This window comes from Desulforhopalus sp. IMCC35007 (assembly GCF_005116575.1).
In the GTDB taxonomy this organism is placed as follows: Bacteria; Desulfobacterota; Desulfobulbia; order Desulfobulbales; family Desulfocapsaceae; genus Desulforhopalus_A.
The window spans coordinates 1-56,916 of the sequence record NZ_SWCN01000024.1 but is presented as its reverse complement, the minus strand read 5'-3'; the positions used below and the strand labels follow the sequence as shown (position 1 = coordinate 56,916).

General features: G+C 44.2%; 60 protein-coding genes and 1 pseudogene (1 of these 61 only partly in view). 39 read left to right on the top strand and 22 right to left on the bottom strand.

The window, feature by feature from the left end; all coding sequences use genetic code 11:
* Window positions 1-1,589, bottom strand: the 5' portion of a protein-coding gene (locus FCL48_RS20395; RefSeq protein WP_136875111.1) for a carboxy terminal-processing peptidase. The gene continues 601 nt to the left of window position 1, outside the view; only the first 1,589 of its 2,190 coding nucleotides appear in the window; it begins with the start codon at window positions 1,587-1,589; its stop codon lies beyond the left edge, outside the window.
* A 98-nt stretch (window positions 1,590-1,687) separates the two neighbouring features.
* On the opposite strand from FCL48_RS20395, the gene FCL48_RS20390 reads away from it, so the two are divergent.
* Window positions 1,688-1,999 carry a nucleotide pyrophosphohydrolase gene (locus FCL48_RS20390; RefSeq protein WP_136875109.1) on the top strand — a complete coding sequence of 104 codons (312 nt, stop codon included), beginning with the start codon at window positions 1,688-1,690 and terminating at the stop codon, window positions 1,997-1,999.
* A gap of 45 nt (window positions 2,000-2,044) precedes the next feature.
* Here FCL48_RS20390 and FCL48_RS20385 read toward each other — a convergent pair whose 3' ends face one another.
* The 8 genes from FCL48_RS20385 to FCL48_RS20350 form a co-directional block, all read right to left on the bottom strand.
* Window positions 2,045-2,590 carry a hypothetical protein gene (locus tag FCL48_RS20385; RefSeq protein WP_136875107.1) on the bottom strand — a complete coding sequence of 182 codons (546 nt, stop codon included), beginning with the start codon at window positions 2,588-2,590 and terminating at the stop codon, window positions 2,045-2,047.
* On the bottom strand, window positions 2,574-3,848 hold the full coding sequence (gene hemA, locus FCL48_RS20380) for a glutamyl-tRNA reductase (protein ID WP_136875105.1): 1,275 nt from the start codon (window positions 3,846-3,848) through the stop codon (window positions 2,574-2,576). The genes FCL48_RS20385 and hemA overlap by 17 nt, the downstream gene beginning before the upstream one ends.
* Window positions 3,838-4,665, bottom strand: a complete 828-nt coding sequence (gene ccsB, locus FCL48_RS20375; RefSeq protein ID WP_136875103.1) for a c-type cytochrome biogenesis protein CcsB — start codon at window positions 4,663-4,665, stop codon at window positions 3,838-3,840. The genes hemA and ccsB overlap by 11 nt, the downstream gene beginning before the upstream one ends.
* Window positions 4,666-4,723: 58 nt before the next feature.
* Window positions 4,724-5,407 (bottom strand): bifunctional precorrin-2 dehydrogenase/sirohydrochlorin ferrochelatase, encoded by a 684-nt coding sequence (locus FCL48_RS20370; protein WP_136875101.1) that lies wholly within the window; start codon window positions 5,405-5,407, stop codon window positions 4,724-4,726.
* 64 nt (window positions 5,408-5,471) lie between these two features.
* Window positions 5,472-6,164, bottom strand: a complete 693-nt coding sequence (locus tag FCL48_RS20365; protein WP_136875099.1) for a methyltransferase — start codon at window positions 6,162-6,164, stop codon at window positions 5,472-5,474.
* A 39-nt stretch (window positions 6,165-6,203) separates the two neighbouring features.
* Window positions 6,204-7,016: an undecaprenyl-diphosphatase UppP gene (gene uppP, locus FCL48_RS20360; protein ID WP_169309303.1), complete on the bottom strand. Its 813-nt coding sequence runs from the start codon at window positions 7,014-7,016 to the stop codon at window positions 6,204-6,206.
* Between the two features lie 124 nt (window positions 7,017-7,140).
* Window positions 7,141-7,347 (bottom strand): selenite/tellurite reduction operon protein ExtJ, encoded by a 207-nt coding sequence (gene extJ / locus FCL48_RS20355; RefSeq protein WP_136875095.1) that lies wholly within the window; start codon window positions 7,345-7,347, stop codon window positions 7,141-7,143.
* Window positions 7,348-7,470: 123 nt separating this feature from the next.
* Entirely contained in the window at window positions 7,471-7,971 is a 501-nt protein-coding gene (locus FCL48_RS20350; protein WP_136875093.1) for a TlpA disulfide reductase family protein, read from the bottom strand.
* A 239-nt stretch (window positions 7,972-8,210) separates the two neighbouring features.
* On the opposite strand from FCL48_RS20350, the gene FCL48_RS20345 reads away from it, so the two are divergent.
* The 4 genes from FCL48_RS20345 to FCL48_RS20330 are packed head-to-tail and all read left to right on the top strand — an operon-like array spanning window position 8,211 to window position 11,494.
* Window positions 8,211-9,221 carry a SurA N-terminal domain-containing protein gene (locus FCL48_RS20345; RefSeq protein ID WP_136875091.1) on the top strand — a complete coding sequence of 337 codons (1,011 nt, stop codon included), beginning with the start codon at window positions 8,211-8,213 and terminating at the stop codon, window positions 9,219-9,221.
* A gap of 29 nt (window positions 9,222-9,250) precedes the next feature.
* Window positions 9,251-10,114 (top strand): RodZ family helix-turn-helix domain-containing protein, encoded by an 864-nt coding sequence (locus tag FCL48_RS20340; RefSeq protein ID WP_136875089.1) that lies wholly within the window; start codon window positions 9,251-9,253, stop codon window positions 10,112-10,114.
* A gap of 24 nt (window positions 10,115-10,138) precedes the next feature.
* The gene (gene recO, locus FCL48_RS20335) at window positions 10,139-10,924 is read left to right on the top strand and encodes a DNA repair protein RecO (protein WP_169309302.1); all 786 of its coding nucleotides are present in this window, start codon (window positions 10,139-10,141) and stop codon (window positions 10,922-10,924) included.
* A 60-nt stretch (window positions 10,925-10,984) separates the two neighbouring features.
* Window positions 10,985-11,494 (top strand): outer membrane beta-barrel protein, encoded by a 510-nt coding sequence (locus FCL48_RS20330; RefSeq protein WP_136875084.1) that lies wholly within the window; start codon window positions 10,985-10,987, stop codon window positions 11,492-11,494.
* Window positions 11,495-11,597: 103 nt separating this feature from the next.
* Here FCL48_RS20330 and FCL48_RS20325 read toward each other — a convergent pair whose 3' ends face one another.
* Window positions 11,598-12,527: a biotin--[acetyl-CoA-carboxylase] ligase gene (locus FCL48_RS20325; RefSeq protein WP_136875082.1), complete on the bottom strand. Its 930-nt coding sequence runs from the start codon at window positions 12,525-12,527 to the stop codon at window positions 11,598-11,600.
* Window positions 12,528-12,629: 102 nt separating this feature from the next.
* Window positions 12,630-13,286: a hypothetical protein gene (locus FCL48_RS20320; RefSeq protein ID WP_136875080.1), complete on the bottom strand. Its 657-nt coding sequence runs from the start codon at window positions 13,284-13,286 to the stop codon at window positions 12,630-12,632.
* A 333-nt stretch (window positions 13,287-13,619) separates the two neighbouring features.
* Between FCL48_RS20320 and FCL48_RS20315 the strand changes: the two genes are divergently transcribed.
* The 8 genes from FCL48_RS20315 (at window position 13,620) to FCL48_RS20280 (ending at window position 20,701) form a co-directional block, all read left to right on the top strand.
* Complete coding sequence (locus FCL48_RS20315) at window positions 13,620-16,010, top strand: YdbH domain-containing protein (protein ID WP_136875078.1); 2,391 nt, start codon at window positions 13,620-13,622, stop codon at window positions 16,008-16,010.
* A gap of 2 nt (window positions 16,011-16,012) precedes the next feature.
* Window positions 16,013-16,213 carry a YnbE family lipoprotein gene (locus FCL48_RS20310; protein ID WP_136875076.1) on the top strand — a complete coding sequence of 67 codons (201 nt, stop codon included), beginning with the start codon at window positions 16,013-16,015 and terminating at the stop codon, window positions 16,211-16,213.
* 25 nt (window positions 16,214-16,238) lie between these two features.
* On the top strand, window positions 16,239-16,607 hold the full coding sequence (locus tag FCL48_RS20305; protein ID WP_169309301.1) for a YdbL family protein: 369 nt from the start codon (window positions 16,239-16,241) through the stop codon (window positions 16,605-16,607).
* A 9-nt stretch (window positions 16,608-16,616) separates the two neighbouring features.
* Entirely contained in the window at window positions 16,617-17,354 is a 738-nt protein-coding gene (gene cmoA, locus FCL48_RS20300; protein WP_136875072.1) for a carboxy-S-adenosyl-L-methionine synthase CmoA, read from the top strand.
* Window positions 17,355-17,369: 15 nt separating this feature from the next.
* Window positions 17,370-18,332 (top strand): tRNA 5-methoxyuridine(34)/uridine 5-oxyacetic acid(34) synthase CmoB, encoded by a 963-nt coding sequence (cmoB, locus tag FCL48_RS20295; protein WP_136875070.1) that lies wholly within the window; start codon window positions 17,370-17,372, stop codon window positions 18,330-18,332.
* 99 nt (window positions 18,333-18,431) lie between these two features.
* Window positions 18,432-18,977 carry a hypothetical protein gene (locus FCL48_RS20290; RefSeq protein WP_136875068.1) on the top strand — a complete coding sequence of 182 codons (546 nt, stop codon included), beginning with the start codon at window positions 18,432-18,434 and terminating at the stop codon, window positions 18,975-18,977.
* A gap of 377 nt (window positions 18,978-19,354) precedes the next feature.
* Window positions 19,355-19,942, top strand: a complete 588-nt coding sequence (locus FCL48_RS20285; protein WP_136875066.1) for a rhodanese-like domain-containing protein — start codon at window positions 19,355-19,357, stop codon at window positions 19,940-19,942.
* Window positions 19,943-19,945: 3 nt separating this feature from the next.
* Complete coding sequence (locus tag FCL48_RS20280; protein WP_136875064.1) at window positions 19,946-20,701, top strand: rhodanese-like domain-containing protein; 756 nt, start codon at window positions 19,946-19,948, stop codon at window positions 20,699-20,701.
* A 145-nt stretch (window positions 20,702-20,846) separates the two neighbouring features.
* On the opposite strand, the gene FCL48_RS20275 is transcribed toward FCL48_RS20280, so the two are convergent.
* Window positions 20,847-23,327 carry a response regulator gene (locus FCL48_RS20275; protein ID WP_136875062.1) on the bottom strand — a complete coding sequence of 827 codons (2,481 nt, stop codon included), beginning with the start codon at window positions 23,325-23,327 and terminating at the stop codon, window positions 20,847-20,849.
* A 614-nt stretch (window positions 23,328-23,941) separates the two neighbouring features.
* Between FCL48_RS20275 and FCL48_RS20270 the strand changes: the two genes are divergently transcribed.
* Window positions 23,942-24,136, top strand: coding sequence for an HU family DNA-binding protein (locus tag FCL48_RS20270; RefSeq protein WP_256374303.1), 195 nt, complete (start codon window positions 23,942-23,944; stop codon window positions 24,134-24,136).
* A 396-nt stretch (window positions 24,137-24,532) separates the two neighbouring features.
* On the opposite strand, the gene FCL48_RS20265 is transcribed toward FCL48_RS20270, so the two are convergent.
* Both FCL48_RS20265 and FCL48_RS20260 read right to left on the bottom strand, forming a co-directional pair.
* Window positions 24,533-25,183: a fibrobacter succinogenes major paralogous domain-containing protein gene (locus tag FCL48_RS20265; RefSeq protein ID WP_371418688.1), complete on the bottom strand. Its 651-nt coding sequence runs from the start codon at window positions 25,181-25,183 to the stop codon at window positions 24,533-24,535.
* A 115-nt stretch (window positions 25,184-25,298) separates the two neighbouring features.
* A complete protein-coding gene (locus tag FCL48_RS20260) occupies window positions 25,299-26,252 on the bottom strand; it encodes an SDR family oxidoreductase (RefSeq protein WP_136875060.1) in 954 nt (317 codons plus the stop codon).
* Between the two features lie 181 nt (window positions 26,253-26,433).
* Here FCL48_RS20260 and FCL48_RS20255 point away from each other — a divergent pair, with 181 nt between their 5' ends.
* The 4 genes from FCL48_RS20255 to FCL48_RS20240 all read left to right on the top strand — a co-directional run bounded on the left by FCL48_RS20255 (window position 26,434) and on the right by FCL48_RS20240 (window position 31,088).
* Window positions 26,434-27,360 carry an AraC family transcriptional regulator gene (locus FCL48_RS20255; protein WP_136875058.1) on the top strand — a complete coding sequence of 309 codons (927 nt, stop codon included), beginning with the start codon at window positions 26,434-26,436 and terminating at the stop codon, window positions 27,358-27,360.
* A gap of 536 nt (window positions 27,361-27,896) precedes the next feature.
* Window positions 27,897-28,154 (top strand): hypothetical protein, encoded by a 258-nt coding sequence (locus FCL48_RS20250; RefSeq protein WP_136875056.1) that lies wholly within the window; start codon window positions 27,897-27,899, stop codon window positions 28,152-28,154.
* A 79-nt stretch (window positions 28,155-28,233) separates the two neighbouring features.
* Complete coding sequence (locus FCL48_RS20245; RefSeq protein WP_136875054.1) at window positions 28,234-28,944, top strand: GAF domain-containing protein; 711 nt, start codon at window positions 28,234-28,236, stop codon at window positions 28,942-28,944.
* 503 nt (window positions 28,945-29,447) lie between these two features.
* Entirely contained in the window at window positions 29,448-31,088 is a 1,641-nt protein-coding gene (locus tag FCL48_RS20240; RefSeq protein WP_136875052.1) for a glutamate synthase-related protein, read from the top strand.
* 143 nt (window positions 31,089-31,231) lie between these two features.
* Here the strand turns inward: FCL48_RS20240 and FCL48_RS20235 are convergent, their stop codons facing one another.
* Window positions 31,232-32,545 carry a cupin domain-containing protein gene (locus FCL48_RS20235; RefSeq protein ID WP_136875050.1) on the bottom strand — a complete coding sequence of 438 codons (1,314 nt, stop codon included), beginning with the start codon at window positions 32,543-32,545 and terminating at the stop codon, window positions 31,232-31,234.
* Between the two features lie 8 nt (window positions 32,546-32,553).
* On the opposite strand from FCL48_RS20235, the gene FCL48_RS20230 reads away from it, so the two are divergent.
* Window positions 32,554-32,853 (top strand): hypothetical protein, encoded by a 300-nt coding sequence (locus tag FCL48_RS20230; RefSeq protein WP_136875048.1) that lies wholly within the window; start codon window positions 32,554-32,556, stop codon window positions 32,851-32,853.
* A 458-nt stretch (window positions 32,854-33,311) separates the two neighbouring features.
* On the opposite strand, the gene FCL48_RS25045 is transcribed toward FCL48_RS20230, so the two are convergent.
* From FCL48_RS25045 to FCL48_RS20220, 3 genes are all read right to left on the bottom strand, one after another.
* Window positions 33,312-33,470, bottom strand: coding sequence for a hypothetical protein (locus FCL48_RS25045; RefSeq protein WP_169309300.1), 159 nt, complete (start codon window positions 33,468-33,470; stop codon window positions 33,312-33,314).
* A gap of 232 nt (window positions 33,471-33,702) precedes the next feature.
* Window positions 33,703-34,806: a metal-dependent hydrolase gene (locus tag FCL48_RS20225; protein WP_136875046.1), complete on the bottom strand. Its 1,104-nt coding sequence runs from the start codon at window positions 34,804-34,806 to the stop codon at window positions 33,703-33,705.
* A gap of 250 nt (window positions 34,807-35,056) precedes the next feature.
* Window positions 35,057-35,953: a DUF6279 family lipoprotein gene (locus FCL48_RS20220; protein ID WP_136875044.1), complete on the bottom strand. Its 897-nt coding sequence runs from the start codon at window positions 35,951-35,953 to the stop codon at window positions 35,057-35,059.
* Window positions 35,954-36,302: 349 nt separating this feature from the next.
* On the opposite strand from FCL48_RS20220, the gene FCL48_RS20215 reads away from it, so the two are divergent.
* Together FCL48_RS20215 and FCL48_RS20210 are read left to right on the top strand one after the other, a co-directional pair.
* A complete protein-coding gene (locus FCL48_RS20215; protein WP_205747784.1) occupies window positions 36,303-36,743 on the top strand; it encodes a putative toxin-antitoxin system toxin component, PIN family in 441 nt (146 codons plus the stop codon).
* Between the two features lies 1 nt (window position 36,744).
* Window positions 36,745-36,963, top strand: a complete 219-nt coding sequence (locus FCL48_RS20210) for a toxin-antitoxin system HicB family antitoxin (RefSeq protein ID WP_136875041.1) — start codon at window positions 36,745-36,747, stop codon at window positions 36,961-36,963.
* A gap of 163 nt (window positions 36,964-37,126) precedes the next feature.
* Here FCL48_RS20210 and FCL48_RS20205 read toward each other — a convergent pair whose 3' ends face one another.
* A complete protein-coding gene (locus tag FCL48_RS20205) occupies window positions 37,127-37,681 on the bottom strand; it encodes a tetratricopeptide repeat protein (RefSeq protein ID WP_136875039.1) in 555 nt (184 codons plus the stop codon).
* Window positions 37,682-38,130: 449 nt separating this feature from the next.
* On the opposite strand from FCL48_RS20205, the gene FCL48_RS20200 reads away from it, so the two are divergent.
* Entirely contained in the window at window positions 38,131-38,391 is a 261-nt protein-coding gene (locus tag FCL48_RS20200) for a type II toxin-antitoxin system RelE/ParE family toxin (protein ID WP_240744902.1), read from the top strand.
* 430 nt (window positions 38,392-38,821) lie between these two features.
* Here the strand turns inward: FCL48_RS20200 and FCL48_RS20195 are convergent, their stop codons facing one another.
* The gene (locus tag FCL48_RS20195) at window positions 38,822-39,661 is read right to left on the bottom strand and encodes a helix-turn-helix domain-containing protein (RefSeq protein ID WP_136875035.1); all 840 of its coding nucleotides are present in this window, start codon (window positions 39,659-39,661) and stop codon (window positions 38,822-38,824) included.
* Window positions 39,662-40,545: 884 nt separating this feature from the next.
* On the opposite strand from FCL48_RS20195, the gene FCL48_RS20190 reads away from it, so the two are divergent.
* From FCL48_RS20190 to FCL48_RS20175, 4 genes are all read left to right on the top strand, one after another.
* A complete protein-coding gene (locus tag FCL48_RS20190; RefSeq protein WP_169309299.1) occupies window positions 40,546-41,781 on the top strand; it encodes a dicarboxylate/amino acid:cation symporter in 1,236 nt (411 codons plus the stop codon).
* A 58-nt stretch (window positions 41,782-41,839) separates the two neighbouring features.
* A complete protein-coding gene (cysK, locus tag FCL48_RS20185) occupies window positions 41,840-42,757 on the top strand; it encodes a cysteine synthase A (RefSeq protein WP_136875031.1) in 918 nt (305 codons plus the stop codon).
* A gap of 171 nt (window positions 42,758-42,928) precedes the next feature.
* Window positions 42,929-43,963 carry an L-threonine 3-dehydrogenase gene (tdh, locus tag FCL48_RS20180; protein ID WP_136875146.1) on the top strand — a complete coding sequence of 345 codons (1,035 nt, stop codon included), beginning with the start codon at window positions 42,929-42,931 and terminating at the stop codon, window positions 43,961-43,963.
* Window positions 43,964-43,981: 18 nt separating this feature from the next.
* Window positions 43,982-45,202 carry an aminotransferase class I/II-fold pyridoxal phosphate-dependent enzyme gene (locus FCL48_RS20175; RefSeq protein WP_136875029.1) on the top strand — a complete coding sequence of 407 codons (1,221 nt, stop codon included), beginning with the start codon at window positions 43,982-43,984 and terminating at the stop codon, window positions 45,200-45,202.
* A gap of 96 nt (window positions 45,203-45,298) precedes the next feature.
* Here FCL48_RS20175 and FCL48_RS20170 read toward each other — a convergent pair.
* Window positions 45,299-45,962, bottom strand: a pseudogene (locus FCL48_RS20170) (transposase).
* 521 nt (window positions 45,963-46,483) lie between these two features.
* Here FCL48_RS20170 and FCL48_RS20165 point away from each other — a divergent pair.
* The gene (locus tag FCL48_RS20165; RefSeq protein WP_205747783.1) at window positions 46,484-47,671 is read left to right on the top strand and encodes a Fic family protein; all 1,188 of its coding nucleotides are present in this window, start codon (window positions 46,484-46,486) and stop codon (window positions 47,669-47,671) included.
* Window positions 47,672-47,774: 103 nt separating this feature from the next.
* On the opposite strand, the gene FCL48_RS20160 is transcribed toward FCL48_RS20165, so the two are convergent.
* On the bottom strand, window positions 47,775-48,920 hold the full coding sequence (locus FCL48_RS20160; RefSeq protein ID WP_136875027.1) for a helix-turn-helix transcriptional regulator: 1,146 nt from the start codon (window positions 48,918-48,920) through the stop codon (window positions 47,775-47,777).
* A 535-nt stretch (window positions 48,921-49,455) separates the two neighbouring features.
* Between FCL48_RS20160 and FCL48_RS20155 the strand changes: the two genes are divergently transcribed.
* The 12 genes from FCL48_RS20155 to FCL48_RS20100 all read left to right on the top strand — a co-directional run bounded on the left by FCL48_RS20155 (window position 49,456) and on the right by FCL48_RS20100 (window position 56,851).
* Window positions 49,456-49,689: a helix-turn-helix domain-containing protein gene (locus FCL48_RS20155; RefSeq protein ID WP_169309298.1), complete on the top strand. Its 234-nt coding sequence runs from the start codon at window positions 49,456-49,458 to the stop codon at window positions 49,687-49,689.
* Between the two features lie 63 nt (window positions 49,690-49,752).
* Window positions 49,753-50,697, top strand: a complete 945-nt coding sequence (gene trfA / locus FCL48_RS20150) for a plasmid replication initiator TrfA (RefSeq protein WP_169309297.1) — start codon at window positions 49,753-49,755, stop codon at window positions 50,695-50,697.
* Window positions 50,698-50,903: 206 nt separating this feature from the next.
* Window positions 50,904-51,437 (top strand): HTH domain-containing protein, encoded by a 534-nt coding sequence (locus FCL48_RS20145; RefSeq protein ID WP_136875021.1) that lies wholly within the window; start codon window positions 50,904-50,906, stop codon window positions 51,435-51,437.
* Complete coding sequence (locus tag FCL48_RS20140; RefSeq protein WP_136875019.1) at window positions 51,434-51,853, top strand: hypothetical protein; 420 nt, start codon at window positions 51,434-51,436, stop codon at window positions 51,851-51,853. The genes FCL48_RS20145 and FCL48_RS20140 overlap by 4 nt, the downstream gene beginning before the upstream one ends.
* Before the next feature lie 147 nt (window positions 51,854-52,000).
* Window positions 52,001-52,504, top strand: coding sequence for an OmpA family protein (locus tag FCL48_RS20135; protein WP_136875017.1), 504 nt, complete (start codon window positions 52,001-52,003; stop codon window positions 52,502-52,504).
* A gap of 62 nt (window positions 52,505-52,566) precedes the next feature.
* A complete protein-coding gene (locus tag FCL48_RS20130; protein WP_240744900.1) occupies window positions 52,567-52,902 on the top strand; it encodes a hypothetical protein in 336 nt (111 codons plus the stop codon).
* A 30-nt stretch (window positions 52,903-52,932) separates the two neighbouring features.
* A complete protein-coding gene (gene traL / locus FCL48_RS20125; RefSeq protein ID WP_136875015.1) occupies window positions 52,933-53,214 on the top strand; it encodes a type IV conjugative transfer system protein TraL in 282 nt (93 codons plus the stop codon).
* Window positions 53,211-53,786 carry a type IV conjugative transfer system protein TraE gene (locus tag FCL48_RS20120; protein ID WP_136875013.1) on the top strand — a complete coding sequence of 192 codons (576 nt, stop codon included), beginning with the start codon at window positions 53,211-53,213 and terminating at the stop codon, window positions 53,784-53,786. Before traL ends, FCL48_RS20120 begins: the two co-directional genes overlap by 4 nt.
* Window positions 53,779-54,516, top strand: a complete 738-nt coding sequence (locus tag FCL48_RS20115; RefSeq protein WP_136875011.1) for a type-F conjugative transfer system secretin TraK — start codon at window positions 53,779-53,781, stop codon at window positions 54,514-54,516. Before FCL48_RS20120 ends, FCL48_RS20115 begins: the two co-directional genes overlap by 8 nt.
* Complete coding sequence (locus FCL48_RS25270) at window positions 54,513-55,679, top strand: TraB/VirB10 family protein (RefSeq protein ID WP_205747782.1); 1,167 nt, start codon at window positions 54,513-54,515, stop codon at window positions 55,677-55,679. Before FCL48_RS20115 ends, FCL48_RS25270 begins: the two co-directional genes overlap by 4 nt.
* A gap of 433 nt (window positions 55,680-56,112) precedes the next feature.
* Complete coding sequence (locus tag FCL48_RS20105; RefSeq protein WP_136875009.1) at window positions 56,113-56,655, top strand: hypothetical protein; 543 nt, start codon at window positions 56,113-56,115, stop codon at window positions 56,653-56,655.
* Window positions 56,627-56,851 (top strand): hypothetical protein, encoded by a 225-nt coding sequence (locus FCL48_RS20100; RefSeq protein WP_136875007.1) that lies wholly within the window; start codon window positions 56,627-56,629, stop codon window positions 56,849-56,851. Before FCL48_RS20105 ends, FCL48_RS20100 begins: the two co-directional genes overlap by 29 nt.
* The last annotated feature ends 65 nt before the right edge of the window (window positions 56,852-56,916 follow it).

Genomic DNA, 56,916 nt, shown 5'->3' with positions numbered 1-56,916 from the left:
ACGGTTCCTTTACCATGAGTGTGTTTGCTTCCGACAATGACAGCTCTTTTGTAGTCCTGCAGGGCCGCAGCCACAATCTCTGAGGCTGAGGCAGAAAACTGATTCACAAGTACAACCAGCGGTCCATCATACACCATGCCAGGGCTTGGATCGCTGAGAACACGAGTTTCTCCAAAGCTATTTTTCACCTGCACAACAGGGCCAGAATCGATAAAGAGCCCGGTAATGTCGACAGCATCCACCAGAGCACCACCACCATCATCACGGAGATCTAAAATAATGCCGTTTACTCCCTGCTCTTTTAAAAGTTGAATTTCCTTTCGCGTATCGTCAGTGGAGTTACGCCCGTTCCCCCCATTCCTGCTCTCCTCAAAATCACGGTAGAAACTTGGTATGAAAATATACCCAGTCTTGCTGCCATCTTTGGACTCTATGACTGTACTTTTGACAAAAGTCTCTTCTATCTGAACAACATCACGAATAATCTTGATTGTTTCCTTGGAACCGTCAGTCTTTTTCACCGTCAGTGTAACGGCCTCTCCCTTGGGTCCACGGATGAGTCGAACGGCATCCCGCAGCCGCATATCAGTTATATCAACCGGTTCCTCACCTTCCTGGGCCACCTCGTAGATAATGTCTTCGGCCTCGAGACGTCCCTGCCTTGCTGAGGCACTTCCCGGTATGATACGTACGACCTTGATAAGACCATCATCTTCTCTGAGCAGAGCACCTATTCCTTCGAGGCTTCCCCGCATGTTTATGTCAAATTGTTCTTTACTTGCAGGCGGAATATAATTTGTATGTGGGCCAAAGGCCCTGGTGATGCAGTTAAAGAAACGATCATAATGATCCTGCAGGGTCTCCTGGCGAAGACGTTGAAAAAAACTGATGTTGCGTTTACGAATTTTTATGATTGATTCCTTCCACAACGACGCGTCATCTGTGGTCAGGTTTTTAATTTTTTCCTGATCTCCTGCAGCCTTTTCGAGTGCCTTATCCTGTTCTTCTTTCAGGTCAAAATACTGAGTGATGATCTGCATTTTCAGGATTTTTCTCCAACGTTCTCGCAGACCATCTATACTTTCAACAAAATCCATCTTATCGGGATCAGTTTCATATGTGTCTTTTTCAGAAACATTAATATTTCCAACCACGGTAACCTTGCCATCGTCATCAAGAACAACCTTCTCGTCTACGAGCATTTTAGCGACAAGATCCTGGACAATATTGATCTTTTCATTGAGTATGTCATAGCCAGTATCCGGCAGGGAGATGTTACCTCCAGCAAGATTATTGTCGATGTAAGGCTCGAAGGCCTCAAGCTGTTTGACGTCTTCTTTCAGTAAAAAGCGTTTCTGATAATCCAGCTGTTTGATATAGAGATAAAATGCAGCCTTACTCAGCTCATTATCTATTTTTTTGTCACTGAAATGAAGTGCCGGAAGCTGTTTACTCAGGATATAGCCTATGAGCCTGTTTCGTTTACGATCAATTTCCTGACTTGGATTTATCGCAGAACCTGCAACTGAAACCAGCAGAGACAATGACACAAGGAGACTGAGGAGGGATACTATCTTTATCTTTTTCATAATCGTCATTAATAAGATTTACGCGGAGAAACAAAACTGTACTGCAGCTGCTAGTGATAACAGAACAGAAAAACAAATACCATTACAATCAGGTAATCATGGAAAAATTACAACAGGAAATCGAACATTTTGTAAAAATTCGAGATTGGAAGCAGTACCACACTCCCAAAAATTTAGCCATGGCCCTGAGTGTGGAAACAGCAGAATTAGTAGAAATATTCCAATGGCTGACACCCGAGGAAAGCCTTGCCCTGCCTGGGGAAAAACTGGTTCACCTCGAAGAGGAAATTGGTGATATCATGATATACCTGACCACCCTCGCTGCAGTATTTAACCTCGACCCACTTACGGCAGCACACAAAAAAATCCAAAAAAACGCAATAAAATATCCTGCACCAGTCAAACCGTAACTTGCTCAGCGACGTAACACAAAAGCCAATTCACACTGCAAGTCATCACTCTGGCTCAAGGCAGAATGGTTTCAAGGCGAAATACTTGGAGGAAAATGAAACATCAAGGGTTACAGCGAAACTCTGCAATTCCTGGAAAGAGCAGTTAATGACCGTGCATTGTCCATTCATGCAGATCCGTTCAAATTCCACCTCAAGATATGTAGCAAAGAGAACCGCACACCTGCTTTTAACTTTTTTATGGCACAACCCCTGTCTGTTGCAAAATTTAATGAATCGCTGATAATTACAGACAGAGCGAGCCACCCCGCGGTATATGGGTTTACCCACGTTTTTATGATAAAGGTCACGTAAGATAATCTCCTCGTAGCGATCAACAGCCGCCTGCCTGAGCTGGTCCAGCTGTGCAGGGAAAAGTGACATACCGGGACCATCAGATGCCCGTGTCAGGAAATATATCGCGGAATTATAGGCAATTTCTGGAGTCTCACCAGAATATCGGACAATATACCACTCATTTTCAAAAAGCTCTCCAGACTCTTCTTTACACTCTTCCACAATTTCTTCCCGAACCTCAATCTCCAAGGCCAAACAGTTCTCGGATAATCGCAACTTTTTTATCTCTGTTATCACGTCCCATACAGGAATCGGCCTTTAAATACATCAACGGATGATGCAGCACCTTGGCATTAATGGCGGATATCATTTTTTCCAGGTGCTTTTTCTCTTCCTCAGTGAGTCCTGGAAGCTTGTGCATGGTTTTTTCCAGTTCATACTGACCTATGCTGTCAATCTTCTGGCGCAGCTCAAGTATGGCAGGAGTGATGGCCAGCCCCTGGTAATAACGCTCAAACTTCAAGGCCTCTTCCTCAACTATCCTCGTGGCCTTGACTGCCTCTTTATCCCGCTCGGAGCGATTCATCTCTACGACAGTGCTGAGATCGTCAATATCATAGAGATAGACATTATCCAGTTCATTGAGTTTGGGATCGAGATCTCTAGGGACCGCAATATCAATAAAGAACAGTGGCTTATTCATCCTGGAGCGCATGATGGATTTGACATCTTCTTTATAGAGGATGATATCCTTTGCCCCCGTTGAGGATATAATTATATCAACAGTTTCCAGTTGAACAATGAGCTCATCCATAGAAACCGCTTTGCCATTAAAACGCTGGGCAAGACTTACGGCACGGGAAAGGGTTCTATTGGCAACAACCACCCCACCTACACCCTGCCCCACCAAATGCTCTGCTGCAAGTTCTGCCATTTCTCCCGCACCCACCAGAAGAACATTCTTTTCTTTGAGATTGCCAAAGATCTTTTTGGCAAGCTGTACGGCTGCAAAACTTATGGAAACAGCAGAAGAGCCGATGGCCGTCTCTGTTCGTACCCTTTTAGCGACGGAAAAAGACTTATGCAGCAGTTTATTGAGCAGTGGTCCGGTGCAGCCAAGTTGAGAGGCATGGCGATAGGCAACCTTGAGCTGACCGAGAATCTGTGCCTCGCCAACAATCATTGAATCAAGGCTTGCAGCCACCATAAACAGATGTTTAACGGCTGCCTGCCCTTCAAGGATGTAAAGATACTTGCCTACATCCTGTAAAAGAGCTCCTTCTCCAAAAAGAAAGCGAATAATCTCCTGCTCGATATTTTTATCCGGTTGAGCAACCAGCAGAAATTCAACCCGGTTGCAGGTGGACAAAAGATAATATTCTTTGAGCCCCCTGACTCTTTTCAATGCTGTCAATGGCTCGTCATACCCACTTGATAGCGCAATCTTTTCACGCACCTCCACAGGTGTGGTTTTATGATTTACTCCGAGAAGTAGTAGTCGTTCAGCCGGCATAACTATGTACTCCTCCCAGGAAATATGTCACCCCCCAGAGAGTGAACAAAACAGATAAAAATCCAACTACCGTCATTATTGCCGCCCTTTTGCCTCTCCAGCCAACGGTAAAACGCTGATGAATCTGAACAAGATATATAAACCAGGTAATGAGCGACCATGTCTCCTTGGGATCCCAATGCCAATAGGTTCCCCAGGCCTGTCGGGCCCAGAAAGAACCGGTGACGATACCAAGGGTCAAGAAGACAAAGCCTGCCGTAATACAGTGACTATTGAGCTGATCAAGAGCATCCAGTGATGGCAGTCTTGCAAAGAAATACCCGAACTTCTTTGCTTTGAGCTCTCTTTCCAAAAGCAGATACATCAAACCACCGCAAAACGCCAACGAGAGAAATCCATAGGCCACGAGCGAAACTCCTGCATGCAAAGGCAGCCAGGCACTCTGCAGGGCGGGCACGAGAACAGTTATTTCACGGGAGGAAAAATACGAGATAAACACCAGACAGAAGAGAAAAAAAGAAACAAAGGTTCCAAAATTTTTGACGGTGTAACGCCAGCGAAACGAAAGGTAGGCCCAGGTGGTCGCCCAGGCAAAAAATATCACCGTCTCATGCTGAGAAGTTATCGGGGTATGTCCGGTAAGAATATATCTCGATAAAATATACAAACTCTGCGCTACTCCAGAGGCTACAAGGATCAGCCGGGCAGCCTTTCGTACCGTCTTATTCTGACTTATAAAAAATACAAGGTAGGCTGCCATGGCTAAAGTAGTCAGCCCCAGTACTAAAAGATAGAGAAGATAATTGAGCTCTTCCATGCTTACTCCTGCAAAAATTGAGGTGTTTACTATACCGGGCAAGAAACTGTTTCACAGCTCAGCTCTGTTCATGTCTTTCAAGGAATATTCTCATCAATCCTGCGCTATCGAGTTCCTCTGGCAACTCATGCAGCAACAGCATCTGCAGATCAAACCAGTTTTCCTCAAGCACCAGGCCAACAAGATTACCCTCAAAAAGGCGACCAAAGATATCCCCACTCACCTCATGATTACCACTGTGGGCTATAACACGCTCCCTGATTAGGCCCATCAACTCAACAACCCACCGATATCCTGGCTCTATTGTCTGCTCCAGCTGCTTTCTGAGCATTTTCGCCAGGGCCGGACTTCCACCACCAGTCGAAACAGAGACGATCATTGGTCCCCGCCGAAAATGGGCAGGAACATGAAAATCACTCTCTCCCGGTGCATCGGCGCTATTGAGCAAGACATGATATTTTTTCGCTTCTGTTTCAACAAGAATCTGCACAGACCTGTCGTTTGTTGCAGCAAAAACCAGCAACACCTCTTGAAGATCTCCTTCGACGAAGGGCCGTTCAAACCATTCGACAGCACCACTTCGAGCAAGTCGAAAAAGTTCTGACACCAGCTGCGGGCTGATAACACGCACCCTGGCTCCAGCCGCCAACAGTCCAAGGGTCTTGCGCAGGGCAACCCTGCCTCCTCCGACAACCAGACAGAGACGGTTTTCAATGTTTAGATTAACAGGATAAAGAGGCATTTATCTGAACTCACATTTTTTTGAAACACAAGAGATACAACTACGGTTTCGGGGGTTGAGTCAACTATCGTTTGTGGCGAAGTCTGTTCACAATAATTGTTACTTTTTTTCCATCCCGAATAAAACTCTGCTCTTTTAGGGCAATATCGAAATCGTTCTGGGCAATTTTTAAGAATTTCCCCAAACTCTGCCGTTTTGAATCATGGGCCAAATAAATAAGACCATCGGGTTTCAGGCAACTCTTGAATACATTAAGAAGAGGTTTAAAAAATTCATCTCTAAATAATATTTCTGCGCCAGCCAACACATCAAAAGGTTCAAGCTTCGGTGGATTCAACCAGTCGAAGTGACAAAAATGAACGTTGTTCAAACCTGATGCCGCAGCACTGACCTTTTGAAAGTCCATAATGATATCTTCATAATCACTGAGTGTAACCTCGAAACCGGCAGCAGCTGCGGCAAGCCCCGGGGCACCAAGCCCTGCGCCCAGCTCCAGCAGTCTCTTGCCCTTCGTTTCTGTTTGTGCACCCAGGACATAGGAAAGAATCATCGCTGCATCCCAGAGACGAATCCAGAATGGAAATTCCGAAACATCGGCAAAAGGGTCCTTACCTTCGAGAAATTGTTCAAGATCAGCAATTTTGAGAAGCCGGATCTTGTTTTCTCCAACTTTAAGACTGTCAAAAGTAAGGGAGTACTTTTCCCGAATACGATTATAAATTTCCCTTTCATGCTCGGGAAGAGTGCGAATATCCATAGTGACAAACCGTGATTTTATATTAAGGAAATAACGATATCAGGCAGCGAAAAAGAAATGATGGGTGAGCCCACAACCTGCAAGGAGCAGACAGTAATAACCAAACCACTGCAGCCTGTTTCGGCGGATAATATCGAGGAGAAGTTTTATAGCAAGATAGCCAGCAACAGCTGACATCACCATCCCGAGAAGAAGATTGAGCGCGGTATCTGCCGCTGGCGGATTGTGGAAAAAATCACCAAGCTGAAGAACTGCAGCTCCGAGTATGGCTGGAATTGACATGATGAAAGAAAATCTGGCGATGGTCTCTCTTGGTATTCCCAATACCATTCCGGCAAATATTGTCGATCCCGACCGGGACAGGCCCGGCATAATAGCACACGCCTGAGCGCATCCCACAAGCAAACTTCGCCACCAGGTCAAAGCCTCCTTCTTCTCGGGGACAAATTGGGCGAGTATCATGATCGTACCGGTTATCACCAACATACAGTAGGCAATTAGAGTCGATCCAAAAAGAGCGTCGACATAGCTTTTAAAAAATAGCCCTACAAAAACAGCGGGAAGCGTCGCAAGGATGATATAGATGTCCCAAAGTAAAAAATGGCGGACATCTGCCTCCCTGTTGCCACCGGCAAATTGAAAAGGGGCTTTTATCATCGCCAGGATCTCAGTACGAAAAACAATAAATACCGAAACAAGCGTACCCAAGTGGAGACAGACATCAAAGGCTACACCTTGTTCCTGAAAATGTAGCAGTTCAGAACCTATCACAAGATGTCCTGAGCTTGAAACAGGCAAAAATTCTGTTAAGCCCTGAACAATGCCAAGGATAATTGCTTTTATTAATTCCAACTCTGACCCCAATCAAGTAATTTTAGTTGAGCCCCCGCACAGGAGAATTCAGGGTAAAAAAAAAGGTCGGCTGATCAGAAATCAGCCGACCCGTGACAATACTTAAAAAGTATTGTTCTGTCAATTAACAACCCTCAATAGCACCTTTCTTAGGCGTAGAAACCTTCACCTTATTACCTGGGGCTAACTTATCAGCTTTTTCGCAGGTCATGGTTACCTTGTCACCATCTACAGAATCAACAGTACAGCTTAATTTTGCAGCAAAACCGATACCAGCTGTGCTTAATGCAAAAACCATTGCCAATGCGAAACATACGATTTTTTTGTTCATGATCATTCTCCTTAAAAATCCGGTTAATTTGGGCTATGCTGACCCACGATTATTCGTTCCTACAACATGCATATTAACGAAACCATTCTATTTCAATTTAAACCGAAATGCAACATAGTTCGGTTAGTTCAGCAGGCTTCTCACATCTTTTTCCAAAATCTCATGCTGCACATATCCACTATATTTTTTCACAACATGCCCCGCTTTATTCACGAGAAATGCCACGGGAATGCCATAAATTCCTCCAAAATCAACGGTAGTTTTCGATTTGGCCATCAAGACAGGATATTTAATATCTTTCCTGGTGACAAACTTCGAGACAACGGATGCCCCCTGCTGATCCACCGACAGACCGACAACCGAAAAACCTGAGCCGGAAAGCTCTTCGTGGAGCTGGTTCAGTACAGGAACTTCCTCTGCACAAGGTGGACACCATGTGGCAAAAAAAGTAAGAAGCAACACTTTTCCGTCAAAGGCACTCGAGTCCACTGTCTTCCCGTTTCGAACATCCTCCAGCGAGAAAGATGGCATTTGGGTCGCTGCCACAGCTTCAAAAGCGGCAAAACAAAAAAACAATGTTAGTGTATAAATTACTGCTGTCAAAAAACGTGACCGCTTTTTCATAAATCAACTCCCTGGAAGATTTCAATAATGATTCTTCTATGATATACTCTTTCCTCGGTTCACCGAGAAAATACCAACACAACACCTTAAAAAGACCTAATGTATCGAAATTACAACACATTAAACTATATACATCAATGATCTTTTAGACAAGTCAAGCTCTTACATTTTCATCAGGCTACACATAACTCCACTTGCATTTTTTTGCAAAAGTTTTACATCTCACGACTAGGAACAATATGAAACCTCTTTTGTCTCAATCACCCGAAAAGTTATTTATGCGATATTTGACCGTCACCCTACTTCTTTTACTGCAAACGACTTTTGTTGCAGCAGAAATGGTCGATAAGGTTGTTGCAGTCGTCAACGACGACATTATTACGCTCAGTGAACTCGAGGCAGAAACCTCCAGCATTTACAAGGTTCTTTCCAAGAGTAACAGCGCGGAAAATCTCTCCGGTACCTTGGAGGAGGCCCGTCAACTTGCTCTGGACAAAATGATTGACAGAACCCTCATGGAGCAAAAAGCCAAGCAATACAACCTGACCGTATCTAAAGAGGAGATAGATGCAGCTTATGATCACATGCGAAGCAACATGTCTCTGAGTGATTCTGAGTTCAGACAAAAATTAGAGACTTCTGGAATGACTGCAGAGGAGTACAGGAGTAAATTACATGACAACATCCTGCAAAGTAAAATTCTCAGTGTAGATGTTCGTTCAAAAATTGTCGTCACAGACGAAATGATTTTAGAATATTATGATCAACACTATACCTCCAGAGTAAGCGAAGGTGATTATTACCTACTGCAAATCGGTTTTTCCTGGAATAATACAAATTCTGAGGACCTGGAAGCAAGTAAAAGCCGTGCCATGAAACTTGCTCAGCGCGTACATAAACTTGCTGAGGAAGGACAGGACTTTAAGGCTCTTGCCAAAAAATTCTCCGATCTTCCGTCAGCAACTGATGGAGGAGATATCGGTATATTTACCCTTGATGAAATGGCCGAAGCCATGCGTTCAGCAGTTAAAGATCTCAAACCGGGTGAGCTCAGCCCAATCGTGGAAATACAGTCTGGTTACCAGTTTTTCAAACTTCTTTCGGGGGACAGCGACGCCATTGTGGTCACCTCATCCTACGAGAAAAACAAAGAAGAAATCAGAGAGAAGCTCTACGAAACAAAAATGCAGGAAGCCTATCAAGATTGGGTGAAGAAACTAAAAGAAAGTGCCTATATTCAAAAGCTGTAATATTGCGGGAAACACAAATTGTCACAAACATGAACACGATAATTATTTCATCTGAACCGACTGAACCAACATACCAATCCTTAGGTGATCATCTACGTATCACCAGAACCTCCAAAGGACTGGATTTTGAGGCAGTTGCCGAAGAAACAAAGATTTCACTGAAAAACCTCAGGGCCATGGAGGAGAACAATTACGACTCATTACCTGCAGATGTTTTCACCAGAGGCTTTTATGCACTGTATGCCCGGCTTCTCTCACTTGATCCAAATGAGATTCTGAAAAAATACGACACTGAAAAAAACATTTCTAAGAAAAGTGAGAACAATATCCCCACCCCCAGAAGCTCATCAAAAGACCATGTGGCCCTGGCGGAACGACCAAGCAATCTGCCGTTTTCATCACTCGGCCTTCTTCTCTTGCTGCTCCTGATTTTTGGGGCATTTCTCTGCTGGTATTTTTCCTGGAACCCTGCCACATATCTCAGTCAAAAACTGAGAAACAGCGACCTCTCTGCTCAGCAGGCAGAATCCACCCTCAAAAGTCCGGAAAAAGAGTTTTTTGCCCTTCAGAGTATGCTTGATATTCCCACAATGTCCAACGCCTCTGAAGTAAAACAGCAGGTCAACTATCCTGTGCTCGCAACCGACAATTACATCATCAAAGCGCATTTTAACCAAACGACAAAAGTCACTATTGCTATCGACGACCTTCCAGTCTTTGATAATGTCTATGAAAAAGGAGAGAGTGCGGCATGGTCTGCCAACAAAAAAATCAATATCACTCTGCCTGGTAAAACCGATACTATATTGAGCCTCAATCAAACCCCTATTCACCTGCCACCAACCGATAACACAACGCTTACCATTTCCCTTCCCTACGATCTTCTTCGCTAAATGCCCAGGCCCCAGGCAAGTCAAATGGAATCCGGCGCAATCGTCCTCGACACAACAGATCACGGAGAATCCGATCTTATTGTCACCCTCTTTTGCCAGGAATCTGGGCGAGTAACAGCCATTGCGAAAGGAGCAAAGAGGAGTAAGAAGCGCTTTGTCAATAAACTGGAATTTTTCACCTATCTCCAGGTGAACTATCAGCAGAAAAATGAACAGGTTCTGGCTTTTTTAAGTGAGGCTGAAATCTATACATGTTTCCCCAGCCTTCGCCAGAACCTAAATCTTTACGGGATTGCTACCATTATTCGTGAATTTCTCCTACTTGGGGTCAAAGATGGAGAACCGGATAACAATATTTTTCGCTTAACCCTGTGGGCCTTTCATCGGCTCGACAATAAAGAAGAACCCCGCCAGGTTCTCGCTCTCTTTCTCATCCAATTTTTTGGCTACCTTGGTTACAGACCCGACTTTCATAGCTGCGGAAATTGTAACCAGACGGTGCAAACAACAAAGAGTTATCGTTTTAACAGTTCCAGCGGCCAACTCATCTGTTCAAGCTGCAACCAGAATAACAGATGTGGGCGTCCTCTCTCCCAGGGGACGATTAAAATCGTCCAGACCGCTCAGGATCAACCTCTGGATCGCTTACACCGCTTGAAAATTTCAGGCTCTATCCTTAAAGAATCACTCCAGTTACTGCATAATTTTGGTAGACATATTTTTCAAAGAGAGATAACTTCCTGGCATGTGCTGGCCGAAAACAAGAAGACTTCTTCTGAGCCTTCATATTTGAAAAATCCTGAACAGTAGACCACACAAACCTTTAGACCTTGTACCTTGAGGTTTACAATGAGAAAAGAGGAGAAAAAAATGGCCAAAACACTGCAAGTTATTTTACTTATAGGATTTATCACCATGACCACTGCGAGTGCCTGGGCAGGTGAGCACAGAATCGGTGGCGGAGCAAACTACTGGATCTCCATTGATGACATAGAAATTGACGACAAAAAGCTCGATGATGACGGCTTGGGATTTTTCGGTTCATACCAATACTGGACGGGCCTGTTTGGGGTAGAGGCGGACCTTGAATTTCTTCCTGATCGTTTCGGCGAGTCAGCCGTTTCGCCTCAAGCTTATCTTCTGATAGGAAAAGGGGTCTACGCCGGTATCGGTATTGGGGGAACGTACACCGACGGAGATTTTGTTGACGAACCTTTTTATGCACTGAAAGCGGGTATTAACCTGGAACTGCTCCCCGGTATCTTCGCAGATATTTACGGCAACTACCGATTCAACGACAAAGCTGACTTTGATAACGATGACACTGATATAGATACAGACACCGTCTTTCTCGGTATGGCTGTGCGCTTTGCACTGTAAGAGAGCTGGGCTCTGCAAACCCTACCAAAGTTTTTTGGCGTTTTATCGCTTACAACAACGTTAGTCCTTATACCATGGGGGCGGGCTTCAAGATGGTCCGCCCTCATCTTGTTTGATACCGCACTTCTCCGCTATATTCTGTCTTTTTGTATCCATCCGGCAGTTGAATAACAAGCCCGCCCGATTCATCGACCCCACAGGCATACCCTGCATACTGTGGCGCTGTCATCACATCAAAGCCATAGACGACATCCTGGCCGATGGTATCGGAAAGCTGTTTCCACCTGCTGAGAATAAAATGCTCCCCATCCTGCCCCGAATAACCATCTCCCTTGAGATGTTTTGCTTCCTCATGGTAAAGAAGGCCAAAGTTCCAGGCAAGTTTCGCCAAAAAACGCGCAGTAAAATCTGAAAGATCAATAGAGTGTCTGAGGAACTGCTTCAAGGACAGAGCAAGACCTGCAAGCTCTTTAGGAAATGAACTGTTGTTGATATTTATGCCAAAACCTACCAGGGTAAACTCTTCACTATGGATTGGCTCCGTATAGCTTTCGACCAGAAAACCGGCCAGCTTCTGCCCAGAAACCAGTACATCGTTGACCCAGCGTAAGGTAGCTGCATCTCCCACATATTGCCGAACAGTTTCACAGCAGGCAACCCCGGTTGCCATGGGAATAAAGTGTCGGGATTCCGGCAACAGATTATTGCCATGGATAAGGCATCCCCAAACTCCACCATCAGGTGCATGCCAGCTTCTGCTGAACCTCCCCTTCGACTGAGTCATGCTATCCGCCAGAATTACGGTACCAGTTGCTACGGAACGCTTATTTCTGGCAATATCATTAATGAGAGTACGGGCATGTTCCATCGCTCGGGGGAGGGTCGAATGAACCTTTATACTGGTACCTATACATGCGCCATAGCGAAAAACATCACTGGGATCAATAGGCGAGGACAGCTGTCTGAGCACGCTTTGCTGCTCAGCCCTGAGATAGTCAAGGACCATCTCAGGGCTTGGGTTGTTATCTACCATATATCATCTAGAGAAAAACTCACTCGAAAAACAGAAAAAATCCTGAAATACCTCATTATAATGCTAAGATAGACCAAAAGAACCGCTGCTTTGGTTGCCTTATTAATGATCTGTGTCCCAGTCAGCCTTAACCCTGGTGATAATTTTCTGAATTATAGATAATTTATCAGCCGCACAAATCCCGAGCAGCGGCTCACCCTGGGCCACCGATACGCCTGGTTTAAAATATATGGAATGAATAACACCCTTTTCTCCATTGTAATAGACGGGTGTATCCCTTTTCATAAGAGACATGGTCAAAACCTCATCACCGGAGGCGATTGTCACAGCGCCAGGACCTTTTTTGTCGATTCGAGACTGTATGTCCATGGCAAAAAAGTATTTTGCCGTCTCCGGCGCAACAAAAAGCGACAGAACGTCCTTGAGTATATTCTCAATTATTTCCTTTTTTTTCAGTGGATGTTTGATCGTCATCAATTTTTCACCCGCCTCGACAAACTGGCCGTCCAGTTCTCTGTTGATTTCAGCAACTGTTCCGTTTGTTTGTGCTGAAATGAATTTGGGATTTCTTTCTCTGTTAATTTCATAAAGAACGGTCCCGGGAATCTGTCGCCACTGGCCGCTTGCCGCCTCAACCTCAGCCCCTTCCATCACCTTAAATGAAACTCGCCCTGTATGTACTGCAAGGACATCCACATAGTCAAAAGGATCTGACTTATATTTACTGATCAATTCATCAAAATCTATTTCATTTGTCATGCTAACAACCTGTTTTCTAAATTCATTAGATCGAACACAACCTGTCCGAACCGGTCCCTACCCATCTCTGCTAATTTCCTACCCTGTCGAGGCTCTCGGTATATGCAACCCAAGAAAAAGATTTGATCTCTTTAAAAGAGAAAAACTAACAACGAATCAGGATAAAACAGCCATCTCAAGACAGGTACAAACTAAAATTTCACCAATTTAATATGCAACTACCGAGCAATACGTTTATACTGGCAGAAAAGGATCAAGGCAAGGTTATATTTATTTCTCACTCTGCACGGCATCCGTTAACCTCTTGCTCCCGATCATTTTCCCTTAGAAATCATGAAAAGTAACTCCCAGACCTTTACCTCCATTTTTTTAATCACCTGCCTTGTCTTTTCAACTTTTCTGCTTTTTCTCCCTTTCCTGTGCAATACCTACCTTATTCCCCGTCTCCTTACAGGACTCCCCTTTGGCCAGAAAGAGCTGAATCTTTCAAAAATTACACCATGGCAGCTACAGGGCTCCCTGCGTTTTATCCAGAACGGAGAACCTGTCATAGTTGTTCCCAATTTTGAAATACATTACAGCCTTTCCGACATTATCAACGGGAAAATAGAGAGCCTGATGCTGGACTCACCAAGCCTGCATCTCATCTATGACGGATCATCTGTCACTATTGCTGGAGCAGAGCCAATCAAAGGCCCCGAGGAGACCGGGAATCAGGGGATGCCCTCATTCACACTGCCGGCGGCCATAAAAAAGGTGATACTGAGAAACGGTCATCTTGCACTACAGACCCCGACGGGAAAACAGGACATATTTCTCGATACCAATCTCCAGTGTGGCTTTGTGCGCCACGAACAAGCAAAACATAGGTTAACAACTCTTGATGCCGACTTGAGCACATCAGGCGCCATTCATCTGGCTTCCGTGATCAAAGGTGTCTTCAGCGGTCAGGGCGTGCTTTTCTCGGCAAACGTCAGGGTCCCTGATCTTTTAGATCTCGCAAACCTTGCCTTTACCGGGAAGGCTCAACAGCTCACTGGGGAGCTCATCCTCACCGGAGAGGTAGCACTTACCCAAGAGCTAGAGCTTGCACATCTCAAGGCAGGTGCTGAAGTGCATCAATTTGAAGGATCGCTTGGCTCATTCGTTATTGCCTCACCCGCATCCGGAGAACCAGCAAATATATCGATTGAGGGTGATAAAAAGTCTCTCTCCTACCGGAGTTCCGGCCTAACCCTTATTCAACCCGAGCAACTTGATCTCAAAGCCAGTGGAACAATCAACCTTGATAACCAGGAGATTACAGGTACAGCAACCCTCGACTCCAAACGACTCGATCAACCTGTTACCGTTGAAGCAACGATCACAAGACTCCTTACAGCAATCAACAGCAAGGTTCATGTAGATAGTGGCCTTCTCACGGTTGACGATACTATTAAGCTGGGACCTTTCGATATCAATGCAGATATTTCCTACGATGAAGAAACCCTGACAGCGCGGATCAAAGGAAATCTACAGCAACTTACACTCCCAGAACAACAACTCAGCCTGAAAAATCTCAAATGGGACCTCCCCTTTCAGACAAACGTTCAAAACAATCAGGTACAAAATAGCGGCACACTCACCATTGAGACTATCAGCTACAAAGATGTTGATACCGCCCGTTTTGCCGCAAACGCAAGCCAATCCGCTGTAGGCTTTGATTTCACAAGCAGCCTTATAAGTAAAATTGCCTCCCCTGGCCAGATAGACTGCAGTGGCTCAGCTCTTTTTACAGGCAGCACATCTGTTGCCTGCACTTTAGACTCTACTATAATTGATACAGCTCAACTGCCAGAGTATATCAAGATTCCTGAAAACACCAATTTCATAGGAACAATTGCAGCAGAGGGCAATTTTACCATCAGCCCAGACGGGCAAAAAGGTTTACTTAAACTGAGTATAAAAGACGGAGACTTTACAAGCGGAGAACTTCAGGCCAAAGGAATCACAACCGATCTCGTCTTCCCCGATCTCCCTGCTGTTCGTAGTCTTCCAAGGCAGAAAGCCACGATTGCCTCTATCAGTTCAGGTCAGATCCGGTTCAGTGATGGCCGAATTAACTATCGCATCGAGGATACAGACAGTCTTTTTCTTGAAAAAGTACGCCTCAACTGGTGCGGTGGAAAACTAGAGAGCGGAAGTCTTAGCGTAACTGCAGAAACAACGGATATCGATACAACCATCTACTGCGACAGAATAGGCTTTGTTGAACTTCTTAAGCAGTTCGGTATTGAAGATGCCGAGGGCCAGGGTTCCTTAAATGGCCGCTTACCTATTGTAATCAGTAAGACAGGTATCAAATTTGATGATGGTTTTCTATTTTCCACCCCAGGCAATAGTGGTATAGTCCGCTTCAACAACACCAAACAGCTGCGACAGGGGATGCCGGATCTCGGCCAGACAGCCTCACTTGACTATTCCATCAAAGCCCTGGAAAATTTCGCCTACAATTGGACAAAATTGTCCTTTAATACAGAGGGAGAAAATCTCCTGCTGACAATGCAGCTCGATGGAAAACCAGCTGCGCCCTTGCCTTTTGGCTATAAAAATGGTCAGATCGTCGCCACTGAAAAAGGACAGGGGATCCAGCATCCGATCCAGCTCGATATGAACTTCCGGCTTCCCCTTGAGGAGATTTTTCGATACGGGACCAACCTTCAATCCTTCATGGAGAAAATGTAAATATGATATCCATTAAAAACTGCTTTTCCCTTTTGCTTGCCGGGGCAATGTTCCTTGTCGTATTCGGCTGCACACGGCACGAGGTTGACATCAAGCCCGTTGAAATCAAGCCCATTCATATTACTATAGATATTAATGTGAAAGTGGATAAGGCACTTGATGATTTTTTTGGCGATCTCGACGAGACACCTACTAATCAATAATCCCAGCCATTACATGAGGTATATTATGAGAAAAATCAATCTGTTATTTCCAACGTTGGTTGCTCTTTTTGCTGTATTACTGCTCACTCAACCGGTTTATTCCGCTTCCTTAAAAGACAGAATGGCTGAACGTATCCCACAAATTAATCAACTCAAGGCTGCTGGAGTGATAGGCGAAAATAACATGGGCTATCTTGAGTTCAGAGCTGCCAAACAAAATGAAGCTCTCATTGAAGAAGAAAACCAGGACCGACGTACTGTCTATGCCGCCATAGCCAAAAAAGAGGGGGCGCCAGCGGAGCTCGTAGGCAAACGCAGGGCCAAAATGATTGAAGACAAAGGCCCTAAGGGTCAATGGTTTCAGAGAGATAACGGTAACTGGTATAAAAAGTAGCCCATCGAGATGAGCCGTTCAGATAAAGATACAATTTTTGAGGTCGACACCGTCGAGGAAGACTTTGTTTTCAATCAGAGGGTGGTTGAAGTGTTCGACGATATGGTTGACCGCTCAATACCATTTTACCGACAAGTCATCGCCTCGACGGCAGAACTTCTCAGCCGGCTTACCAAGGAAGGCGACGTTGTCTATGATCTGGGTTGCTCTACAGGTACCAGCCTTCTCGAGTGCGCCCGCATTTTAGGGGACAGAAAGCTTCATTTTGTTGGTGTGGACAATTCCGGCCCCATGCTGGAAAAGGCCACACTAAAAGCCGAACTCCATGGAAAACAGGACCTGATCTCTTTTAAGCTTGAGGATATCACGCAGTTTTCCCATGCAGGGGCGGGAGCCATAATTCTCAACTACACCTTACAATTTATCAGACCTCTACAAAGAGAGGCCTTTATAACCAGGCTCTACGAGAATCTCCGCCCTGGCGGCATCCTCCTGGTCAGTGAAAAAATATTGAGCCATAACCGAAGACTCAACAGAGAATACATCGACATTTATCATAGTTTCAAAAAATCCAAGGGGTATTCGGAGCTTGAGATCGCAAAAAAACGAGAGGCTCTGGAAAATGTCCTGATTCCTTTTTCTATCTCTGAAAACAAAGCTATGCTGCAAAAATGTGGCTTTGAATCCGTTGAAACATATTTTCAATGGTTTAACTTTACCTCCTTCATCGCTCAGAAATCTGCGTAAATTTACTTTTCCCCAATGAATTATTTCGATTGTCTTCCGCCGACTGCAAAGATTGATACCATCGTCTCCGAACATAAGAGGCTGCAAGCGTGGGTTAACCAGAAGAAAAAAGGGTTTCTCCGTTACCGCAAACCGTATGAAGCATTATCTGAATTCCAAGCCAATTTCGTTGACTGTTCAGGTGATACCGTGCTCATCGGGGATAAAAACCAGCTGTCTACTGCAGAGCGACTACAGGTCCATGAACATCTCAAGAGCTTCATGCCCTGGCGTAAAGGTCCATTTTCGGTATTTGGCAACACCATCGACTCCGAATGGCGCAGCGAAAAGAAATGGCAACGAGTCATGCCCGTTCTCCCTGACCTAAAAGGAAAGATGATCGCCGATATCGGCTGTAATAACGGTTATTACATGTTTCGGATGGCTGCCCACGAACCCAAACTGGTCCTGGGATTTGAGCCCTCGATGCAGCATTACTATTGTTTCAAAGCGCTTAACGCCATGGCGGGCTGTAATAACCTTGAAATTGATCTACAGGGCATTGAACATCTTAACCTCTTTAAAGACTGTTTTGACCTGGTATTTCTCATGGGCATTATCTACCATCGCCCATCTCCCATCGATACCCTCCGGGACATCTTGACCGGCCTTACCCCCGGAGGCTCACTTATCCTGGAATCCCAGGGAATTCCAGGTGATGAGCCCTACGCTCTGTTTCCTGACAACACCTACGCCAAAGTACCCGGGACCTATTTTGTCCCCACCGGGAAATGTCTATACAACTGGATGAAAAAGGCAGGCTTTGTAAACATCGATTTTTTCTGCTCCCACCCTATGTCAACTGAGGAGCAGCGCAAAACCGAATGGATGACCTTTGAATCCTACAGCGATTTTATCGATCCCGATAATCCACGTTTAACAGTGGAGGGCTACCCCGCTCCTGTTCGGATTTTTCTCAAAGGTGATAAAAAAGAGTAGGTTAAGGCAGATAGAAACTATCCACTATTGCCTTTAAGAGGAACTGTGGTTACACTGCGCTAGAACTTTTTTTCTTACTTGCTGACCTAAGGAGACATTATGGATTTATCGAAATACACTTTGTACAGTAGCGGACTCAAAGGCGCAGAAGCCACATTTGGTGATGAGGCCGAAAAAGCCGGCATAAAAGAAGTCGTGTACTCTTTTGATGGCCACAAGCTCGCCAGAGACAAAAACGTCCAGATTTTAGGTAAGGACCAACTTGAGAGAGGCGACATCAGCATGGAGCTTGCGTCGCGTATGCTGAACCGTACCTATTACGAAACCGAAAAAATCCGCAAAGTCCTGCAGACTATTTTTCACATGGTTAACAGCGGTCATCAGGTTTTTGTCATTGGTTCAATACAGGAGGATGGCTCTGTTAAAGGTGGCACTGGCTGGGCTGTCGAGCTTGCAAAAATGTTTAACCGCCCTCTCCATGTATTCGATCAACCATCAAAACAATGGTTCACCTGGAAAAATAGTTGGCAGGAAGATTCTCCAAAAATTGAATATGACACTTTTGTCGGCAGCGGCACACGCTATCTCAGTGATGCTGGTCGAGAAGCAATAGAGCAATTATTCAAAAATTCTTTCGGGTTATAAAGCAATAGACCTGCCACGGCTGAGTTCTTCCCCTCCCGTGGCAGGCTTTCTTCTCCGCAGTATTCTCCTCCCTCATCGTAAAGCCCCCCAGTATTACGGGAAATTTTATTTGCGTTTTCGTACTCTAAATATTACTATTCTATTGAATAATTAAACTACAATTATTCGGTAAAGCCCCAAATACAAAGTTATAATCCAAACATTAACCTGATTACTCTATACTTTTTTCTTATTCTATCGGAGAGGGCACCTTACTTTCCATACCATGAAACGAATTCTGTTTTATAGGTTGCCTGTTGCGGTCGGTGACTTATGAAAATTGACCACGCTGCTTGTCAGTATTTCCAGTAAACAATTCTTCAACCATGAGGTGAACAATGAAAAAAGTTGTACTCAAAGCGGGTTTAAGTACTCTGCTCGCTATGAATCTTTTCTTTGCAGGTGATATTATTTTACCTGTACAGGGAATTTCTTTTGCGGCAGAGGCACAAAAAGCTCCGGCTGAAACGCAAGTTATAAAGGGAAAAATCACCAACATCTCCCAAAAAGCCAAAACCATAGCACTGGAGAATAAGGATAACAGCTTTTTCATTCTAAAATTCAGTGACGATACTATCCTTAAAGGAGCAGAATCCGCCACAGACTTTGACGTTGATGAAGCAATCTCTGTACACTACACCACTGTCAATGGAGAAAATCTCGCAATTTCACTTGAAAAAGCCATCGTAAAACTCCCCGATGGCGTAACTGAAATCAAAACAGATGAGTTAGTAAAACAGATCGAAACAAACAAAAATCTGGTCATAATAGATGCAAGGCCACCAATTGTATACGCCGAAGGCCACCTGGCTGGAGCTGTTTCCATTCCGCTTTCAAAACTTGCCAAAATGGGTGATGACGGAGCTCAGTTGCTGGATAAGTACAAAGACAAGCAACTGGTCTTCTATTGCGGAGGCCCCACCTGAACCATGAGTCCAAAATCCGCCGGTCTGGCGGTTAAATGGGGTCACAAAAACCCACGTGTATATGTTGACGGTATTCCCGCCTGGAAAAAATCAGGCCGACACGTCTTACCGAGTATTGAACACATAGAAAAAGGTAACATCGTTCTAATTGATCTTCGTGATGTAAAAAAGGTCGAATCTGGCTACATCCCAAGAGCCTACACTGTACCAATGGCAGATCTTGAGGATGCTGAAGATGCATTTCCTAAAAGCCTGGGAGCACCAATTTATCTCTACTCAGATAATGACGCTGACACCAAAGCTGCCACAGATATGATCAAAGAATGGGGATACAAAAAAGTGACCGGAGTATACGGCGCACTTGCCAGCTGGGAAGCTGCAGGTAAATCGCTGCAAAAAGGGCCAGCCCTGATTGCCACAGATGACAACCCGATCAACTGGCAGAAAAAACTCGGTCCCGGAGAGATCAGCATCGGTGATTTTACAAAATCTCTTAAATCGGATCTGATCTACGTTGTCGATGCCAGAACCCCCGGTGAATACGCCACAGGACATTTTCCTGGCTCAGTATCCATTCCTCTTGAGGAGATGAAAACTCGACTTAACGAAATTCCCAAGGATAAATTCATCGTCGTCCACTGCAAGACGGGCGGTCGTGGTGAAATTGGCTATCGCATCCTTAAAGAAGAAGGCTATGCGGTAAAATTTCTCAACGCGGAATGCGAATGTGCGCAAACTGGAGAGTATGAAATCTGGTAGACCCGTCATTTCTGATTTCTAGCTTTCTAAGGTAATACAAAAGGCCCGGATGCGAATTCGGGCCTTTCTCTTTTTCCGGTTATAAGACAGCGGCCGCCAGACCAAGGCCTCCCCTCCATAGACGCATAACCTTGCTGTTACCACATTATCTAATGTGCGGGGTAAAAGCCTCTTTAACAGCCCTGCCAATAGCCTTCATTGTATATGGCTTTTTAATGTATCCACTTGCGCCCATTTGGATGGCGGCCTTTACATCATCGCCTTCCGAAAACCCACTGACGATAATGGCTTTTTGGCCTGGATGATTTTTGATGATCTCCTCGTATGTCATCCGGCCATTGATACCCGGCGCCATCAACATATCTATGAGTACCAGATCGGCCGGAGTCTCACGCAAATGCGCGATTGCCTCTTCACCAGAGCCAACCGTGTCAACCTTATAGCCAAGAAAGTGCAGTATCTGACCTGCAATATCTCTTTGCAACGGCTCATCATCCACAACCAGAATCTTTTCATTGTTTCCCCTCAAGGTATCAACCTGGATACTTTCAGAATTGATGACGAGTTTATCTCTGGTTGCCGGAAAAAAGAGTTCTATCGCTGTACCGCTATCTCCGGAAACAACCCGGATATCCCCATGATGATCCTGTACCGTTGACCAGACGATGTAGAGTCCGAGACCAGTACCGCTTCTTCCCATTTGTTTACTGGTGTAAAATGGCTCAAAAATCAGTTTTACATCTTCCTCGGATATACCGGTGCCGGTATCTGTAACTCGTAAAACAACGTACTCGCCAGGTGACATATGCTGATTTTCGCCCATTGTGCTATCCACATAACGATTGTATGTAGATATTTCAATCAGCCCATCACCACTGAGAGATTCAAACGAATTTGTAACTAAATTCATAAGACATTTCATAATATGAACCGGTGAACAGGAAAGGTTGAGTAATTCCGGTTCAAGGTTCACCGCGAGTTTGATTCTCTGGTGTCGCTCCTTGAGAGTTTTGTATTCAGGTGATCCCAGATACTGATTAACCAAGGTGTTCAAATGAGAAATTTCTCTGGTACCGGCGACACCACGGGCAACGGTTAAAAGGTCCGCGACCACATCAGACGCACGTTTACCTGATGCCTGCATTACTTCAATTGGCTTACGCAACTCACTCTTTTCAGGAAGTTGTAAAAGCAACAGTTCAGGGTAGCTGACGATTCCTGAAAGAATGTTATTTAAATCGTGGGCAACACCGCCAGCCAATCGGCCAATTGCCTGCAGTTTGCTTGCCTGCTGGAGTTGAGTGGCCATTTTTTCTCTCTCTGTGATGTCACGGGCAATGCCCAATACTCCAATAAGCTCACCGTCATCGCTATATAGGGGAGTTTTAATCGTTTCAAGCAGCTCTTTATGACCATCATCTGCATACACCACTTCTTCTTCATTAACCGTCGGCTTGCCTGCATTCATGGCATTATTGTCTTTCTCTCGAAAAAAATCGGCCAACTCCTTCTCTACAAAGTCGTAATCTGTTTTACCCCGGATTTCAGACTCTTTTGCTCCAAAAAAACGCTCAAATTTATGATTGCAGGAGAGGTAAACACCATTTGCATCTTTTAACCAGACAAGGTCAGGTAATGTCCTGATGAGCGTTAGCAAATGTGTTTCACTTTGACGAAGCTCCTTGGTTTTATCCTGCACAGTCCTGCGGAGTTGAGCGTTCCAAATCAGGATGATACAAACCAGACCCGCCAGACCTCCCAGAATAACGACAATATGGGTGAGATATTGAGAGTACCATGGTTTCGGAAGACCATAATGCGTACCAATCCACTTGTTGCCTATTGTGGCAAAAACCCCTCGTTCATGCGCTAAAGCTATCCCTTTATTGAGGATCTCCTGCAACACTATGGCTCCATTTTTAAGCCCCATAGAGTTCTGCCCTGTGTAAAGAGGATGACCGACTGATTTTATCTGCGCAGTCAGGTTACCACTAAACAAGTGATAGAGGACAATTTGTTTATCTCCAATTACCGCATCGGCCTTACCGGACACAACCAGGTCTACGGCCTCCGCAAAAGTTGCTGCCGAGACAAGTTCATAGTCAATTCCTTTGGATTCAAGGAATTCTGCGGCATAATCACCGAGCTGCATCGCAACCTTCTTGCCTTGCAAATCCTTCACTCTTGTAATATCCGGTCGCTCACTGCGCACGAAAATCAGGGCTGGAACCTCCCATGTCATATGGGTGAAATCAAAATCCCTATCACGTTCTTCACTGTAAAATAAACTTGTCAGGACATCTACTTCCCCGGAAAGCACCGCTTTCTGAGCGTCCTTAAACGACATGTCACGAAATCTTGCCTTAATTCCAAATTCAGTTGTTATCCAGCGAATAAGTTCTAAACACATCCCGACCCGGCTATTGTCCTTATCCACAAATTCAAAAGGAGGATAAATGGTCTGACTGACAAAGACAATCTCACCCTTTTCTTTCAACCAGGCTTGTTCCGTGGCACTGAGTTGCTGAGACCAACAATGAGAAGCGCCCCCGGAGGCGAGAATGATAAAAAGTAACAAAAAGGCCAGAGGAAGAAGCCCCCATGCATTTTTCTTACAGTAGCCCATATGAATTCTCCTCCTCCAAAATAAAGCAATGTTCTACGATTAAGACGAAATCATTATGTTTCACCTCGAGCGTGGGCAATACAGGCAACCCAGAGCAGTCAACGGTATATTTTCGCACAAGAGTAGCCTTTAGAAAAGCTGCACTTGATTATTTTTCAGAAAATCTTTTCACCCCAAGAGATTCTCGTTCTCAACCTATACACTAAACATAATGACAGCAACGGAGGGAAAACATCGAGCGTAGTCGGCGCGTACTCTCGAATCAATCGAGTCATAAATTCAGTGATCGAAGTGCAGCCTATTACGGCAGAAGCTCTTTCTGCTATGCTTTATTCTCTCGACTCACACACATTTCTATTCGTTCACGTGCTTTTATGGCCAAGGCAATTCCAGTGGCAAAAGTGTCACCCTCTCTTTGGTACTGCATGCGGTTTAAATATTATACGCCCCTGGAAATTTTGGAATTCATGGAATACGAGCAAGAAACGAGATCGAATTAACCAGGTAAAAGATCAGCAAATCTCCCAAGTGAGCAATAATAAGCTATCCAAACCCTGTAAAACTTCAACAATACAACAGGGAAAAACTATGAACAAAGGCGTTCGGTAGAAAAAGTGGAAAATCAATGTGGACTGAGCAAAATTGTAAGCGATCAGGTGTTAAACAGCATCCTCAGTACAATCACAGAAGCCGTTAAGGCAGGCGACAAGGTTATCCTCATCGGTTTTGCTGCCTTTTCGATAAGCGAACGGTCAGCTCACGAAGGTCGTAATCCCCAGACGGGAGAAGCCATCCAGATTCCAGCTTAACGATTGTTAAATTCAAGGCTGGCAGCAAACTAAATGATGCGGTGAAATAAATTGTGAAAACCTGGATCCAAATCTGACAGGGTCTGTTTGCAGGTTTTAAATTTGTAGAAATCGAGTTTCGATAAGACATTTTTCATTATCAAATGGTAATCTCATCGAAAAATTCGATTGTAACTTGTCTTTGGAAAGGCTCACCTCTACAGTTGCTCCATTTTTTCGCCATTCCGGAAAAGCAGGTGGATCAAGGATTCAGTAATAATCAAAACCGAACGGGATGACAAATTGACTATGACTGCCAATAGGAACCTTCGGCTCGGTAGCAGGTCTGCCAAACTACGTTGCGGCAGACCTGATAACTATTCAAAACCGCTGTCAGTAATGACACCAGCGCCTCCCCTAGTTTTTTATACACCTCACTGAAAACATATAATTTTTTGGGTGAGTAGTACGGCGTATTCCACCCTTATGCGGATTCCACCACGAATAGGCAAGTGTTCTGTTATATGCATCTTTTGTTGTTGCATCACTACTCGTCCATAATTCGGTATACATTCCCTGTACTATATACCAGCGTTTCAACTTTACTCCAGCGGCACTGGCAAAGAATTTATATGTATTTACCTGTGATTGATCGAATTTCCTAAACAGGGTATCCGGTTGGGATTCTTTGATCGTGATGGCGATATCATTGTCGCCTCTCCATCCTTTCTTGTTTAAATCCGTTTCAGACATGCCAATTGTTTTTTCCAGCTCTTTCCAATCATCATCTGACGCTACTCTCCAGCCAACCGGACAGATGTTTCTTTCATCGGTGACATCGTGCCAGTCATAGAGTCTGCCATATTTTAAAAGATTTTTTTCGTCATCATCTGGAATAAAAGCAGTCTTTATCTTCGAACCATCTTGAAATTTTGTGCTTCGAAGATTTTCCGCAAGCCAAACTTGCTCTCCAATTTGTACTGTACGGTATGTGTTGCCTTCCACATCTTGAACAGTACCCTCTACTATGTTTATGTCACTTGCAGACAGCATGGCAGGAATAGACATAAAGACTCCTATAAATATCAGTAATGTTTTCATTACCTTTTCTTTTCTCATTTGAAATCCAACTATAGCGACCGGTTTAAATCTTTTTCATGACTGGGGCTCCCTTTCAGCCAAATTATAAGCCCCAACTGAACCCGGTTGCTTTTTCCGATACATCCCAAAGCTTTTCCGATACTGCTTTATCTACGATACTATATTCTAATTCACATTCACCAACAGGGCCGGTCCAATTACTTCGTCCTGTAGGACCATAGAACCCTTTCTGGTCCAGGTGATTTTCGGTGGAACACATGAGTTCCGGGTAGGAGCCTTTTTCAGCCGATTGAACAAAGGGAGACAAGGTCATCAAAAACCATATGGATCGCATCAATAAGCTACCGCTGGTTGTGATCAGAGACGTTCTTGAAGCACCCGGATGGCAGGCATAAACCTTTACATCCGTCTTGCCCGATTTCTTCAGTCGGTCCTGCAATTCATAGACAGACATGATCTGTGCCAATTTGGACTGGCTATAGGCATTATTAGCGGTGTAATCTTTTTCCCAGTTCATATCGTCAAACTTGATTGTTTTAAGTCCCATTTTATAGCCTTCACTACCTACAGTCACAATGCGGCCTTTGGATTCTTCAATGCGTGGGTAGAGCAACCCCTGTAGAAGGAAGTGGCCGAAGTGATTAACGCCGATCTGGCTTTCAAAGCCGTCCACGGTAAACTCTCGCTTAGGAACCTGTGCGATAGCACCGTTACATATCAGAGCATCAATGCGGGTAACTTTTTCAAGGAGTCCTTCCGCTGCTTTTCGTACAGAAGCCTGTTGTGCCAGGTCCATAAGTATGAATGACACGTCTGCATCATATCCAAGTTCTTGCTTCAGAGCCTCAATAGCGTCCGTTGATTTTTGGGGGTTACGGTTTAGCATTACCACTTTTGCACCTTTGGACAGGAGAATCTTCGATGCTTCATATCCTGTACCGCTATTAGCACCCGTGATTACAAACGTTTTGCCTTTTTGGGAACCTAGTCGCTCCGGTGTCCAGCCCGTTGGTCCAAATTGATTTTTATTACTCATTGTTCAAATTCCTTATTTTCCGTACCTAATCGTTGGTTATTTATCTGTATGAGTGTTGTTGTCATCGTTTGAAACCACTATAGCTCTCGCGTTTTGATATAGATAGGCGAGATACTCTCGAAAACATGCCTGATTGTATCACCATGTTGAATTGTGAGTTTTGAAGTGCTAGGCTGGCTGCATGAAAACAAAACAGATAAAACAGCTTATTGAGAACAAGATCAGCGAAGATGGTTTGCTGGAGACCGGAGTAAAAGGGGTTCAACTCTTCCGTATCAGCGAACCACTACGCTGTTCCCCGGCAATATATCAACCCACCGTGTTTGCTATTGTTAACGGATCCAAAGAAGCGATTTTGGATGGTGAAAGATATGTATACGACAACAGCAGGTATATGTGTTGCTCCATATCAATGCCAGTGGAGGCGGGGACACCCTTAGCTTCACCGGATAACCCTCTTTTAGGAGTATCTATTTCCCTGGACACGAGGGTGATGACTGAGCTGGCAATAGAGATGGAAAGCGCTACAGGCGCCATTAGAACACCAAAAAGTAGTGAGATTCCACAGGGGCTTGCGCTCGCTCGCTGGGATGACACATTTACAGAAGCACTTTTGCGACTCCTGCAACTGATGGATAGTCCTGAGGATACTGCAATACTTGGGGGCGGCCGACTTAGGGAGCTGTATTATGCTGTCCTGAAGGGAGAAGCCGGTGATTCCGCACGACGCGCATTTGGCGTGGGCAATGAGATTGCCAGGTCAATTGAGTATTTGTCTTCTCGTCTGAGCGAATCAGTTACCATAGAAGATATGGCCTCGCAAGTTGGGATGAGCCGAGCTGTGCTTCATCGTAAGTTCAAGCAGGCAACCAGGATGACGCCTATCCAGTTTGTTAAATCTATGCGACTAAACAGCGCTGCTATGAAGATTGCAGGTGGAATGAATGTGAACGAAGCGGCAATGGAAGTGGGTTATGTGAGTTCTTCTCAATTCAGCCGAGAGTTTAAACGCATGTACGGACAGTCCCCCAGGCATTGGTGTCAGTCCATACAACTACCTTCAGGAATGGAACAACGGACGGCTCAGTTTTTTGACCACCTTCAGTGATCACTTGGTGGAAGCATCATCTTGTTTTTTCTATAGAATAAGTTTAACGAAAGCTACGTATACACTTTGGTAGAGTGAAGTCTACAGTTGCTCCATTGCTGAGCAAATTTATCACAGTAAGTGATACTACCTTCACAGGAATAACCTAAAAGCTGAGATTTTCTTAATTTCTTAAAATTGCCAGACGCACGTCTCAATGATTAGTTTCCCTGGATGACTTGAGCTTAAGCCCTTGTCAGGACAGAACTTACCAAAAGAGCTTTCTCTTTTTACCTCCACTTGTTTCATTCTGCATGAGTCTATTTGAATTCAAACAGCAAATAATCATCAACAGGATCCTCATAAAAAATTGGATTGCTTGTTACTTCTGTCCAATAAATTAATTATTGCTATCTTTGTTCGTTTTAATTAATTAATAATTAATTTTCTAATTGCGATTCACTCCTTTTATTATAAAATTGAGATCAAAAGAAAACCGGTTTTCAACAAAACATCCACGAACAGCTTGCCCCCCTCATCCCCAGCAGGAGGTAGCGATGTCACTCCATCAACAGCAGCTCCAGGTCCTCGTCATTCTCTCGGCAAATTTGTGCAATCCCCAGCCACAGCTTGTCTCGACCGCTACTTTAGCCGGAAAAATGGACATACAATTGACAAAACTCCGTCAGGTTTTGAAAACCATGGACGGGATGGGGCTCATCCAGACCGACTCCGACCTTCAATACAGCCTGATCACCCGAAAAGGTTTACAATATCTGAGTGAGCAACAAATGGAAGTTTCCACTATTTTTTAAAAAATATGGTCACAACCAATCAACACACAGCACGACAGAGACCGCTATTTCGATTCAACTTCTTTAGCGCAAGGGTTGCATGAACACATCTCCCCAATACACCTATGATCATTATGTTAAAGCGCTGATGGACATCAGCCAGGCAATCACCTCCGATCTTTTTTTAGAAGATCTTTTTAAGCTGATCGTAATGGTAACCGCCAAGGTTACTGGAGTTGCAATATGTTCACTATGGCTTGTAGATGAAAATGAGACCCCTCCCCTCATCAAATTGAAGGCAACCCAGTCTTTTGAACCGGAATATGTGAAAGACAGGGCGTTGCGACTGCATGAAGGCGTCGTTGGATATGTGCTTTCCACCCAGCGCCCCTACGTGATTGCTGACGTGAAAAATCATGACCGATTCAAAGAAAAGGAGATGGCCAACAGGCTTGGCCTCGTCTCGATGGTGAGTGTTCCTCTGCAAGGCAAGGAAGATAAAGTTATAGGTGTACTTAATTGCTTTACCTGCCAGCCTCATGAATTTTCTGAAACAGATATCAATATGCTCACCGCAGTTGCGAGCCAGGCAGCAGTTGCGATCCACAACACCGAACTTATCATAAAAACAAGGGTAATTGAACGGGAACTCCAGACCAGAAAGCAAATCGAACGAGGAAAAGAGATTCTCATGGACCGACGAAAGATGAGCGGAGAAGAAGCATATCGCTGGATTCAGAAAAGAAGTATGGATACTCGTAAATCCATGCTAGAAATTGCAGATGCACTCATTCTATCAGAAGAACTTTAACTCTCGTATCTTGTTTTTCTTGACAAGAAAATTAAGCACAGCTACATTAATTGACTATACATTACTGAATCAACACAAAGGCGTGTAGGTTCTTCATACGATTAAGACAAAGGTGTCTGTTTCCTCTATCCGAGGACAGATGCCTTTTTTTGTGGCCGTACAAAACTTCGCAACTGGCCTCTGTTCGTGGGAAAACACTACTTTTCTACAGGAGATTGCTATGTGTTTAGAGAAAACCATTGGTGCCCTGGGCACTGCCCCTGAGCCCTTCACTATCCCCCTCTTAAGGTAAGTTAATCTTGCCTTGCACATGTTCCTGGAAAAACAGCTGAATATCATTCATGCCACTATGTTTTATCAAAAAAATCGCCCTATAGCAGATGACTGGCAAACAGAATGTTGAGCCTAATCAATATAGCTCATCCTCACGCTTAGCATTGTTATACAAGGAATGATTGGTAAGAAAAGACAATATTCAATTAACCAGAAAAGGAGACAACCAAATGATTCAATGGCCAAAAAGTAATGATGCTCTCGGTACAGTTAACAGAGGAAATCCCTGTGAATCCGGCTTATGCACTCTCTGTAGCTCTGATTGTAATGGCAGGTGTGAAACCTGGATGTCTTCATTAAGGGGCAGAAAAATGCTCTATCCCAGAAACTTCGGTAACATTACTTCTGGGTCAGGCAATGTAACCTCTCTTGGCCTTGGGTATCATGCCCTGAGAATCCAGGGATATGCTTATGGATCTAGTGGGTTAAGTGAAGGGATGACCAAAGATGCCGATGACTGTGTCTTCACCAACGTGAATACCGAAACGGTTATCGGCAATACCATCAAAGCGAAATGCCGTGTACCCATTATGACTGGCGCTTTGGGGTCAACCTTTATCGCTACTAAATATTGGAATTCATTTGCCACGGGTGCCGCTATTTCTGGATTTCCTATTGTTGTCGGTGAGAATGTTGTCGGTGTCGACAGGGATTCGAAATTTAGCGGGGGAAAAATAACATCAGCACCTGAATTGGATAGGCGTATCGATGTTTTCAAACGTTATTCGGATGGGTATGGAGCTATTTTTGTTCAACTCAATGTTGAAGACACCCGAAATGGAGTCGCCGAATATGTCATTGATAAATATGGTGATGAGGTAATTATTGAGCTCAAATGGGGACAGGGGGCCAAGGTCATCGGTGGAGAAATTCAGGTTAAATCAATTGACTATGCTATTTTTCTAAAAGAGCGTGGCTATGTTGTTGATCCTGATCCAACAAATCCTGCCGTACAGGAGGCCTTTGAGCGTCGTGCCATCACTTCTTTTGCCAGGCATAGCCGACTTGGAGCTACTGATTTGGATACCGTCGCCCAGGTTCGTGAATCCTTTATGAAATCAGTGGCATATCTGCGAAGCATCGGCTTCAAGAGAATTTCTCTAAAAACTGGCTCTTACGGAATGGAGGCCCTTGCCATGGCCATTCGATATTCTGCGGATGCCAAGCTTGATCTGCTGACCATTGACGGGTCCGGTGGCGGCACGGGTATGAGCCCATGGAATATGATGGAACACTGGGGGGTTCCATCCCTGGCCCTCCATGCCAAAGCTTATGACTACTGTAAGATTCTAGACGATAAAGGCATCAAGGTTCCTGATATTTCTTTTGCCGGCGGTTTTGCCCGTGAGGATCATATTTTTAAGGCTCTGGCTTTAGGTGCACCCTACACAAAACTTGTTTGCATGGGCCGTGCGCCGATGATTCCTGGATACCTCGGCAGCAACATTGAAGGAACTTTTTACCCTGAGAGAAGGAAGGAAATAAATGGTAACTGGGATCAACTTCCGGCTACAGTCAAAAGCTTTGGGAAGTACCCGGAAGAGATTTTCTCAGCCTGGGAAGACGTCAAGCAGAAAGTAGGTGCTAATGAAATGAAGAATATACCTTTTGGTGCAGTGGCCATAGCGGGCTATGTTGACAAGCTCTCGTGTGGGCTGCAGCAGCTGATGGCCGGCGTTCGGAAATTCAATGTATCTGAGATTACCAGGAATGAATTATTTAGCGCCAACCGTGAGACAGAAAAAGAAACCGGCATCCCGTTCCTGACGGAGGCTCAAAAAGAGTCGGCTGAGGAAATTCTCAAAGGATAACATCAGGTGAAGATGTTTTTATTTGGCACATCGAGAAACCGGCTCGATGTGCCAGTTTTTTTTGATTTATCCTCTCTACATCAAGCCTGGCTTCCCTGTGAATTTGTCAATCATAGGAGCTTTTAGCAAAGAGATGATGGTTGTTATTTTGTCAACTTCAGCCAGAGAAGTTCAGCATTTTGTTCTGATATGTTGCTCCAGCTTCCCGGAATATCTTTCTGCAGATAAATGGTGTCACCAGGGTTAACTGTGTATGTTTGATTATCAACGGTCATCGTCAATTTGCCGGAAATGAGATAGCCCAACTCACTTCCTTTATGAGCAAAAAAATGACCTGCCAGCTTTTTTCCTGGTCGAATTCGTATAATTGTTGCATCTACTGGTGGGTCAATATCAGGCGGCAGCAACAATTCTGCTTGAGCGTTGTCCTTGACAACTTTGGCCATAGATGTAGCTGATCGGCTGTTTGCAGGGTATACAAAGACGTTTGGCTGAACCCCATGCTCCTTGAAGAGCGTGGCAACCTCCACAGAAAGACTCTCCGCAATACGAAACAGAGCCGGAAGCGATGGATAGATGAGGTTTTTCTCCACCTGTGAGATTGTACTCGGGGTTACACCCGTAAGGCCTGCGAGATCCTTTTGCGAAATCCCACGCATAAGCCGGGTCGATTTTATTTTTGCTCCAAGATCAAATTTGGGTTTAAGTTGCAGCTGGCTCTCAAAAATTATATTCGATCCTTCACAGAGATATTCATGATGCTCATTGAGGAATTTAGAGCTCCTCTTTTCTGCCTTGAGGATCTTGATCGTTGGTTTTCCGCGGCGTACCGAGAGATCAATGGCAACCTGCGCTATCTTGTTGATATTTGCCTTTAACTTTTTGGAATGAGCACCTTTTTCGATTAGCCAGTAGGCAATAGTATCCAGCTCATAGAGTCGTGGGCAAGTCTTGCCATAAAAATCTATAACCTGGTCTTCGCCACCCCAGAGCGATTGCATTCCAGTGAGACTATCGAGAATAAAATGAACGTCACCTGAAAGATTACTGTGTAGACCGTACATGGCTTCGCCGACATGGTCCGGGTTCGTCGGGTCGTTCACCTTGATAACCTTGTAGGGCCATAGCGCTCCATTTTTCTCATAAAACTTATCGAAAACCTCTGAGCGATACCCCTTACCGTTAGTAAAGCAATCGAGAATCGTCAAATTTTGGCTTTGTGCTTGCGAGCCAAGAAAAGAGACCACATTTTTGGGCGAACGATCAAACGTCACATAGATTAACGGTCTCTTCTGAGTCAGTGTCTCTTTAATAAAGTTCAGACAGAATGCAGAAGAGAAGTTGTTGACGTCTTCATACCACAGAACATTATCACCGATATACAGATCTCCCAGTAACCGGTCCAACTCAGGGATACCCGATGAAACACGTTTCTTTTTAGTGCTGGATACGGACATTTATCTCAATGTATTTCTACTTTAAAGGGTGTAGAAAATTCTCTAAAACAAGAGCATTAACTCGGCGTAAAAACAAAGATTATTGCCATGATAATGCACTAAATCTAGCAAATCAATTTAAGTTAATCAATGTATTTCCCACAACTTCTGGTGTTCAGTCTCAGGAAAAATATGGATCTGATGGTAATCCGCTGATATCAAAAATTACAAAGAAAACTTCGCTGACAGATAGAATGAGGGCTGCTAAAATTAGAGGTTATCAAAATGCAGCGACGCCCCGAAATGGTGCGACTGATTTGTCGCATTGATATAACCTTTACGAATATCGTAATATTTCAACTGTCGGGATGAAGAGAACAGGACAACAACTAACTGCATCTATCTAATATTATGCAATAAAACACTGAATAGGCTCAAGAGGAACATATCCACCTCTCTTCACAAATTCAAGATGACATCCAAATCCAGGGTAAGGTTAGCACCTTCTTCGACACTTTTTCCATTGGTAAATCATTGCAACGATGTGAAGTTCGTAAATGCCACAGTTCTGGGGCTCAATTTCAAATAGAGGCGATTTTCATATTACCGTTCATCGGCATGAACCTCTACCGTGGAATAGTAATTAACGAAGAGTGTACAGTTTGAGTGTGAGGCAGCATTGAGTTCAGTTGGCACTGCAAAGAGTCAGTTGAGACTACTGAAACTTAATCCCGAAAGTTGAGTAATCAAGCAAAAGACCAGGGTCAAGATCTATAGCCTGGTTATTTTATAAGTGCAACGTCTTGGCCGTACATCCACCGTTAACCAGAATATTCTTTCCTGCCACCCGGCGCGATCTTTCTTCCACAAGCACTCCAACAATTTCAGCAAAATCAACAAAAAAGCCAATCCTATAAAGGGGCCATTTGTGTTGTTCAATCTCCAAATTTGACCCTCTTTCAGCGGTGCACATTGACCTCCGTGTATATGGAGCAAAAACGTATTTCTTCTCTTAAAACCTTTCTGGCTGGTTGAGTAGTAAAAGATTTTTACGAGAGAAGATATCTACCTTCACGGGTCACCCTTGGAAGCTGAAAAGGGGTCATTGTTGCACGCTGTTCAACAAGACGTAGCTCTCAAGATTCATGGACTCTCACTCTGGAGGCCTTTGGCTGCTGCTATTTAGCAAAATGACCAAGAGCGTCTTCCGGAGTGACTGCTGCACCTATGGAAATTCCAGTTGAGGTCGGGTACCAATCCTCTCCCCCGCCAATTCTACCCGTCAAGAGGGCCAGGGTCTGCAGCGGTGCAACCAGCTCAGGCAACACGGAATCCAGAGACTTCTTGTGCGGAGTCTGCAGATCAAAAGTCCAGGCAAATGGCCAGTCCCACTCATGATAGGTTTGACCAAAAGTTGATGGAATTTCAGTAAATCGCAGGTCAACGACCTTAACTCTATTTTCGCCATCTTCGACAGCATACCACCACCCTTGAGAAAACCACTCCACAACCGCAAAAGTCCTGGTCCCAGATATTCTTTCAATTAACTCTGGTCGTTTGGGGATATAATAAAATCTGATGGCCTTTGAAGGATTGTCAAATATTGAAAAATACGCGAGAAGAAAACCGTTGTCTGTTTCTGCAACATGTCGCCACAGAAAAGTAGTAAATGGCCCTGCCGTGGTCCTCTGTCTGACGATTTTTATATTCTCATCTGCGAGCGCTGCACGAAAGGTACGATCTGCAATAGCTTGAGCCGAAAACGACCAGAACATATAACAGACAGCGAGGGATAAGCCTGTTACATTTGCTCTTCTGCTAAGGGGCTCTTTTGAAAATGCAGCTAGAACACACCCAACGAGAAGAGGAAGTGTAAACAGCGGATCAACTATGAACAAATTACCCAGTGCAAAGCCGTTACGAGAGAGTGGCGCAAGCAATTGTGTGCCATAAACAGTGAAATAATCAATGAGGATATGCGTTGCATAAATCAGCACGGCTCCCGTGAAAGCAGCACCAAAGGACAACTCTCCCCTTTTGAAATATTTAGTGAGAAGCCACCCAGTCAGCATGGATCCGATAATAACGAACCAGATGGAATGAGACTCGCCCCGATGCCAGTAGAGCCTCTGAACATCGTCGAGCACAGGGTAGAGAATGATATCGAGATCAGGGATTGTCCCTCCCAACACCCCATGGAGCAATGCTTTATTACCTATTTTTTTATTCCAACAGAAGTGACCAACAGCTGCACCTAGTGTTGCCTGTGTAAGTGAGTCCATTGCGATATACTTAAATAGTTTTGCTCCCCTGATTGATGCACCATAAGCAATAAAATTGCCGGTGCTGTCTCCATTTTGTACTTCTCGGTTTTCTTATTCCTGTTTGTTTTTTTCTAAACGTCGGATGATCATCTTTTCCTTTTCTCAATGCTCTACAACAGAAAAATCATTCACAGCTTGTGCTTGGGTAATTTGAGCAGATAAGGAGGGCAGATGAGTATTAGAGTGATATCTGAATATTCGTTTTCAGCTATTCTATCCCAGGAGTATTTTCCCCGGTGCAGGCGAGTTTATTGAAATCGTCTCTCAGGGTGGCGGCTCTGTCCAACAAAAAATCAAGTTGCTCCTGGTCTGCCTCCTCAAGCAGGTCTGTCAACAGGTCTGTCATCGAAGCTCGGCTCTTTGCCATCATCTGCTCATACTCCGGTCCTCGCAACGCCTCATTGTTATCGATCAGATTGTCGATTGCACGGTCAAAGCTCGCTTCTTTCCTCTGCTCTAACGCCTCAAGTAGTTCCCGTTGCCAGGTCTGACGGCCTTCCAGCCAGATTTCGGTCTGACGGCCACGATCGTAGGACCACTGCTCCAAGATACGGGTCTGGGTCTCATTCAGGGTACCCAACCAACGTTCAATCCTCTCCTTTGTTCGCTCTGTCCGGGCCTGCCGGGTTTGTTCAGCCTTTTCTGCCAGAAGCTTTTCCTTCAATTCTGCTTGGTTTTCGGCCATGTTCTCCGCAAGCTCTCTAACCTGCTCGTCGGAAAGGCTCGACAGTAGACGTTTCGCCGCCGGTTTTGCCCGATCTGCCAGCGGTGGAGAAAAGGATAACAACTGTTCCAGATGATAGGAAACCCTGGCATTTTCCAGGTTGCCGGACCTAACGTCCTCCTTTAGATTTTTCAGCCATTGCGAATAGCGGGGCAACTCTGTCCTACAGTGCCAATCCCGCAGAGCGAGAATATCTCGTTTAAGCTGATTTTCCTGCTCATCTGTCATCGAGATGTAGTCATCAACCCACCAGACGATACCCCAGTCGGCGTATCGGTAAGCAAATTTTGTAGAGCTGCAACTGGCAAACGCAAGGACTATCGCAATAATTACCGCAACCTTTTTAATTTCTTTCAACCAGAAGGGTGATTGGCTTTCCATAGGTCAATTGATTTTAAAACAGTATATTACCGATTCATCATATTTCGACGAGGCATCATCACAGGGTACTCTCAAGTACATCAATACAGGTGCTCACTACAAATAATCTATACCTGTAACCTTTCTATTGCTAAACGAAAGGCTAATGTGTGTTATGAAAAAAGTTAACATGCTTCCTGAGATGGTACTACCGCCTATTCTATTAAAATTACTCAGAAATGGAGCAACTATAAAGTAGACCTTACCAAAAAATATTTCCGTAGCCGCTGTTGAAAAACAATCCACCATGTATTCATTTTAATCTCCGATAGCTGATCTGCATTGATATATCCTTGATTTATGACAGCATATGCGCTATCACAACTCCATGAAGAAAATTGTTCTCGATACAAGTGTCTTTGTTTCTGCTTTACTTGGTCCTAAAGGAGCAAGCCGTGCTGTACTACGTGGTTGCCTGGAAAAGAAATATACACCTTTAATGGGTAATGCTCTTTTTCAAGAATATGAGGACCTCGTTAAAAGGGAACAGCTTTTCCGGAATTGCCCACTTTCCCTACATGAAAGAAACACCTTGCTCGATGCTATTCTGAGTATATGTCAGTGGGTGACAATCTATTATGGGTGGAGACCAACCTTGAGGGATGAAGCCGACAACCATCTGATTGAACTTGGAATAGCAGGCGGCGCCAGTTTTCTAATAACGAAAAACATCAAAGATTTCAAGAATCCGGAGCTGCAATTCCCTCAACTGAAAGTGATTGACCCGGTAAGTTTTATTAAGGAGGTGTAACATGGCTACTCTTACTGTCCGATTACCAAATGACAAACATGAGCGTCTGAAAATATTAGCAAAAAATAAAGGGATAAGCTTGAATCGACTGATGGATGAGCTTGCAACTACCGCTATAGCTGAGAATGATGCTTATACAAGATTTCAGCTAAGAGCTGCCAGAGGTTCTGCTAAAGAAGGGTTGAAGATCATGGATAAACTGGACAATTCGGAACAATAAAATTGTCTTCTTTTACGGAAATAGCTGATCAAGAGGGTATCATAATGCTCTTCTGCTCAGAACAAAGAAGTGTGCCATCACACCGTACAATTTAAGATTTCCTCTGCCAATTCCAAAATGGTCACAAAAACTTGACAGGACTTGAATAGCTATCTCCCTCATTTTAATAGTGTGCGATTTCCATTTTCGCCATTTCATCTTCGGTCAGAAGCAGTCTCCATTGCCCCGTATCGACATTGAAAAGTTCCATTGCCTGCTTGAACAGAGCCTCTGATATCGCATACTCTTCTAGAAACTCATCAATGATAATACTATCCAGAACATATGAGTTAGTAAAATCTCTCTCTGCTTCTTTGTGACGACCCAAACTGGAGAGTCCTAGCCCTCTGGCAAGTATTGCTGCACCTCTTTTTCTGTTGCACTCCAAAGCCCGGTTGAGATCTGCCAAGGCTTGATCGAATTCACTAGCGTTGAGATATGCAATGCCCCGGAGAAAAAAGGCTCTTTCGCAATCACCACCACCATCAAGCACTTTGGACAAATCTTGAACAGCTTTATCAAACCGGCCAAGTTTCAGGTATGCGGCCCCCCTGCCAAGCAAGATTTCCGGAGATCCTGGCTCTTTTTCAAGCGCCTTGGTAAACGATTTGATGCTGGCCGGTAAATTCCCGTCGAGAAAATATTTTTTTCCTTTCATTCTATCTGATGCAGTTTTCATATTACACCTCCTATGAACATAGTGGGGAGATTACCCCCTACTTTAAAAAAGAATAAGCATCGTTATTTATGACTCAAGGATATTCCACATCTGTCTATCGAGAGTTGTACGGTTCTCGGCGTCAGCATGGTAGACAATGGCAGGTAGGATGGTCTTGCAGGTGTCAGGAAGAAGGAACCTTTCTACTCCTTAATTGACCTAGGCGTGCCAGTGGACATCTCTTTACATTTACACAGTTGCCAGGCCCGCTGTTGCAATATGCTGCTCTGGGCGCCAAGCACGAACTCCGTCGACCTTGGTGGGATCGCCAAGCACAAGTCACCTCTTCTTGTTGGCAAACTTTGCCATAGAGGCTATATTGTCCGTGCAGACACCTACCAAAGGAGGTAACACCATGGCGACCCTAAACATTTCGATGCCCGATGAAATGAGAGCTTTTATTGAAGCCCGTGTCAGCACGGGATAATCAGGATGCAGCCGACCGCGTTGATCAGACTGCTGAAAAAACTTTTGAATCCCTTCTCGCCGAACCGCGCATGGGCACCTTGTATCAAACGAAACGGGCACAACCTGAAGGTATGCGTTTCTTTCCTGTCAGCAAGTTTCAAAACTATGTCATCTATTATAGGGAACACCTCCAAGACATAGAAATCGTCCCCGTCCTACACTCCCGCATGGATAAGAAAAAACGTTTGGAGCCGGAAGAATAACCGATAAAGAACCTGACACCTAACAAGATAACCACATAGCTGCCAATGTGGCTATCTGTGGCATGCAGGGATTATTCAAGGTAGGCAATGCTGTATGTATGCTGAAATTGAAGAAAGATGAAAGGACGGAGTATCTATTTCTATAAGGTCTTTGGTAAGGTTCAGTCTGAAGTTACTCCATTTTTGAATTATTCCAGATGAATAGGCAGGTCTACTTTCACAGTAGCTGTATCAAATTAAGAGGTTGTCGAAATGTTTTGACCTTCTAAAGGGCTATCTCAACGAAAAACCACTCAACCGGTGGGCATTAATGTCGAAATTTACAGGTTCGAGGCAGAGTGCATTTTGCCCATGCTGGGTTTAGCTAGCATCGATCGACATTCGCTTATCTGCCCGCTGAACTAACAAGCTATTGCATTGTTTGTTAAAGTCAATCTAATGATTTTCGATAATGAAGTGGTGTCATATTGTAATACCTTTTAAATTGACGTCCAAAGTATGTGTTTGAGCCGAAACCTGCTAATTTGGCAATCTGTGAAATAGATAAATTTTTATCGTGTAGAAGTTCATTTGCTTTTTCCAATTTGATTTTCAGGAGATATTGAGTGAAGCTGAGCCCGGAAAACTGTTGGAATAGTGCATTTAGATAATCTTGATTCAATCCCAATTCTGCAGCGACAATTTTCCTGTTGATTCCATGCTGAAAATGTTTGATCACATAATATTTTACTTTAATGAATGTTATATGAGCCCCTTTTGACTGCGTTTGTTTTTTTATAATTTCATCGAAGTGAGCCCAAATTAACATAGCATATTGTTGTCGTAATCGATCAATATTTGAGAATTCAACGCATTGTTCAAAAAGGAGATAAAGTTCCTTTCTAACATATCGTATAGGCAACATGAATCGATGCCTGTGACGACATAGATGATCGTTCGTGAAATAATCCATTGACTGAGGTCTCAATAGAATACCGCATGTTTCGTATGGTTTATGATTGATGCTTTTTATAAAGGCCTCCGGTTTGATGATCATTGCATTCCCTTCAGATACTTCAAGTGTGAAGGGCTTTTTTTCTTTTATAATTATGAATTCAGCGCTGCCAGAAGTACAGAATACCAAGCGATAAAAAGGGTAGCTGAAGATAATCTGATCTTCACGGACAGGTGACACTTCAGACACCATTTCCACTTTCTTAGGAAAGTGATTTTTTGAAATTGTATGGGCAATACTAATTTCTGAATTTTCACGAAAAATTATTCTATCCATGATTTGTACTATATTATTAGAAGTTTGCTCTTATACAATTCACATCATACATAATCATTTATGTATGAAAATTGTGTTCCAGTCAAAATCGAAACCCTTCAGTTTTCTTTGGATATCCTATATTCAATTCTATAACAAAATTCAAACTCTTAACAATATTTACCGAGAATCTCTTCGCATCAATCTCAACGGTTGGCACTTGGCCGTGTGGTGCATAACCACAAATACGTTATTAATCGATGCTAACTCCACAATCACCTCACTCCAATAGATCTCAGTTTTTTTCTTTCCTTGTAAAGCTCTCAAGTTTCATCTTAATTCATTAATGTTAATAATATTATCAAGATGATTGACATTCTACCAAAACAAAAAAATCATTGGTCGCAATTTTTTGATTTCAATCATTCTATTTGAATTGATTCTAATAAGATTATTAAGACGGAACCTGATTAGCCGACATCGGCCAAGATTTTTAGTGGCGCCTAGGTTGTTGATTTATCGCAGCCTAGCGGTGGATTGATGTCGAGCTATCAACATAATCCTCAGTGAAAGGTAAGCGTCAATCACATAAACCTACATGATTTATATGAAAAACACTTCAGTCCACACGGTGATTCAAATTAATTAATCATCAATGATTTGTATGAAAATCATTATTCATTGAAGAATTCCATTTTTTTTCATGGTACAACTCTTATGAAGACAGGGGATTAGATACAAGTTGAATTAGATGCAAATTCAATTTTCATGTGGGTTCTTGCATTTATTTTATGAACAAACATCTGGCTGAGATGATAGCGGATGTGAACAGTCATAATCGCTAAAACCCGTTGGTGGTATTAATTAAGGCGTGTGTGTTCAATTAACGTTTAATGGAGGGTGTAATGGTTCTATCTAAAAAGAAAATTGGGCTAGCAAACAAAATTTTTATCGGCATGGTCATCGGATTGGCTATCGGGTTTATTTTTCCAGAATTTGGAATATCCCTAAATCCCATCGGTATGCTTTTCATGAAACTGTTGAAAATGGCGGTTGTTCCTTTGATTTTTGCCAATGTGGTATACGGCATCGGTCAGATGGATGATGCCCGACATTTTGGAAAAGCAGGCAGCAAGTTAATGATTTATTACATGCTGTCCACATTTATCGCAGCCATGATCGGGGCTTTTATCGGCAAGCTGTTCAAACCGGGAATCGGTATTACCCTTGATACTGCTGTTGAAGACACCACAGTGAAGACCATGTCAGGTTTCTGGGATACGCTTTCTTCCTTTGTGCCGGGAAATATTTTCAGCGCCATGTCAGATGGTGCGCTTCCCCAGGTTATCTTATTTGCAATTTTTACAGGGATTGCCATTTTATTGATCGGCGGTGAGACAAAAACACGACTGACTGGCGCATTTAAGGACATTTCCACCTTAATGCTGAAGGTAATTATGATGGTTATGGAACTGGCCCCATACGGTATTGCCGCCCTCATGGCCTGGACAGCCGGGAAATTCGGTATGGATATATTCGGACCTTTTGCCCGGTTTTTCACCAGCGTCTACATTGCGCTTATTCTTCAGGTCATCATAGTATACCTCGGAGTAATCTTTCTTTTTGTCAGGCTCAATCCCCTTACTTTCCTGAAAAAAGTCAAGCCAGTGTGGCTGACAGCATTTACCTTGTGCAGCAGTGCTGCGACCATACCAGTCTCCTTGCGTGTCACCGAAGAGGACCTTGGCCTGCCCACTAGCATAACAAGTTTTTCAATTCCTTTGGGCGCCACAATGAATATGGACGGAAATGCTATCTGGTTCGGGATTATGGGTGTTTTTGCCTCTCAAATTGTAGGACTGGACATTACATTCATTACGATTTTACAATTTTCCTTAATGGGCCTTATTTTAACACTGGGCAGCCCTGGTATTCCAGGAGGTATTTTCGTCTCCACAACCATATTTCTGGCATCATTTGGCCTGCCCATTGAAGCCGGCGCAATGATGATCGGCTTGTTCCGAATATTGGATATGGGGATTACCGCCACTAACATGGTCGGTGACATCGCCGGCTCAACGCTCGTATCAAAAATGGAAAATTTATTTGACGGGAAAACATCAAAGCACTGGCAGAAATAATTTATCTGTGTCCTGTTTGGTTTTGCAGACAGTAAAATTTACATAAGGAAAAAGTTTAATGCGCTACTCCAATTCAATGCTCGACCTTATCGGCAATACCCCCCTAGTAAAATTAAATAAATTCTCAAGTCATGCAACCCTGCTGGCCAAATGTGAATTCATGAACCCTTTCAGCTTAAAAGATCGGCCCATGCTCAACATCATCACTCAGGCGGAAAAGGCCGGTAAAATCAAACCCGGGGACACTCTGATTGAAATGACCAGCGGTAACACAGGTATGGCATTGGCATATATTTCGGCCCTCAAAGGGTATAAACTCATTCTTTGCATGTCAGCAATCCAAAGTGTTGAACGGCGCAAAGTGATGAAAGCCCTTGGCGCCAAACTTGAGTTGACCGATCCATCTCTTGGGACTAAAGGTGCTAAAATAAGAATGAATGAAATCAGAAAAGAGCACCCGGAATATTTTTATGTGGGGCAGCACATCAATATGGATAATCCAAATGCCCATTACAAAACCACGGGTCCGGAATTGTGGAAAGATACTGAAGGAACAATCGACATTCTTGTCGCAGGCTTGGGAACTGGCGGCACAATCTGCGGAACGGGCAAATACCTTAAAGAGCAGAACCCTGATATCCGCCTTGTGGCCATTGAGCCTGAAAGTGCTCCATTCATTTCCCAAGGCATTTTTACCCCCCACCGCATGATGGGTACCGCACCGGGATTTGTTCCCGAAACCTTGGATAGAGACATCATTGACGAGATTATGCTAGTCAAAGAAGAGGATGCTTTTGCCATGTGCAGGCAACTTGCTGGCGAAGAAGGCATTCTGGTAGGTATCACGTCGGGTGCTGTTGCCTGTGTCTTAAAAACAATGGGAGAACTTATTGAAAATAAAGGGAAAACTATCGTTGGAATATTTGCGGATTCCGGAGAACGTTACCTGAGTGTTGAGGATTTATTTAATTCATGAAAAGGTGGCTTTACTTGTGCACTCACATCGTAGATCAAAAACTTTTTTCAATTCGTTTGCTTGGATTCCTTCAATTATCCGGGCAAACGATTTTTCTCTGATTCGTCTTTGCCTATATGACGTTATTCTCAGAATAAGGCAATTTCCAAGGAGCAATCTGCCATGAAGACCATGAAAGCATTGGTAAAAGCTACACCAGCAAAAGGGCTAGTTCTTGAAGATGTTCCGGTGCCCGAAATTTCACACAATGAAGTACTCATCAAAATTTTAAAAACAGCGATCTGCGGCACGGATGTCCATATCTACAATTGGGACAGATGGTCACAACAGACAATTCCCATTCCCATGCATGTGGGCCATGAATTTGTGGCCACCATTGAGAAAGTTGGATCCCATGTGACGGATTTCAAACCTGGGGATCTGGTTTCCGGTGAGGGCCATTTAGTCTGCGGACACTGCCGTAACTGCCTGGCCGGACGCCGTCATCTTTGCAAAAATACCAAAGGGGTAGGCGTGAATCGTCCCGGTGCCTTTGCAGAGTACTTGGCCATTCCGGTCACCAATGTATGGTACTGCGATCCATCCATTCCATTGGATGTCCTGGCTTGTTTCGATCCTTTGGGCAACGCGACCCACACCGCCCTTTCCTTTGACGTGCTGGGAGAGGATGTGCTCATCACTGGTGCTGGTCCCATCGGCTGCATGGCAGCGGCCATTGTCCGTCATGCAGGAGCTCGTCATGTGGTGGTAACCGATGTCAACCCTTTCCGCCTTGAGCTGGCCAAAACTGCCGGGGCTACCCTTGCCCTCGATGTTTCAAGAGTAAATCTTAAAGATTCCCAGAAACAATTAGGCATGAAGGAGGGGTTTGATGTAGCCATGGAAATGTCCGGCAACCCGGCTGCTCTCAAAGACATCATGGACAATATGTGTCACGGCGGTAAAATTGCCATGTTGGGCATAATGCCCGATAAGACGGATATCGACTGGAACACAGTTGTATTCAACATGCTGACCATCAAGGGCATCTACGGTCGGGAGATGTATGAAACGTGGTACAAGATGACAACCATGATCCAATCAGGTCTTGACATCAGTCCTCTGATTACCCACCGATTTCATTACACCGAATTTGAAAAGGGCTTTGAAGTTATGGGGGCTGGTAACTCTGGAAAAGTGGTGCTTGACTGGGCTGTTCCTGAATAAAAAACAAGGAGGATCATTGTGTCTTTAGATAAACTTGATAGGGGTCTGAACCTAGAGATTGATGCACTTAAAAAAGAGGGTCGTTCGAAAAACCGAGAACGCGTCATAACCCAATATATTCCTCCTAAAGGCAGATTTGGTCCTCGGTATAAATTATCCGGTTCTGATAATGAATTCATCAGACTAAATTCAAATTCCTATCTATCCCTCTCCTTTCATCCTGAAGTGATGAAAGCGGCAGACCGAGCCACACTCGAGTTCGGCGTGGGACCGGGAGCTGTACGGTTCATAGACGGAACATTTACCCCTCATGTCCGACTGGAGGAGCGGATAGCGGCTTTTGTGGGAAAACCGGCAGCCAAAATTTTTAATTCGGCTTATACATCCAATTGCGGCCTGGCTCTGTCCATTACTAATAAAAAGACACATTGGATCGGAGATCGGCTTAACCATAATTCCATTATCCGGGCCATGCGGATAACCGATATCCCAAGTGCAAACAAAGGGATATATAATCATAATGACATGGACGATCTTCAACGCTGTCTGGAGGAAGTTTCTCCGGACATGGAACGAGTGGTGGTTGTTTTTGACGGGATTTTTTCCATGCGCGGGGATTATGCCCCAATTTCAAAGATTGTTGAGATTTGCAAGGCCTATGACCATAAATTCAAAGACGGTGTGATTACTGTGGTGGATGATTCTCATGGTATTGGGGCGTACGGAAAAACGGGCCGGGGTACTCCTGAATACGCTGGTGCCTGGCCAGATATTATAGTGGGTACCTTTGGCAAGGCGTTTGGTGTAAACGGAGGTTTCATTGCCGGCAGCACTACCCTGGTGGAAGCAGTCCGCCAGAAAGCTGATACCTATATTTACACCAATCCCCTAAGTACTGCCGACTGTGCTGCTGCCACTGCTGCCATTGACGTTTGCGACAGCCCTGAGGGTCTGGAGCGTCTTGTCCATCTGGGTGTGGTAACCCAAAGGTTCAGGCAGGGGCTTAATGATCTGGGCCTGGAGTCCATTTCCGGCCCCCACCCGGTGGTTCCGCTCATGATGCGGAATACCGCCAAAACTCACGATTTGGTCCAGTATTTGTTTGAAAAAGGAGTGCTGGTGGTCGGGCTCACGTTTCCGGTGGTGCCAAAGGGTGACGAAACCATTCGTTTCCAAATAAATGCCTGTCATACCAATGATGATATTGATTGTGTTCTTAGTTTAATTGAGAAGTTTTAATTGTACATCAAAATAGGGTTCAGCATGTTGCTGCACATACTCCGGTATTTCCGCTCATTGCTATACCGGGGTATGATTTATTATATATTTTTCTGATTACCCCCATTCTTCAGCACGTTTTAATTTATACTGAGGTGAGGTTGGGTTTTAATCGCTTGCTTAATCAAAATCTCAATCATGGAGCCCATATCAAACCTGTTATTAAATCGAAAATTGAATTCAGCTAAATATCTAGGCAAGTGTTTGGAACTTACGGAATGATATGTGCCGTGAATAGTCCTTTTGACATTGCCAATCATGGTATTGACCCAATGAAAGAACTTGTTGTCTGGATCTTCATATATCCCAGCAGTGTTGATTGAATGATGAAGATCCACAACATGGCAAATATTAGATTTTGCTTCATCCTGAAGGCCGCATTTACAGAAATTCCAAGTAGCCTTCTCAAATGGAGAGCCGATAAGCCATCTTTAGATTGAGTTATGAAGTAGATAGCCAGAAACCAAGTGGTAAGGGGAAGTTTAGACGATCCGAAGATAGTTCCACTTATGAGAGAGCTTTGATGTTTGCAAGCAGTGCATTGATATAGATTGCGTGTTGTTATGGTATAATAGTGGTTGCAACCACATTGAGGGCAGCAAAACCCAGTAGGACATTTCATGTTAAAGAGCCGATTTCTACAATCCTCTTCAGTACCATATGATTTTAGAAAGTTCTGCAAGCTCAAACCTTTTTGAAATTGTATTTTGTTTTTAGGCATGTCCCTCCTCCTGTTTTTTAGAGGTATTATGACACACCTGGTAGGACAAATAGTGTCCTACCTCAATACTCTTTTCACCTCGACTGAACTTTAGGGGTAATCAGATTGTTTTTAAAAGGGAAGGCGTAGGTGTAAAAAGAAAGGGGACACATTTCCATGTGTCCCCAACCTGGTTTTTTGTGTCCCTAAGCACAAAAGCAAAAAGCAGCATGCCTTGATTTTATTGGTGCCCCCGGCATGATTCGAACATGCGACACCAGGATTAGGAATCCTGATACTTAGACGTAATAACAATATATTATAGACCTTAGGCGTAATTTTGGGCGTAATCAGTATATTCAAATTCTAAACACATTATCTTACATGGTATATCTATTGGTCCCCACATCTCCTTGCTCCAAGGCTAGAGAGAACCGGCAAACAATCCGGCAATATTTCATCTATTGTGTTTAACAAGACATTGATATATTGTGTTTAAAATTGTTTTTTTTTCCGGCAATATCACAAAGGATCTCAAGCATATGTCAATTCCAGTAACCACCAGCTCAATGGAGCCCATGCTACCTCCGGAAGGAGAGCGAAAACTAGAGGACTTGGCAATTGACCTGGCAACAAAAGCCAGTGGATTGGCAAGCCTGTTGCCGCGGGCAGTACGTTTAGAGATTGGCGATCTTGTTCGTTCAATGAATTGTTACTACTCCAACCTAATCGAGGGACATGACACACACCCCCGTGACATAGATCGGGCGCTGATTCATGCCGACTATTCCACTGATCCTGAAAAAAGGGCTTTGCAACGTGAAGCTGTTGCCCATATTGAAGTTCAGCGTCTGATTGATCATCATGATGATTTGCAGGTTGAAACGACAAGCCTTAACTACATTATTTGGTTGCACCGTGAATTTTGTCAACGATTGCCGGATGAATTACTTTGGACACAAAATCCAGACACAGGCGAACGTTTGCATATCGTTCCTGGGGAATTACGAAAAAGTGGTGTGCAGGTTGGGAGACATATTCCACCGGAGGCCGAGTCCCTACTCAGTTTTCTAAAACGGTTCAGCGAAGTTTATGACCCTAAAAAACTATCACGTGTTCGTCAAATAATCGCTCTGGGGGCAATTCACCATCGATTGCTATGGATACATCCTTTCTATGATGGCAATGGCCGTGTCACCCGCCTTATGTCGCATGCCTCTCTTTTGCGTTGTGGAATCGGCAGTAGCCTTTGGTCAGTAGCGCGGGGATTAGCTCGCAATGTTAGGGACTACAAAGCCCTGTTGATGGCAGCTGATGCTCCTCGGCATGGTGATCTTGATGGACGTGGTGCGTTATCAACCCTGGCCTTAACAGAATTCTGTGAATTTTTCCTGACCATCTGCATTGACCAGGTTGATTACATGTCCTCTCTGCTTGAGCCAGACGACCTTCTTCGCCGGATGCGGCTTCATATAGAAGATGAAATGGGAGCCGGATCATTACCAAAGGGCTCATTCCCCTTGCTGCGTGAGGCACTACTCGCGGGTGAAGTACAACGTGGTCACGCTGCTGAGATAACCGGCTATGGTGAACGTATGGCGCGAATGGTCGTCTCTGACCTTCTAAAAAAAGGGTACCTTAAATCCAAAAGTACCCGCAGTCCACTCGTGCTCTCTTTTCCTCTTGATGCTGTTGAACGATGGTTCCCCAAATTGTATCCAGTTAGCTAAGGCAATGTCCTTTCAGTCTCAGACGGCCATCACCCTACCCCTAATCCTGAAAGATATGCCTGTGTCACACAAGAAATAACCATCGCTCAAATTCGTTTGAAAACTAGCCTTTATCGAGATACTTTTTCAGCACCTTACGATTCAAAGGGATTATCTTAACCATATCGTTTTCAAAATTTTCATAAGCCCAGTCCTCACTTTTGGTGTTCTGTTCACAGAACTCAACCTGGCAGATATATACGCCGATTTCTTTTCCGCCTGCAACGACAGTACAATTCTCTCCGTTACCGTTATCTGGCCAAAAATATTCTGATTTCTGCAACAGAGCGTTACCTATGGCATTAGTCGATCGACCGGAAAAACCGAATGCTGCCATCTCAACAGTATCCGCTTCACGAGTTATAATGACAATCCCGGCATCAGCGATCCTTCTTTGCCATTCCAGAAACTGCCAGTTAAAATTTTTATCCAGATAATAGGTGCCATGGCAATTTTCACCGGTTCCACCTGATGGATTCTTCTCGCCACCAAAACAACTCGGCACAAGTCGATCAAACTTCCTGTAGCAGAGATAAAAAGGAACATTTGGTTCATTATCCGCTGGACTAAACGGTTCACAGTTAAAAAGATCGGCCACCATATACTCAACCAGATAATTCACCCTCTGACTGCCGATCAAAATGGTGGAACGTCCAGTTCCTTTATCCTTTCGCATATTTTCAAAGATACGGCTTGCCCGATCTTTATCTCCTGCTAACCCATCCCCTCTGACATCAGAAACACCTGGGGTAAAATAAAAAGGAACATAGAGCATTTTCACCGAAGGCCTCGTGTCGCGAAGTTCGTTTTCAGTGGAGAGAAAATGAATGATCTTTGAAGAAACAATCGAATCATGACGGGAAATTGAAACAGGCGGAGAAGCCTGCGGGGTAGTAATGGTTCTTCCTTTAAGGTGGTACTCCCCCAAGAAAATTAAAATCTTCTTTGAGTGCCCCATCGCCTGCCATAACCCAGAAGGCCTAACACCGAACAAGGCACCTGGCAGTGTCTCTGCAGGCACGCCCTTTTCGATTAACCATCCACATATTTTTTCCAAAACTTCAAGCTTGGAGCTCTGAACCTGATTTCGAAGCAACTTGCCAACCGTATGCCGGTGAAACCCACAATCGTTGGCAATATGTGATTCCACGCCAAATTTATAGAGATTATTCTTTTCTAATACCTGTTTTAGCCGCCACTCAAGTTTCATAAAGCGTCCTCCATAAATATTTTCGGGAATTTTCAGAGATTACCAGGACTATGATTAAAAATAATTTCTCTTGTTAAACTTTATGCTCCATTTCAATTCAACTTGCCCCTCTGCGAATACAAGTAACGCCGGAATTGGCAGGCCCAACAACAACTTGGCATAATTTATCGACATTTACTAAAATTACGGCTGTATATTTTTACTGCCTAAAACCCGTCTAAATGTCCTTTTACTTCGACATTTAAAAAACCACTAAACAATTGTTATTGCGTTATTTATTTGACTTTAAACCTGCACTCAATTAAGCATATACCATACTGTTCCAGTTATTGTAAAGCACTATCGATGTGAAATTTAAATGGCACTTTAATGATCATATTGTTTTCAGGAACTTGAATATCAAAATTGCCCAAGATCTGACAAGGAGACTATTAGGGTTGTTCCTTCAATCAAGATTGCTAAGGAGTCAATCGACACCAAAAATGTATCCAACGACAGAACAATAAAAAAGTTAGTACAACGGTTGATGAGGCATATGAAGATGATACGAGACAATCCTATGACTATAGATGAGGCGGCGAACCTGGCGAAGTGCAGCTACCACACTATCCACCGAGCAATCAAGAAAGGTGATCTGGCCGCTTATAAACCAGGAAAGACTGTATTGATTCTGGAAAAAGACCTGACGAATTGGTTTATGAGTAAAAAGATCCATGCGGTAAGAATCGGTAAACCACGCAACCGTGTAAAAGTTCACAGTGGCCGATAAATGGCGTCGAGAGTCGCTCATGAACAAAAGAATAACTCAGCAAATACCGACAGTACGCCGTTTATGGACAAATCTTCTGATGCAAATGCTGTCGATGCTGCGGAAGAGCGCTATCTCACAAAACTATCGCCGGAACTCCAAGACGCAATCCGAAAACAAAATAAAATATTAGTCCTGCCTGATTGGCCAGCAACAACCCATGGAGTACCCAATATTTACCTCCGCTCTGCCCTCTTTAGAGTAATCAGACGTGGCCGGCGAAAAGCAGTCAAGGGAGAACCTATTACTTCTATTGCGGGGCTGAACATCCGCTACACAGGGTGGCAACTCGACCAGGGAGATTTCGATGTTCTGGCTCATGCCTTTCATTTGCAATCCAGGCAGCGGCATATGGAAAAGATTAATGAAGAATACCTGAGGTTTGAGATCAAGAGCTTCCTTCGCTCAATAGGTCGTCAACCAGGAAAGTCTGGCCGAATATGGCTCAAAGATTGTTTTCGTCGCCTAACAGCAACTGCTATAGAAATGGCCATTGAGACCCGCCACACTCCGACTCACGAGCGTTTGACGTATGCCGGATCACTCATCGATGAATTTATATGCAAAGAGAGTGAGCAAACCTACTGGATAAAATTAAATTCCAAACTCTCAGTTCTCTTCGCTGCAGGCATGACACAGATACAGTGGCATCAACGACTCTGTCTACAAACAAGCCTGGCCAAATGGTTACATGGCTTCTACGCCAGTCACAAGAAACCTTATCCCATAAAAGTCGTCACCTTGAAACATCTATGCGGTTCCGACTGCAATCGATTGACTGATTTCAGGCGAAGTCTGCGTACAGCGTTGGATGAGTTGGTCTATGTAAAGGCGATTCTAGACTGGCAAATTGATACCCATGACAAGGTGCATGTACAGAAAACAAGGGAGAACCTTCTAAAAGAATTTTCAGGGGGGGGCATAGCACTCACACCTGGGGGGCATAGCACTCACACCCGGGGGGCATAGCACTCACACCCGGGGGCATAGCACTCACACCCAGGGGGGCATAGCACTCACACGAAGGGGGCATAGCACTCACACTTTGCAAAAGTAAAATCAGCTGAAATGCTCTACAGCATTGAGTTTTAGCCGGGTGACCGAAATTACCTAATCTTTTTTAATCTTATTTTAATCTTTAAAGAGAAGACATCAGAGAGGAGGTCGACAGCAAAATGACACACTCAAAACATTACCAGCAACAACTCTTCAGCCGGGAAACATGGAATACCGCAATGCAATGGGTGAATGCCAACAAAAAGCTTGTTCGCCTGGCTGCTGCGCCATATGTCAAATTCATGGCAGGTGATAGCGAAGATCTTTATCAGGAAGCAACACTTTCCGCCTACAACGCCCTGATCTGTTGCAGGAAAAATGGCCAACGGGAGAGATTTGTACCGTTTTTCCGGGTTATTTTCAAAACCAACTGCATCAAATTAGCATCCGGTATTCAGACAGTTCACTGCTTAGAAGAATATTTTCTCCCACCTCAGGAAAAAACCGTAGAGGTCATCGAACCGGAAACAGACAGAATCGACGAGGTATTGCAAGTGGTCAGCAAGCGTCAACGGCAGATCTGTCTCTGGCTTTTAGAGCAGCCCACTCCTGTCAGTGCTCAAGATATCGCCAGGGAATTCAAGGTCAGTAAGCGTCAGGCCTACCGCCTGATAAGCAATACTCTTCAACGCATTTCGGAGGCCACGCAATGATTTCAATCACAGATTATGCAAAAGTTACCACCATTCCCAAGCGCACCCTCAGTTATTTACATCGCATGGGCATCATCGAAGATCCTCTCCGGCAGGCAGACCTGACCAATCTTCATTTTTTCGAACAGATCTGGGGAAATAAAGAGCTGCTGCGAACACAACTGAGCCGCCTTTCCATCAGGACTCGACTCAGCTTTTTGAGAACTGCCGATTTGTCATCCAAATGGGAACGGTACGCCTATAGTCGCTACTACAATCTGCAACCTGGAAAAGAACTCCCTATGCGTACTGTCATCGAAGAAATCCAAACCACCTTCCAGTTTCTCCTCAAAAAAGAGCAGATAATCCGCCTGTATCAAATAAGAAACCGGGTACAGGTTGTAAGGCATCGGGAAAAAAATGCGGCGAATAATTAAGTAAAGGACCTCTTACAAAGCACAAACAAAGAAGTAATAAACAACATTTATTGGCACTTACATTTAAGGGTTAAGGACCTCGTTCTACAAAAAGAACAATAAATGAAAAATCAAAGAGGTCACACGGCCTGAAAAAAGAAAACAGAGATGAAGAATAGAAACCAAACCATATTTTTCGCAATGACTGCCATCCTTTTACTCCCTGTAGCGCCATGGGCAATGGAGATTCGGCAGGAACTATACGAGTTTCAAATGCATATTACAAAGACAACCACATCCACTACTTTTGTGATCAAGGATTCCACAAAAGTAAACAAATCACCAGCAGAGAATGTTCATCTCGCAATGATTCCTTTCGAACTGGGCAGCGCAGTTCTTTCACCTATAGCCGCTCAAAGATTCCTTGCCGACATGCAGAATCATGGAATAACCCATCATACTCCTCTGGTCATCACCGGGTATTCCTGCGAACTTGGCTCTGAGCAATACAACTTTATGCTTTCACGCCAACGTGGCCTTGCTGTCGTCCATTTTCTTCAAAGCCAGGGTTACACCGTGACCACACTGCAAGCGAAAGGGGAAATGAATCCCATAACCACCAATCCGGAGGAATTATTTAAAAATCGTCGAGTTGAAATAACGACAAAATAGCTGATACAGACATGAGCAATATTGAATCAATTTCAAAAAGAACTTTACCTGGAGACAAACGCATGAACGACAGAATCCTGCTACAAGACAATTTAGGAAAACAGGGAAATAAACTTGCAGCCATAGTCATGATTGCGGCTCTTTGCCTGGTATCAAGCAATGCCATGGCTATGACCGTGCCAGCTGCAGGTTCCTTTGCCTATGACCTTTATGATATCGGGGTAAACCAAATCCTGCTGGGACCTATCGGTTTTGTGGCCGGTGTTGCCTGCATGGTGTTCTCTGCAATACTTGCCATTCGACAAATGATTTTACCTGCAGCAGGAGTTGTTTTAGGTGGAGCATTTCTGTTAAAGGCCGATGCAGTGGTCCAGACGATAGGTGCAATGATCGTTTAAGAAACTTTGTTTTCTTGGAGCAAAAGGTAAATGAGCGAGAATAATTTCACCCACAGGTTTCCCCAGTACCTCTCAAGACCCATCCAGGTACTCTGGTTTGAAACTGATGAATTGATCCTCTGTGTATTTACACTAACGCTCGCTCTCCTCTATGGCAAAATCATGTGGCTCGTTTTTCTGATCACACAATACTTCTACACCAGGACTAAGAGATCAAAACCCAGAGGGTTTCTTAAACACCTCCTCTACATGTTTGGTTGTATCCAGATGAATAATTATCCCGACTATTTTCAACGGGAGTTTCATGAATGAAGACAGACATCTTTCTGCAAAAAACGAGTAATCTCTTTGCCCAAAATCGGTTGCTGAAATTTGCTATCTCCGTAATGGCCATTGCCGTAATTTTCAACTCAATCATGGTGTATCGAGCGGTAAAATATCAACGGGTCGTCTTAATTCCACCTACGATGACTGGGACTGTGGAGTTTACCCACGGCAAACCAACTGATGTCTATATCAAGGATATGAGCAGAAGAATTGTAGGTCTTGCAGCCACCTACTCCCCGCCCACGGCACGGAGTCAATTTGAGGAACTTCTTGCCTTTTTTGCTCCCGAAACCTATCCACAGGCATCCACATCCTGGTATTCCCTGGCCAGCAGGGTTGAAGAATCCCAGGTCAGTTCCGTTTTCTATCTGGAGAAAATAGCGGTTAGTGAAGATTTCATAGAGGTTTTTGGCAACTTCAAACAGTATGCCGGAGATACTCTTATTGAAAACAGTAGCAAGACCTATCTGATTGACTATCGCCTGGAAGATGGCAGGTTTTACATCACATCGTTCAAGGAAAAATTAACACAAAGGCAGGAGCAGGAACGTGACTAAATTATTTCTCGCAACAGCTGTCTTGATTACAACTCTGAGCAGTAATTGCCTGGCAAGTGATGTTATCCAAGCAGAGCTCCCAACCTCCGTTGAACTCTCTAACCACGACATCAATCGGATTGTCTGCCCAGGGCCAATGAACGATTTAATATTCTCCCAGGAAAAGGCAATGACAGGGCACTTTTCTGGCAATAACGGCTTCATCAAATTCAAGATTGAGGATTTTGGGGATGAATATCTCTATGCAGATACGCAGAGCGAGCTGTTTGTGGTCTGCAACAACGCAGTCTATACCCTGCTCGTTACACCAGCGGACATCCCCTCGGTAACCCTTCGTCTTGCCTCCCCTAACGGTGATACTTTCAAGGAAAACATTGTCCACTATCAAAAGATGCCCTTGGAAAAACAGGCCCTCCTGCTCATCAAAGAAGCCTACCATGGAAATTACCCAACAAGTTACAGGATAAGCGAATCAACCAGGATGGTTCCTCTTTCAGCAGATTTAGAGGTGAAATTACTGCAGGTTGTTGATGTGGATGGCGTTGGACTGCGCCTAAAAAAGTATTTGACCAGATCCCTTTCTAAGAAAACAATAGACGTGAATGAACAATTGTTTCTTTCCTCATCCATCAGCCAATCAATCCTTGCGGTCTCTATCGAAAATCACACCTTAGAGCCGAACCAATCCACCATGGTTTTCGTCGTGGATCAGAAGGAGCGTGTTCAATGAGCCTTAAACAAAGATTCAAGGATCTTGGCCCCAAACAAAAGAAGATTGTTATCTGGTCAGGGATCGGAGTCATTTTTATAATTCTGGTTGCTACCGGATACAACTCTTCAAGTCCTGGTACCTCCAAAGGCTTCTTTGGGCAAAAGAATACTCGTGAGATACAACTGGAACCAGACCTGATTCAAAAAACCATGCTCCGGGAACAGAGACGCCAGCTTGAATCTCTCCAGGAATCGGTAGACAAATTAACTCGAGAGCAAAAGAGACAAGAACAGAGTAGCACCCCAAATACCCTCCCTGAGATCCCTACTGCCGATCAGGTGACGCAACAAGCAAAGCCTGAGGCAACACCACCTGAAGAGCAGGTATGGCCTTTGCCTCTCGGCAGCAGGTCTATACCGACAAACCTGCCGCCACAACCGCAACCTGAGCCCAGGATGATCGGTGAGATCAGTGTACTTTCCAATTCGGCCATTACTTCTAGGGATTTAGATTCTGAGAACAGTAAAAAAAAAGGACGAACAGTCTATCTCCCTCCTTCTTTTATGGAGGCCAAGCTGTTGACCGGTTTCGACGCTTCTACCTCAGGTAAAGGAACCAACAACCCTGAACCACTCCTTCTCAGAATTCAGACCCCAGCCGTTCTTCCAAATGATATCAAGGCCAATTTAGCAGGATGTTTTGTCATTGCCGAGGCCGTGGGTAGACTGGATAAAGAACGAGCCGATGTGCGTCTCGTATCACTCTCATGCCTCAGTAACGAGGGTAAAGCGATCATCGATACGCAGGTTAAAGGTTTTGTCACAGACTCCGACAGCAAAGTCGGCCTGTCCGGAAGAGTCGTCTCAAGGATGGGAGCAGCAACTGCCAGAACGATTGTGGCTGGATTCTTTGGTGGTATGGGAGATATGCTGAAATCATCGGCAACGACTCAATCAACCTCCGCTCTCGGCACGACAACCAGCATCGATTCTGGTCAAGTTGCAAAATATTCGATAGGTGGCGGTCTCTCAGAAGGGGCAGCCAGCCTGCATGATTTCTACCTGAGCCTTGCCAAACAGGCAACACCAGTCATTGAAGTAGGTGCCTCAAAGAAAATCACTGTTGTTATTTCTGAAGGCAGAGAGTTAGAAATTAGGGAAACTGCAGGAGAGACCTTATAGGGATTACGATCTCTGAAATTTAAGCAATGAACTCCAGTCGTATCTATCTGCAGCCGAAGTGCCCTGGTATAGTTTGCCCTGCACTCTCCAGTTGGCACAAGACTTTCACTGCCCCCTCATGTAAAGTGAGCCCAAACATAAATATACACAAGACAACCTTTTGATAATAATGTTTGGCATCGATTTGTGGTTTTAAAAAGATGTTCTTTGGGAAGGTAAAGTTTGCACTTGCTCCATTTCAGCGATTTAAGGCAGGGGTGGAGTGATGATCATATCAGGATAATGTAAAGTCTTGAATTTCATTCTTGCCTTATAACTGCCAATTGGAATCTCTATTTCATGGCAACAAAGCTCGGGAAAAGTAAATTTAATTTGGACTTTAATTTTCGCCCATGCTATTCTGTATTCTCGAATCTAGAATGGAGAATGGCGCATGTTGAAGTCACAGGATATTTTTATACTGCTCAAGCTCGTTGTAATGAAATCAAAAACATGGTCCTATCCTATTTTGTCTGTGGAGCTAGGAATAAGCCCATCTCAGATTCATGCAGCAGTCAAGCGGATGTTGGCTGCAAAATTAGCAATAAGACAGAATGATAAGATAGTGCCTCATTTTAGCAATCTTGAGGAATTTCTTATCCATGGACTCAAATATGTTTTTTGGGCTGAGCAGGGAGAGATGACAAGGGGGATGCCGACAGCCTATGCAGCCCCTCCACTTTCAGAATTGTTGGTCAGCTCCGCTATGGAACCTCCCCCGGTTTGGCCTGATCCAGATGGAGAGGTTCGTGGAATTGCTTTTCGACCGCTCCATAAGTCGGCACCCCAGGCAGCGCGCGCTGATAAAGAATTCTATCAGTTGCTAACCTTGGTGGACGTAATTCGCAGCGGTCGAGCTAGAGAGAGAAAGATGGCCATTCAAAAATTGAGCTTGCGATTGGGGCAATATGCATCGGATAACAAACCCAAATATTGAAATCCTTGAAATAGCAGTTGAACTCCTTGACGAATTGATCGATCAACTGGTTTTCCTGGGTGGTTGTGCCACCGGTTTGCTACTCACTGACATGGCCGCACCTCCGATTCGTGCAACGCAGGATGTGGATGTCACCCTATGTGTCAGAATAGTTTGCACTTCAAATATTTTCATATATAACCAATGGGCGAAGTGAGAGCCTCTAGTGTCAAAACGTTACTCAGATAAGTTCAAAGAATCAGCAATCAAAAAAATGATGCA

Excerpts from the sequence above, each read along its gene's own strand:
- FCL48_RS20390 (WP_136875109.1), top strand. The coding sequence starts at position 1,688 with ATGGAAAAATTACAACAGGAAATCGAACATTTTGTAAAAATTCGAGAT.
- hemA (WP_136875105.1), bottom strand. The coding sequence starts at position 3,848 with ATGCCGGCTGAACGACTACTACTTCTCGGAGTAAATCATAAAACCACA.
- ccsB (WP_136875103.1), bottom strand. The coding sequence starts at position 4,665 with ATGGAAGAGCTCAATTATCTTCTCTATCTTTTAGTACTGGGGCTGACT.
- FCL48_RS20370 (WP_136875101.1), bottom strand. The coding sequence starts at position 5,407 with ATGCCTCTTTATCCTGTTAATCTAAACATTGAAAACCGTCTCTGTCTG.
- FCL48_RS20365 (WP_136875099.1), bottom strand. The coding sequence starts at position 6,164 with ATGGATATTCGCACTCTTCCCGAGCATGAAAGGGAAATTTATAATCGT.
- extJ (WP_136875095.1), bottom strand. The coding sequence starts at position 7,347 with ATGAACAAAAAAATCGTATGTTTCGCATTGGCAATGGTTTTTGCATTA.
- FCL48_RS20350 (WP_136875093.1), bottom strand. The coding sequence starts at position 7,971 with ATGAAAAAGCGGTCACGTTTTTTGACAGCAGTAATTTATACACTAACA.
- FCL48_RS20345 (WP_136875091.1), top strand. The coding sequence starts at position 8,211 with ATGAAACCTCTTTTGTCTCAATCACCCGAAAAGTTATTTATGCGATAT.
- FCL48_RS20340 (WP_136875089.1), top strand. The coding sequence starts at position 9,251 with ATGAACACGATAATTATTTCATCTGAACCGACTGAACCAACATACCAA.
- recO (WP_169309302.1), top strand. The coding sequence starts at position 10,139 with ATGGAATCCGGCGCAATCGTCCTCGACACAACAGATCACGGAGAATCC.
- FCL48_RS20330 (WP_136875084.1), top strand. The coding sequence starts at position 10,985 with ATGGCCAAAACACTGCAAGTTATTTTACTTATAGGATTTATCACCATG.
- FCL48_RS20325 (WP_136875082.1), bottom strand. The coding sequence starts at position 12,527 with ATGGTAGATAACAACCCAAGCCCTGAGATGGTCCTTGACTATCTCAGG.
- FCL48_RS20320 (WP_136875080.1), bottom strand. The coding sequence starts at position 13,286 with ATGACAAATGAAATAGATTTTGATGAATTGATCAGTAAATATAAGTCA.
- FCL48_RS20315 (WP_136875078.1), top strand. The coding sequence starts at position 13,620 with ATGAAAAGTAACTCCCAGACCTTTACCTCCATTTTTTTAATCACCTGC.
- FCL48_RS20310 (WP_136875076.1), top strand. The coding sequence starts at position 16,013 with ATGATATCCATTAAAAACTGCTTTTCCCTTTTGCTTGCCGGGGCAATG.
- FCL48_RS20305 (WP_169309301.1), top strand. The coding sequence starts at position 16,239 with ATGAGAAAAATCAATCTGTTATTTCCAACGTTGGTTGCTCTTTTTGCT.
- cmoA (WP_136875072.1), top strand. The coding sequence starts at position 16,617 with ATGAGCCGTTCAGATAAAGATACAATTTTTGAGGTCGACACCGTCGAG.
- cmoB (WP_136875070.1), top strand. The coding sequence starts at position 17,370 with ATGAATTATTTCGATTGTCTTCCGCCGACTGCAAAGATTGATACCATC.
- FCL48_RS20290 (WP_136875068.1), top strand. The coding sequence starts at position 18,432 with ATGGATTTATCGAAATACACTTTGTACAGTAGCGGACTCAAAGGCGCA.
- FCL48_RS20285 (WP_136875066.1), top strand. The coding sequence starts at position 19,355 with ATGAAAAAAGTTGTACTCAAAGCGGGTTTAAGTACTCTGCTCGCTATG.
- FCL48_RS20280 (WP_136875064.1), top strand. The coding sequence starts at position 19,946 with ATGAGTCCAAAATCCGCCGGTCTGGCGGTTAAATGGGGTCACAAAAAC.
- FCL48_RS20275 (WP_136875062.1), bottom strand. The coding sequence starts at position 23,327 with ATGGGCTACTGTAAGAAAAATGCATGGGGGCTTCTTCCTCTGGCCTTT.
- FCL48_RS20265 (WP_371418688.1), bottom strand. The coding sequence starts at position 25,183 with ATGTCTATTCCTGCCATGCTGTCTGCAAGTGACATAAACATAGTAGAG.
- FCL48_RS20260 (WP_136875060.1), bottom strand. The coding sequence starts at position 26,252 with ATGAGTAATAAAAATCAATTTGGACCAACGGGCTGGACACCGGAGCGA.
- FCL48_RS20255 (WP_136875058.1), top strand. The coding sequence starts at position 26,434 with ATGAAAACAAAACAGATAAAACAGCTTATTGAGAACAAGATCAGCGAA.
- FCL48_RS20250 (WP_136875056.1), top strand. The coding sequence starts at position 27,897 with ATGTCACTCCATCAACAGCAGCTCCAGGTCCTCGTCATTCTCTCGGCA.
- FCL48_RS20245 (WP_136875054.1), top strand. The coding sequence starts at position 28,234 with ATGAACACATCTCCCCAATACACCTATGATCATTATGTTAAAGCGCTG.
- FCL48_RS20240 (WP_136875052.1), top strand. The coding sequence starts at position 29,448 with ATGATTCAATGGCCAAAAAGTAATGATGCTCTCGGTACAGTTAACAGA.
- FCL48_RS20235 (WP_136875050.1), bottom strand. The coding sequence starts at position 32,545 with ATGTCCGTATCCAGCACTAAAAAGAAACGTGTTTCATCGGGTATCCCT.
- FCL48_RS20230 (WP_136875048.1), top strand. The coding sequence starts at position 32,554 with ATGTATTTCTACTTTAAAGGGTGTAGAAAATTCTCTAAAACAAGAGCA.
- FCL48_RS20225 (WP_136875046.1), bottom strand. The coding sequence starts at position 34,806 with ATGGACTCACTTACACAGGCAACACTAGGTGCAGCTGTTGGTCACTTC.
- FCL48_RS20220 (WP_136875044.1), bottom strand. The coding sequence starts at position 35,953 with ATGGAAAGCCAATCACCCTTCTGGTTGAAAGAAATTAAAAAGGTTGCG.
- FCL48_RS20215 (WP_205747784.1), top strand. The coding sequence starts at position 36,303 with ATGCGCTATCACAACTCCATGAAGAAAATTGTTCTCGATACAAGTGTC.
- FCL48_RS20210 (WP_136875041.1), top strand. The coding sequence starts at position 36,745 with ATGGCTACTCTTACTGTCCGATTACCAAATGACAAACATGAGCGTCTG.
- FCL48_RS20205 (WP_136875039.1), bottom strand. The coding sequence starts at position 37,681 with ATGAAAACTGCATCAGATAGAATGAAAGGAAAAAAATATTTTCTCGAC.
- FCL48_RS20195 (WP_136875035.1), bottom strand. The coding sequence starts at position 39,661 with ATGGATAGAATAATTTTTCGTGAAAATTCAGAAATTAGTATTGCCCAT.
- FCL48_RS20190 (WP_169309299.1), top strand. The coding sequence starts at position 40,546 with ATGGTTCTATCTAAAAAGAAAATTGGGCTAGCAAACAAAATTTTTATC.
- cysK (WP_136875031.1), top strand. The coding sequence starts at position 41,840 with ATGCGCTACTCCAATTCAATGCTCGACCTTATCGGCAATACCCCCCTA.
- tdh (WP_136875146.1), top strand. The coding sequence starts at position 42,929 with ATGAAAGCATTGGTAAAAGCTACACCAGCAAAAGGGCTAGTTCTTGAA.
- FCL48_RS20165 (WP_205747783.1), top strand. The coding sequence starts at position 46,484 with ATGTCAATTCCAGTAACCACCAGCTCAATGGAGCCCATGCTACCTCCG.
- FCL48_RS20160 (WP_136875027.1), bottom strand. The coding sequence starts at position 48,920 with ATGAAACTTGAGTGGCGGCTAAAACAGGTATTAGAAAAGAATAATCTC.
- FCL48_RS20155 (WP_169309298.1), top strand. The coding sequence starts at position 49,456 with ATGAAGATGATACGAGACAATCCTATGACTATAGATGAGGCGGCGAAC.
- trfA (WP_169309297.1), top strand. The coding sequence starts at position 49,753 with ATGGACAAATCTTCTGATGCAAATGCTGTCGATGCTGCGGAAGAGCGC.
- FCL48_RS20145 (WP_136875021.1), top strand. The coding sequence starts at position 50,904 with ATGACACACTCAAAACATTACCAGCAACAACTCTTCAGCCGGGAAACA.
- FCL48_RS20140 (WP_136875019.1), top strand. The coding sequence starts at position 51,434 with ATGATTTCAATCACAGATTATGCAAAAGTTACCACCATTCCCAAGCGC.
- FCL48_RS20135 (WP_136875017.1), top strand. The coding sequence starts at position 52,001 with ATGAAGAATAGAAACCAAACCATATTTTTCGCAATGACTGCCATCCTT.
- FCL48_RS20130 (WP_240744900.1), top strand. The coding sequence starts at position 52,567 with ATGAACGACAGAATCCTGCTACAAGACAATTTAGGAAAACAGGGAAAT.
- traL (WP_136875015.1), top strand. The coding sequence starts at position 52,933 with ATGAGCGAGAATAATTTCACCCACAGGTTTCCCCAGTACCTCTCAAGA.
- FCL48_RS20120 (WP_136875013.1), top strand. The coding sequence starts at position 53,211 with ATGAAGACAGACATCTTTCTGCAAAAAACGAGTAATCTCTTTGCCCAA.
- FCL48_RS25270 (WP_205747782.1), top strand. The coding sequence starts at position 54,513 with ATGAGCCTTAAACAAAGATTCAAGGATCTTGGCCCCAAACAAAAGAAG.
- FCL48_RS20105 (WP_136875009.1), top strand. The coding sequence starts at position 56,113 with ATGTTGAAGTCACAGGATATTTTTATACTGCTCAAGCTCGTTGTAATG.
- FCL48_RS20100 (WP_136875007.1), top strand. The coding sequence starts at position 56,627 with ATGCATCGGATAACAAACCCAAATATTGAAATCCTTGAAATAGCAGTT.